This is a genomic window from Sinorhizobium sp. 8-89 (assembly GCF_030124325.1).
GTDB lineage: Bacteria > Pseudomonadota > Alphaproteobacteria > Rhizobiales > Rhizobiaceae > Sinorhizobium.
Map to the genome: position 1 here is coordinate 172,879 of NZ_JASKLR010000009.1, position 51,615 is coordinate 224,493.

At 62.2% G+C, this 51,615-nt stretch carries 46 protein-coding genes and 2 pseudogenes (1 of these 48 only partly in view); 25 read left to right on the forward strand and 23 right to left on the reverse strand.

Annotated features, from left to right (window positions below; translation table 11 throughout):
- From QN219_RS18730 to aac(3), 3 genes are all read left to right on the forward strand, one after another.
- A protein-coding gene (locus tag QN219_RS18730) for an IlvD/Edd family dehydratase (RefSeq protein WP_284001323.1) crosses the window boundary here: on the forward strand, positions 1–1,018 show its 3' portion. 767 nt of this gene lie to the left of the window's left edge; the window shows 1,018 of its 1,785 coding nt (coding positions 768–1,785); the start codon falls outside the window, past its left edge; it ends in the stop codon at positions 1,016–1,018.
- A 234-nt stretch (positions 1,019–1,252) separates the two neighbouring features.
- Positions 1,253–1,351, forward strand: coding sequence for a BA14K family protein (locus QN219_RS18735; protein WP_284001393.1), 99 nt, complete (start codon positions 1,253–1,255; stop codon positions 1,349–1,351).
- Between the two features lie 8 nt (positions 1,352–1,359).
- Positions 1,360–2,184 carry an aminoglycoside 3-N-acetyltransferase gene (gene aac(3), locus QN219_RS18740; protein ID WP_284001324.1) on the forward strand — a complete coding sequence of 275 codons (825 nt, stop codon included), beginning with the start codon at positions 1,360–1,362 and terminating at the stop codon, positions 2,182–2,184.
- A 227-nt stretch (positions 2,185–2,411) separates the two neighbouring features.
- Here the strand turns inward: aac(3) and QN219_RS18745 are convergent, their stop codons facing one another.
- From QN219_RS18745 to QN219_RS18795, 11 genes and pseudogenes are all read right to left on the reverse strand, one after another.
- Positions 2,412–3,092 carry a DUF2161 domain-containing phosphodiesterase gene (locus tag QN219_RS18745; protein ID WP_284001325.1) on the reverse strand — a complete coding sequence of 227 codons (681 nt, stop codon included), beginning with the start codon at positions 3,090–3,092 and terminating at the stop codon, positions 2,412–2,414.
- 148 nt (positions 3,093–3,240) lie between these two features.
- Positions 3,241–3,992: pseudogene (locus tag QN219_RS18750) on the reverse strand (SDR family NAD(P)-dependent oxidoreductase).
- A 19-nt stretch (positions 3,993–4,011) separates the two neighbouring features.
- A complete protein-coding gene (locus QN219_RS18755) occupies positions 4,012–4,779 on the reverse strand; it encodes an SDR family oxidoreductase (protein ID WP_284001326.1) in 768 nt (255 codons plus the stop codon).
- Position 4,780: 1 nt separating this feature from the next.
- A complete protein-coding gene (locus QN219_RS18760) occupies positions 4,781–5,824 on the reverse strand; it encodes a proline racemase family protein (protein ID WP_284001394.1) in 1,044 nt (347 codons plus the stop codon).
- A gap of 14 nt (positions 5,825–5,838) precedes the next feature.
- Entirely contained in the window at positions 5,839–7,314 is a 1,476-nt protein-coding gene (locus QN219_RS18765; protein WP_284001327.1) for an aldehyde dehydrogenase family protein, read from the reverse strand.
- Positions 7,315–7,349: 35 nt separating this feature from the next.
- A pseudogene (locus QN219_RS18770) lies at positions 7,350–8,586 on the reverse strand (NAD(P)/FAD-dependent oxidoreductase).
- A 56-nt stretch (positions 8,587–8,642) separates the two neighbouring features.
- Complete coding sequence (gene dapA, locus QN219_RS18775; RefSeq protein ID WP_284001328.1) at positions 8,643–9,521, reverse strand: 4-hydroxy-tetrahydrodipicolinate synthase; 879 nt, start codon at positions 9,519–9,521, stop codon at positions 8,643–8,645.
- Between the two features lie 28 nt (positions 9,522–9,549).
- A complete protein-coding gene (locus QN219_RS18780; RefSeq protein WP_284001329.1) occupies positions 9,550–10,215 on the reverse strand; it encodes an amino acid ABC transporter permease in 666 nt (221 codons plus the stop codon).
- 11 nt (positions 10,216–10,226) lie between these two features.
- Positions 10,227–10,889, reverse strand: a complete 663-nt coding sequence (locus tag QN219_RS18785; protein WP_284001330.1) for an amino acid ABC transporter permease — start codon at positions 10,887–10,889, stop codon at positions 10,227–10,229.
- 9 nt (positions 10,890–10,898) lie between these two features.
- On the reverse strand, positions 10,899–11,678 hold the full coding sequence (locus QN219_RS18790) for an amino acid ABC transporter ATP-binding protein (RefSeq protein WP_284001332.1): 780 nt from the start codon (positions 11,676–11,678) through the stop codon (positions 10,899–10,901).
- A 73-nt stretch (positions 11,679–11,751) separates the two neighbouring features.
- Entirely contained in the window at positions 11,752–12,585 is an 834-nt protein-coding gene (locus tag QN219_RS18795) for an ABC transporter substrate-binding protein (protein WP_284001333.1), read from the reverse strand.
- Between the two features lie 201 nt (positions 12,586–12,786).
- On the opposite strand from QN219_RS18795, the gene QN219_RS18800 reads away from it, so the two are divergent.
- Together QN219_RS18800 and QN219_RS18805 are read left to right on the forward strand one after the other, a co-directional pair.
- The gene (locus tag QN219_RS18800) at positions 12,787–13,506 is read left to right on the forward strand and encodes a GntR family transcriptional regulator (RefSeq protein WP_284001334.1); all 720 of its coding nucleotides are present in this window, start codon (positions 12,787–12,789) and stop codon (positions 13,504–13,506) included.
- Complete coding sequence (locus QN219_RS18805) at positions 13,507–14,274, forward strand: pyrroline-5-carboxylate reductase (protein ID WP_284001335.1); 768 nt, start codon at positions 13,507–13,509, stop codon at positions 14,272–14,274. It abuts the gene before it with no gap.
- Between the two features lie 325 nt (positions 14,275–14,599).
- On the opposite strand, the gene QN219_RS34190 is transcribed toward QN219_RS18805, so the two are convergent.
- Genes QN219_RS34190 through QN219_RS18820 form a run of 3 tightly spaced genes read right to left on the reverse strand, consistent with a single transcriptional unit; the run spans position 14,600 to position 17,310 of the window.
- Positions 14,600–15,112 carry an alpha/beta hydrolase gene (locus QN219_RS34190; protein ID WP_405052170.1) on the reverse strand — a complete coding sequence of 171 codons (513 nt, stop codon included), beginning with the start codon at positions 15,110–15,112 and terminating at the stop codon, positions 14,600–14,602.
- A complete protein-coding gene (locus QN219_RS18815) occupies positions 15,021–15,965 on the reverse strand; it encodes a DUF2950 domain-containing protein (protein ID WP_284001336.1) in 945 nt (314 codons plus the stop codon). Before QN219_RS18815 ends, QN219_RS34190 begins: the two co-directional genes overlap by 92 nt.
- A 22-nt stretch (positions 15,966–15,987) precedes the next feature.
- Positions 15,988–17,310, reverse strand: a complete 1,323-nt coding sequence (locus tag QN219_RS18820; protein WP_405052173.1) for a DUF3300 domain-containing protein — start codon at positions 17,308–17,310, stop codon at positions 15,988–15,990.
- A 237-nt stretch (positions 17,311–17,547) separates the two neighbouring features.
- Between QN219_RS18820 and QN219_RS18825 the strand changes: the two genes are divergently transcribed.
- The 5 genes from QN219_RS18825 (at position 17,548) to QN219_RS18845 (ending at position 22,559) form a co-directional block, all read left to right on the forward strand.
- Entirely contained in the window at positions 17,548–18,336 is a 789-nt protein-coding gene (locus QN219_RS18825; protein ID WP_284001339.1) for a pseudouridine synthase, read from the forward strand.
- 202 nt (positions 18,337–18,538) lie between these two features.
- Entirely contained in the window at positions 18,539–19,516 is a 978-nt protein-coding gene (locus tag QN219_RS18830) for a tripartite tricarboxylate transporter substrate-binding protein (RefSeq protein ID WP_284001340.1), read from the forward strand.
- A gap of 399 nt (positions 19,517–19,915) precedes the next feature.
- A complete protein-coding gene (locus tag QN219_RS18835; RefSeq protein WP_284001341.1) occupies positions 19,916–20,377 on the forward strand; it encodes a tripartite tricarboxylate transporter TctB family protein in 462 nt (153 codons plus the stop codon).
- Between the two features lie 9 nt (positions 20,378–20,386).
- A complete protein-coding gene (locus tag QN219_RS18840) occupies positions 20,387–21,892 on the forward strand; it encodes a tripartite tricarboxylate transporter permease (RefSeq protein ID WP_284001342.1) in 1,506 nt (501 codons plus the stop codon).
- Positions 21,893–22,058: 166 nt separating this feature from the next.
- Positions 22,059–22,559 (forward strand): hypothetical protein, encoded by a 501-nt coding sequence (locus QN219_RS18845; protein ID WP_284001344.1) that lies wholly within the window; start codon positions 22,059–22,061, stop codon positions 22,557–22,559.
- A 91-nt stretch (positions 22,560–22,650) separates the two neighbouring features.
- Here QN219_RS18845 and QN219_RS18850 read toward each other — a convergent pair whose 3' ends face one another.
- Complete coding sequence (locus QN219_RS18850; protein WP_284001345.1) at positions 22,651–23,793, reverse strand: RHE_PE00001 family protein; 1,143 nt, start codon at positions 23,791–23,793, stop codon at positions 22,651–22,653.
- 714 nt (positions 23,794–24,507) lie between these two features.
- On the opposite strand from QN219_RS18850, the gene QN219_RS18855 reads away from it, so the two are divergent.
- On the forward strand, positions 24,508–25,344 hold the full coding sequence (locus QN219_RS18855; protein WP_284001347.1) for a glycosyl transferase: 837 nt from the start codon (positions 24,508–24,510) through the stop codon (positions 25,342–25,344).
- Between the two features lie 644 nt (positions 25,345–25,988).
- Here QN219_RS18855 and repC read toward each other — a convergent pair.
- The 3 genes from repC to repA form a co-directional block, all read right to left on the reverse strand.
- Entirely contained in the window at positions 25,989–27,311 is a 1,323-nt protein-coding gene (gene repC / locus QN219_RS18860; RefSeq protein ID WP_284001349.1) for a plasmid replication protein RepC, read from the reverse strand.
- A gap of 156 nt (positions 27,312–27,467) precedes the next feature.
- Positions 27,468–28,472, reverse strand: a complete 1,005-nt coding sequence (gene repB, locus QN219_RS18865) for a plasmid partitioning protein RepB (protein ID WP_284001350.1) — start codon at positions 28,470–28,472, stop codon at positions 27,468–27,470.
- Between the two features lie 3 nt (positions 28,473–28,475).
- The gene (gene repA / locus QN219_RS18870) at positions 28,476–29,669 is read right to left on the reverse strand and encodes a plasmid partitioning protein RepA (RefSeq protein ID WP_405052174.1); all 1,194 of its coding nucleotides are present in this window, start codon (positions 29,667–29,669) and stop codon (positions 28,476–28,478) included.
- A 749-nt stretch (positions 29,670–30,418) separates the two neighbouring features.
- On the opposite strand from repA, the gene QN219_RS18875 reads away from it, so the two are divergent.
- The 4 genes from QN219_RS18875 (at position 30,419) to QN219_RS18890 (ending at position 34,696) form a co-directional block, all read left to right on the forward strand.
- Complete coding sequence (locus tag QN219_RS18875; protein WP_284001353.1) at positions 30,419–30,598, forward strand: hypothetical protein; 180 nt, start codon at positions 30,419–30,421, stop codon at positions 30,596–30,598.
- 273 nt (positions 30,599–30,871) lie between these two features.
- Entirely contained in the window at positions 30,872–31,258 is a 387-nt protein-coding gene (locus QN219_RS18880; RefSeq protein ID WP_284001354.1) for an ester cyclase, read from the forward strand.
- Positions 31,259–31,713: 455 nt separating this feature from the next.
- The gene (gene hutC / locus QN219_RS18885; RefSeq protein WP_405052175.1) at positions 31,714–32,376 is read left to right on the forward strand and encodes a histidine utilization repressor; all 663 of its coding nucleotides are present in this window, start codon (positions 31,714–31,716) and stop codon (positions 32,374–32,376) included.
- A gap of 358 nt (positions 32,377–32,734) precedes the next feature.
- Positions 32,735–34,696, forward strand: a complete 1,962-nt coding sequence (locus tag QN219_RS18890) for an elongation factor G (protein ID WP_284001356.1) — start codon at positions 32,735–32,737, stop codon at positions 34,694–34,696.
- 62 nt (positions 34,697–34,758) lie between these two features.
- Here the strand turns inward: QN219_RS18890 and QN219_RS18895 are convergent, their stop codons facing one another.
- A complete protein-coding gene (locus QN219_RS18895) occupies positions 34,759–35,343 on the reverse strand; it encodes an intradiol ring-cleavage dioxygenase (protein ID WP_284001357.1) in 585 nt (194 codons plus the stop codon).
- A gap of 274 nt (positions 35,344–35,617) precedes the next feature.
- Complete coding sequence (locus QN219_RS18900; RefSeq protein WP_284001358.1) at positions 35,618–36,817, reverse strand: multidrug effflux MFS transporter; 1,200 nt, start codon at positions 36,815–36,817, stop codon at positions 35,618–35,620.
- 218 nt (positions 36,818–37,035) lie between these two features.
- Here QN219_RS18900 and QN219_RS18905 point away from each other — a divergent pair, with 218 nt between their 5' ends.
- On the forward strand, positions 37,036–37,734 hold the full coding sequence (locus QN219_RS18905; RefSeq protein WP_284001359.1) for a TetR/AcrR family transcriptional regulator C-terminal domain-containing protein: 699 nt from the start codon (positions 37,036–37,038) through the stop codon (positions 37,732–37,734).
- 97 nt (positions 37,735–37,831) lie between these two features.
- Here the strand turns inward: QN219_RS18905 and QN219_RS18910 are convergent, their stop codons facing one another.
- Both QN219_RS18910 and QN219_RS18915 read right to left on the reverse strand, forming a co-directional pair.
- Entirely contained in the window at positions 37,832–39,040 is a 1,209-nt protein-coding gene (locus tag QN219_RS18910) for a TIGR03862 family flavoprotein (RefSeq protein WP_284001360.1), read from the reverse strand.
- Between the two features lie 163 nt (positions 39,041–39,203).
- Positions 39,204–40,229, reverse strand: coding sequence for a substrate-binding domain-containing protein (locus QN219_RS18915; RefSeq protein ID WP_284001362.1), 1,026 nt, complete (start codon positions 40,227–40,229; stop codon positions 39,204–39,206).
- Positions 40,230–40,719: 490 nt separating this feature from the next.
- On the opposite strand from QN219_RS18915, the gene QN219_RS18920 reads away from it, so the two are divergent.
- The 6 genes from QN219_RS18920 (at position 40,720) to QN219_RS18945 (ending at position 47,147) form a co-directional block, all read left to right on the forward strand.
- Positions 40,720–41,985: an ABC transporter substrate-binding protein gene (locus QN219_RS18920; protein ID WP_284001364.1), complete on the forward strand. Its 1,266-nt coding sequence runs from the start codon at positions 40,720–40,722 to the stop codon at positions 41,983–41,985.
- A 218-nt stretch (positions 41,986–42,203) separates the two neighbouring features.
- The gene (locus QN219_RS18925; protein ID WP_284001366.1) at positions 42,204–43,187 is read left to right on the forward strand and encodes a sugar ABC transporter permease; all 984 of its coding nucleotides are present in this window, start codon (positions 42,204–42,206) and stop codon (positions 43,185–43,187) included.
- On the forward strand, positions 43,187–44,017 hold the full coding sequence (locus QN219_RS18930; RefSeq protein ID WP_173511930.1) for a carbohydrate ABC transporter permease: 831 nt from the start codon (positions 43,187–43,189) through the stop codon (positions 44,015–44,017). Before QN219_RS18925 ends, QN219_RS18930 begins: the two co-directional genes overlap by 1 nt.
- A gap of 56 nt (positions 44,018–44,073) precedes the next feature.
- Positions 44,074–45,102 (forward strand): ABC transporter ATP-binding protein, encoded by a 1,029-nt coding sequence (locus tag QN219_RS18935; RefSeq protein WP_284001368.1) that lies wholly within the window; start codon positions 44,074–44,076, stop codon positions 45,100–45,102.
- Between the two features lie 162 nt (positions 45,103–45,264).
- Positions 45,265–46,050, forward strand: a complete 786-nt coding sequence (locus QN219_RS18940; RefSeq protein WP_284001370.1) for a ThuA domain-containing protein — start codon at positions 45,265–45,267, stop codon at positions 46,048–46,050.
- Positions 46,051–46,058: 8 nt separating this feature from the next.
- The gene (locus tag QN219_RS18945) at positions 46,059–47,147 is read left to right on the forward strand and encodes a Gfo/Idh/MocA family oxidoreductase (protein ID WP_284001372.1); all 1,089 of its coding nucleotides are present in this window, start codon (positions 46,059–46,061) and stop codon (positions 47,145–47,147) included.
- A gap of 261 nt (positions 47,148–47,408) precedes the next feature.
- Here the strand turns inward: QN219_RS18945 and QN219_RS18950 are convergent, their stop codons facing one another.
- Entirely contained in the window at positions 47,409–47,768 is a 360-nt protein-coding gene (locus QN219_RS18950) for an SPW repeat protein (RefSeq protein WP_284001373.1), read from the reverse strand.
- 708 nt (positions 47,769–48,476) lie between these two features.
- On the opposite strand from QN219_RS18950, the gene QN219_RS18955 reads away from it, so the two are divergent.
- The 3 genes from QN219_RS18955 to QN219_RS18965 form a co-directional block, all read left to right on the forward strand.
- The gene (locus QN219_RS18955; RefSeq protein WP_173511920.1) at positions 48,477–48,686 is read left to right on the forward strand and encodes a dodecin; all 210 of its coding nucleotides are present in this window, start codon (positions 48,477–48,479) and stop codon (positions 48,684–48,686) included.
- A 292-nt stretch (positions 48,687–48,978) separates the two neighbouring features.
- Entirely contained in the window at positions 48,979–50,862 is a 1,884-nt protein-coding gene (locus QN219_RS18960; protein WP_284001374.1) for a sigma-54-dependent Fis family transcriptional regulator, read from the forward strand.
- Between the two features lie 173 nt (positions 50,863–51,035).
- The coding region (locus tag QN219_RS18965) for an alcohol dehydrogenase catalytic domain-containing protein (RefSeq protein WP_284001376.1) at positions 51,036–51,615 on the forward strand (580 nt) is incomplete at its 3' end.

Sequence of the window (51,615 nt, forward strand, 5' to 3'; positions counted from 1 at the left end):
GCCGTCCGACATCCTGACGCGCGAGGCGTTCCTGAACGCGATCAAGGTCAACTCCGCCATCGGCGGGTCTACCAATGCCCAGCCCCACCTAATGGCAATGGCCAAGCACGCGGGAGTAGCGCTCAACCCGGACGATTGGCAGGTCCATGGCTACGACATACCCCTGCTCGCCAATGTCCAGCCGGCAGGTGCCTATCTCGGCGAACGTTTCCACCGTGCCGGCGGTGTGCCCGCGATCATGTGGGAACTGCTCAAGGCCGGCAAGATCGACGGCAGCTGTCCGACGGTGACCGGCAAGACAATGGCGGAAAACCTGGAAGGCCGCGAATCCGACGACCGCGAAGTGATCAGGCCTTTTGCCGAGCCGCTGCGCGAACGCGCGGGCTTCCTCGTCCTCAAGGGCAATCTCTTCGACTTCGCCATCATGAAGATGAGCGTCGTTTCCGACGGCTTCCGCAAGCGCTACCTGCAGGAGCCGGGACGCGAGGGCGTGTTCGAGGGTCGCGCCATCGTCTTCGACGGGTCTGAGGAATACCACAAGCGGATCAATGATCCCTCGCTCGAAATCGACGAGAACTGCATCCTGGTGATCCGCGGCAGCGGTCCCAAGGGTTGGCCTGGCTCGGCGGAAGTGGTCAACATGCAGCCGCCGGATCACCTGCTGAAACGCGGCATCATGAGCCTTCCGACGATCGGCGACGGCCGCCAGTCCGGCACGGCTGACAGCCCGTCGATCCTGAACGCCTCGCCCGAAAGCGCGGCCGGCGGCGGCCTTGCCTGGGTACGCACCGGCGACACCATACGCATCGACTTCAACGAAGGCCTCTGCGACATGTTGGTGGACGATGCCGAAATCGAGCGCCGCAAGGCCGAGGGTATTCCGAAGGTACCGGAGGACGCCACTCCCTGGCAGATGATCTACCGCCAGACCGTGACCCAGCTCGCGGACGGCGCGACGATCAGGAAGGCGGACGAGTTCCGCCAAATCTCCAAGACGCCGCCGCGGCACAACCACTGACGATCTGGCGATCGCACGGGCAAACCGCCCCGTGCGATCGCCACTTCCGACTGGGGCCCTTGCGCGAGCTTCGAGGATCTCGGCTGATCTTTAACGGATATCGCGGCATCGTAGTCGCTCGCCCCGGCGGACCGCCTCTATACTGGGTTCCTCCCACCGCCTTTACCGCCGGTGTGATCATTGGAGTTGCAATCGCGCATCCGGTGGCGCCGGTTCGAGGTCTTACGGCCGCGCATGTTCGGTGGGTGTTTTGATCATTATCGGTCCTATGGGGCATACGATAACATCTATCAGCCCTATGATGGCACGCGTGAGCAGTCACCATACAGCTGAGGACCCACGTGACGAACAGGGCGACACTCAAATCGGACCTTCACGCGCTCGGCATCGAGACAGGCGATGCCGTGATGGTGCATGCCTCGCTGAAGGCGATCGGTGTGGTCGAAGGAGGGGCCGAAAGCGTGGTTGCGGCGCTGCGTGATGCCATAGGACCAACCGGGACCTTGATGGGCTATGCCTCCTGGGATCGGTCTCCCTATGAGGAGACGTTGAACGGCGCGCAGATCGCGGAAGAGGTGCGGCGCAACTGGCCGCCGTTCGATCCCGCGACCGCCCGAACCTATCGTGGTTTCGGTCTGCTGAACCAATTCCTGGCCGAAACGCCCGGCGCATTGCGCAGTGCGCATCCCGATGCGTCAATGGTAGCAATCGGCGCGCTTGCGAAAGAGCTGATCGAGCCGCACAGACTGGGCCATGCCCTCGGCCGCGGCTCGCCTGTCGAACGCTTTGTCCGGCGCGGCGGAAAAGTGCTCTTGCTTGGAGCTCCCCTCGATGCGGTCACCGTGCTGCATTACGCAGAGGCGATAGCCGATATCCCGGGAAAACGCCGTGTGACCTACCAGATGCCGATACTCGCACCGAATGGGGAAGTAATTTGGGAGACCGCTGACGACTTCGATACGAACGGCATCCTCGATTGCTTCGCCATTGACGGAGAACCGGATGCAGTCGAGACGATAGCGAAAGCGTATGTCTCGCAGGGGCGGCACAGCGAAGGCCAAGTGGGAAACGCACGTTCCTACCTGCTCGGTGCGCAAGATGTCGTCTCTTTTGGGGTAAACTATCTTGAAACGCGGTTTGGTCACAGGGACGGAAGAAACAGGTGATTGTCTGGTTCCTGGTGGCGCGAGGCGAGTCGACGGAACATCATCCATCTGTTCCTGAAGCTCGACGAGCGCCTTTTGCGCGAGCGGACCGACGTCCCTCAGAACCTCGATCCGCCCTACTGGACTGCCGCCCATGGGAGTCGACTATGCATCCGTCGCCTGAGCGGACTCGACTTTAAGGCGATGTCTTAGATCAAGGGGCGCAAAGCTCTCTTGTGGAACAAAAGTCACGCTGGGACGGCTATTGTTGCCTGCGTGCCCGGCTGCGGCCATCGCTGCAGGGCTTCCCGTGCGGCGTCCGTCAAACCGTAGACGCCTCTGTCAAGCCGCTCAAACCAGCCATAGACATTCGCAAGCAAAATCTTCCCGGCATCCGGTACGCTGGATCTGATTTCACGCACGCGCAGCGGTCCTGACGCCAGCGCTACCGCACAGCCGAGCGCCTGCTGACGGTATGCGGTCATGACAGGCGCGCGCGTGCTCCCGCCGATTGCGGGATCGCCGCGTCGCCTCTGGTGTTCGCGCATAAGCCTCGAACGCCGTTTCGGATTGGTCCGCGGCATCGGCGACACGGAGCCAACGATAACGCTGACATCGCCGGCATCGGAAATGCCGAGCATGCCGATCCCGAGCCTGCGGCAGAGATCGCGGTAGCGTTTGTCGGCTTCCCGTCCTTTGCCCTTGGCCGAGACTCGCGCCGCGATCCAGACCTCGTCTGCGACCGCTGCGCGATCGACGGCCTGCAGGATCAGCTCCAGATTGAAGCTCAGTTTCAGCTCGCAGATCACGACCACAGGCGGATCGTCATCGCTGAGGCCGACGAGATCGCAGCCGCCAACTTCGCCCTTGACGACGTAACCTGCCTTTTCAAGAAAGCCTTTGACGGGCAGATAAAGCGAAGTTTCCATATGCCTGCAAATCGAAGCCGAGAATCGTTCGATAAACTACATCGATCCGCCCGTATGGGACACCGGATCTATCGCCGCCGCCGCAGTTATACGGAGTTCCTGTCGATACATCGTGCGATTTCCGAAGCACAGAAGAATGTTCGCCAACTTAGGCCACCGCCTGAGCACCCGTTATTTCAACGAGCGAGCCGCACATGAAGGCGGCCTCGATGCGAGGAAGGCGACGAGGGCTGCTACTTCCTCCGGTTTTCCGATCCGCCCGAAGGGAACGAGTTTGTCGAGGTCTGCAATGGTGCGGCCTGATCGCTTAACGCCCGCCTCGAGCATCGGCGTGTGAATTTCGCCCGGGCAGACGGCGTTGACGCGGATCTTGTGCGCAGCATAGTCACGGGCGAGGTTCTGCGTGAACGCCGCCACCGCCGCTTTGGTCGTGTTGTAGGCGATGTGGTTCGGCGCCGGATAGAGGCCCCATTGTGAGGCGGTGTTGACGATCGCGCCGCCTCCCGCCTCGATCATGTGCGGGATGGTCGCGCGGCAAAGATGGAACATTGAATCGAGGTTAACAGCGAAGCTCGCATGCCAATCGTCGTCCGTCAGCGACAGGAGGTTGCCGCGTCGGTTGATGCCCGCGTTGTTGACGAGAATGTCGATGCGCTTCCTCTGATCGAATGCCCGAGCGATCAGGCTGACGCAGGGCTCCTTCCGCGCGATGTCGGCCGCGATGGCGATCGCGGAGCCGCCCGCCGCCACGATCTCAGTCGCGACGGCGCCCGCCGCATCGGCGTTTACGTCGGAGACGACGACCAACGCGCCTTCGTCCGCGAGCCGGCGCGAAATGGCGGAGCCGATGCCGCCGCCCCCGCCCGTGACAATCGCGACCTTGCCTTCGAATCTCTTCATCACAAGCTCCCAGATTCTCTTATCGGATGTAACTGCCGCCGTTGACGTCGAGCGTCGCCCCGTTCAGCGACAATTGCGACGGACGCAACAGGAATGCGACCAGCTCTGCGACTTCGGCCGGCTCCGCCATCTCGCCGATTGGAATGTCGGCGACCGCCGCCTCCTTGCCCTGCTTGGCGACGAATTCCTCGGCCATGTCGGTGCGCACCCAACCAGGCGCGACCGCTATGGCAACGACGCCGTCCCGACCGAAACTGCGGGCAATCGATTTCGTGAGGTTCACGAGTGCCGCTTTCGTTGCGCCATACGGCATCGCATCGGCAGCGTAGCCGCGCTGGCCCGCCCGGCTCGCCATGTTGATGATCCGGCCACCCCCATGCGCCTTGAAATGCCTGAGCGCCTCCTTGCAGAGATCGGCCGCCGCGAAGAAATTCACCTGGAACTCTCTTTGCCAGGCCGCCTTCCAGGCTGCAGGCTCTGCGTCGATCGAAATCTCGGTGCGGATGCCGGCATTGTTGATCAAACCGTGGATTCGCCCGACCGCGTCTTCCGCCTTGCGCCACAATTCGAAAGGACCCTCGGCGCTGGACAGGTCCGCCTGCACGATGACGCCGCGTCCGGAAATGCGGGCAAGGAGCGCCTCGGCGGCGGCCTTGTCTCGACCGTAGTGGATCAGCGGCCGAGCGCCCTCCGCAGCGAGGCGTTCGACAATCGATGCGCCAATACCCCCGGAGGCTCCGGTGACAAGCACCGTCTGGCCCACAAGTGAATTTCGTTCGTCGGCCATTTCAAGCCTCCTCCGTCAACAGGTGAACCTGCGGCCCCCAACTGTCGGAGAGCGCAAAGCCGCCCTTGAACAGGTCATCGTCGGAAATGCGGAGCCTTTCGCGGCCATAGATCCAGCCTTGGCCGGTGATCCGCGGCAGCACGGCGGGACGTCCGCCAACCTCGGTGACACCGATCGCCTCCGCCACGAACTCGCCGCCGATGATCGATCGCGACGTCCGCCGGTCCCCGGCGGCGACCTCGCCGCGTGCAAAGAGCGTCGCGAGGTTCGCCGAGCTGCCGGTGCCGCAGGGCGAGCGGTCGACGCGACCGGGTTTCAGCGTCGTGCAGGTGCGCACCGCGCCGTCAGGCTCATGGCCGCGAAACATCACGTAGGCGATCTCGTCGATACCGGGGAGATCCGGATGCTTCACCGTCACCTGCTCGGAGAGAAGCGACTTCAACTCGATTCCCGCTTCGGCGAGATAGTGCGCATTGGCCGGCGCGATTGCGGTTCCGACCTGATCGACATCAACGATCGCGTAGTAAACGCCGCCGAAAGCGATGTCGGCCTTGATGCGCCCCCAGCGCGGCGTCTCTATTTCCCGGTCCAAAGCTTCAGCGAAGCTTGGCACGTTGTCGAGGCTGACCGACAGGCACCGCCCCTCGCGGCAGGCGGCCCGCGCAACGATCCGCCCGGCGGGTGTATCGAGCCGGACGACCGTTTCCGGCTCGCGCATTGCGACCTGCCCGCTTTCAAGCAAGGCGGTCACGACGCATATGCAATTGCTGCCGGACATCGGATGCGCGCGATCGGCCTGCAGCACGATGAAGCCGGCATCCGCATCGCGTCTAGTCGGAGCGACGAGCAGGTTGACCGACATGGCGACGCTGGCGCGCGGCTCGAAGGTGACGAAACGGCGAAGACTGTCGTCGACGGTGTTGATGTGGTTCATCTTGTCGAGCATGGTGGCGCCCGGGATTTCCGGCGCGCCGCCGACGATGACCTTGCCGATCTCGCCCTGGCAATGAACCAGCAACAGGTCGAGCGAACGATCCCAGTTCAGCGAAATGCCGCCGGTCATTTGATGTACCAGCCCCATTTCTCGCCGGTGGCAAAGCGGGTGATCTGCTTCGTCTCGAGATAGTTTTCGAGACCCCAGCGTCCAAGCTCGCGGCCGATGCCGGACTCCTTGTAGCCACCCCACGGCGCCTCGGTGAAAGTCGGCTGCGAGCAGTTGATCCAGACGATGCCGGCGCGGAAGGCGGCCGCAACCCGCTCGGCGCGGACATCGTCCTTCGACATGACAGCCGCGGCGAGGCCGAAGCGGGAATCGTTGGCAAGCTCGATCGCCTCCTCTTCGGTCGAGAATGGCCGAATGCAAAGAACAGGTCCGAAGATCTCGTCGCGCCAGGCGTCGCTGTCGAGCGGCACCCCAGTCAGGATCGTCGGCTCGAGATAGTAACCCTTGTCAAAACCCTCCGGGCGCATGCCGCCGCAGGCGACTGTCGCACCGGCAGCTTTCGCCGCCTCGATCGCCGCTACCACCTGCTCGTGCTGGCGCTTGGAGACGAGCGGCCCAAGCAGCACGCCCTCCTCAAGGCCATTGCCGATCTTGATCTTCTTCGTCTCTTCGATAAGCCTCGCCACGAGACGGTCGTAGATGCCTTCCTGGACGAGGACACGCGAGGTCGCGGAGCAGACCTGACCCTGGTTCCAGAAGATGCCGAACATGATCCATTCGACGGCCTCGTCTATGTCCGCATCGTCGAAGACGACGAACGGTGACTTGCCGCCAAGTTCAAGGCTTACACGCTTGATGTCGCGAGCCGCCGCCGCCATGATCTTCGAGCCGACCGGGCCGGAACCGGTGAACGCGATCTTGTCGACGCCCTTATGATCGATGATCGCCTGCCCTGCGATCGAGCCGGACCCTGTGACGATGTTGAGGACGCCCGGCGGCAGACCCGTCTCGTCGGCAATGGCCGCGAGTTCGAGTGCGGTCAGCGAAGTGACTTCTGCCGGCTTCAAGACGACCGTGCAGCCGGCGGCGAGCGCCGGCGCGACCTTCCAGGCTGCCATGAGCAGCGGATAGTTCCAGGGAATGATTGCGCCCGCGACGCCGATCGGCTCCTTGACGGCCTTCGACGTGAAGCGGCCGTCGGAAAGCGCGATCGGCTCTTCCGGGTTGTTGTCGAGCTGCTCGGCAAGCCCGGCGTAGAAGTCGAAGCAGCCGGCGGCGTCGGCGATATCCCAGTCGGCTTCCGGAAAAGGCTTGCCGTTGTCGATGACTTCCAGAAGAGCGATTTCCGCCTGCCGCGCGCGGATGCCGTCGGCGATGGCGCGCAGGTATTTTGCTCTTTGTGCACCGGACAGCTTGGGCCAGCCATCTTTGTCGAAGGCCCGGCGCGCCGCCTTCACCGCAACATCGACGTCTTCCGCCGTAGCAGCGGCGATCTTGTGGAACATTTCCTCCGTCGCCGGATTCACGACGTCGAACGTCCTGCCGTTTGCGGCCGGTGTCCATTTTCCATCGATGTAGAGTTCACTGCGCATTGTTCGCTCCGTTGATTTCCGCGCTGGCCGGCCCGTCAGAACCGGTCGACGCGGTATGGTTTGAGATCGATCGGCGGTTGGACGCCCGTCACCAGATCGGCGATCAGCCGCGCGGTCGTGGCCGCATAGGTCAGCCCCAGATGCCCGTGACCGGTCGCGTAGAAGACGCCGCGGTGTTTCGCCGACGGGCCGATGATCGGCACGGTGTCTGGAAGCGCCGGCCGATGGCCCATCCACTCCGTCGCCTTTTCCGCCCGAAGATCCGGCAGCGCCTCCTGCGCCCGCTTGACGAGCACTTTCGCTCGACGGTAATCCGGCGCGGCATCGAGCCCCGCCATCTCCACTGTGCCGCCGACGCGGATGCCGCCGGCCGTCGGGGTCACCATGAAGGCGCGCGCCGGCCAGATGATCGAGTGGCGCATCGAAATTCCCGGCGCCATGATCTGGGTGTGATAGCCGCGTTCGGTTTCGAGCGGGATCGGCTCGCCGAGCAGTCGCGACAGCTTGCCGGTATAGGCGCCGGCGCAGAGCACGATCTCGGAAGCGGCAAACGAACGTCCATCATTCAGGCGCACCCCTTTTGACGCGGTCGGCCTGCTCGAAGCCGACGACCTCGCCAAGCTCGACTTTGCCGCCGAGCGCCACGAGCTTGTCCCGCAGTTCAAGAAGAAGCTGGTACGGGTCGCGGATCGAATGGTTGTCGGGAAAGAGGACAGCTTTTGCGATCTTCGATGTCAGTGCAGGTTCGAGTTCGCGTATGGCGTTGCCGCCGAGGACTTCGTGGCGGAAGCCGAAGCGCTCCAGCACCGCAATATGCTCCCGGTCCGCCTTGAACTCGGCCTCGTCGGCATAGAGGCTGAGGCATCCTTCGTCGGTCAGCATTTCGACTAGGTCGGTCGCCTGTAGGAGAGGCATGAGGTCTTCGTAGACACGGCTGCACAGCACTGCGCCGGCCGCCTCCAGTTCCTTCACGCGCGAAGGGCGGCTCGCTTCCAGGAACCGGAGGAACCACGGCGTGAGCTTCGGCATATAGGAGGGGCGGATGCGCACCGGCCCCTCCGGATCGATCAACCATTTCGGCATCTGCGCCCAGACCGATGGCCGCGAGGCGGGCATGAATTCGGTGACCGCGATCGACGCCATGTTGCCGTAGGAGGCGCCCTTGCCGGACGAATCCCGGTCGATCAGAACGACGCTCCGTCCGCGACGTTGGAGCTCGAAGGCGATGGTGACACCAATAATGCCGGCGCCGACGACTGCGATAGGAGACACGATCTGTCCTCAAGAAGGGTGGAAAGCAGGAAGGCAATCTGCCCTCCTGCCGGGACTTACCAGTTCAGGATCGGCTCCATCGCCGCGCGGAACTCGGCTTTCTCATCTTCTGTCAGCGGTCCGAGCGGCGCCCGGCACTCGCCCACGGGCAAGCCCTGAAGCTCGCAGCCATACTTGATCTTCTGCACGAACTTGCCGCTTTCGAGTATGTTCATCGCTCGGTAGAGCGTTTTCATCAGCTCCCGCGCCTTGTCGAGATCCCCGGACTTGAAGGTCCGGTCGAGATCGCAGCAGGCCTTCGCCATGCAGTTCGACGGCCCGCAGATCCAGCTCTCCGCACCCCAGAACATGAAGTCGAGCGCAATGTCGTCCGAGCCGGAAACCAGTTGAATGCGGCCCTCGTAGCGGCTGGCAATATCAATCGCGCGCTGCAAGACGCCCGAGCTTTCCTTGATCCCGATCACCCGCGGATTGTCGGCGAAATGGTCCATCAGCTCGAAACTGATGTCCGATCCATCCTTGACCGGATAGGAATAGAGCACCAGGTTCACATCCACGGCATCGAGCACGGTTTCATAGTGCCGGATCAGCTCGGCTTGCGTCGGGCGGGTGTAGAAGGGCGGCGCCAGCAGGACGGTGTCATAACCGATCTCTTTGGCCATCGCCGTCTGGTCGATCACCTCGCGCGTGGCGGGCGCATTGGTCCCGGCAATCAAGGTCTCGCCCGGCTTGGCGAAATCCTTGACGAATTGCAGCACCTCGCGGCGCTCTTCGGTGGACTGGCTGAAATACTCGCCGGTCGACCCGTTCGGCACCCAGCCGGTGACGCCGGCCTCACGCAGATGCGCCAGGAGCTTTTCAAACGCCTTGAAGTCGATCCTGTTGTTCGCGTCGAAGGGGGTGACGAGGGCGGGCATGACGCCAGAGAGTTTCATGGAATATCTCCTTTCGAAAGAATTCGGTTCAGATCGCGAGCTTGGCGAGCACGCGCCGCTCTACGAGCGTGACGACACGGGTCAGCGGGAAGGCGATGACGAAGTAGATGAGAGCCACCACCGTCAGCACCTCGATCGGCCGTGCCGTGTTGTTCGAAATGTTCTGGCCGACGAACATCAGATCGGCCATGCCGACGGCCGAAACGAGCGCGCTTTCCTTGAACAGGCTGACGCAGTTCGAAAGCAGCGTCGGGACGGCGCGCAGCACCGCCTGAGGCAGGATGACGCTCGTCACCTGGACGCGGCGCGGCAGGCCGAGCGCGACGCAGGCGTCGAGTTGCTCGGCACCGATCGACTTCAGCGATGCCCGGAACGTCTCGCTGGTGATCGCGCCCATATAGAGGGCGAGAGCGATGACGCCGGAGGCGAGATTGGAGAGCTCGACGCCGAGGATCAGCGGCAGGCAGAAGAAGATCCAGAAAAGCTGGATGAGCACCGGCGTGCCGCGGAAGAATTCGACATAGACGCTGGAGACCGCGCGCAGGATAGTGCTTCGCGAGGTCCGGGCGAGGCCGACGAGGAAGCCGAGGCTGCAGCCGAGGACGACGCAGATCAGCGTCAGCTTGATCGTCGTCCATAGACCGAGCGCGAGCGCCTCCTGGAAGCGAAGGACGATGGAGAAATCGAGGGCCACGGGTCTTCTCCTCAGCTCATCATCAATTGCCGACAGCGTTCGAGATAGCCGACGATCTGAGACACGGGGAACGAGACGGCGAAGTAGACGAGCGCAACGATGGTGAAGGTCTCGATCGGCCGGTAGGTCTCGGTCGCAAGCGTCTTCGCCTGGTACATGAGGTCCTGCACGGCGACGATCGCGACCAGAGCGGTCTGCTGGAAGATGCCGATGCCGTTCGGCGGCAGCACGGGTATCGAGGCACGAACCGCCGTCGGCAGCACGATGTAGAGTGTCCGCTGCAGCGGATTGAGACCGAGCGCGATGCCGGCATCGAGCTGCTCGCGCGGCACCGCCTGGATCGCGGCGCGATAGGCCTCGGCGTTGAAGGCCATCAGATTGAGGCCGAGTGCCAGGATGCCCATCGTCATCGAGCCGAGGAAGACATTGAACAGCATCGGCACGCAGTAGAAGAACCAGACGATCTGGACGATGGCCGGCGTGCAGCGGAAAAATTCGACGAAGAGCATGGCCGGCAGCCGGACCGGCGCGAAGCGGCTCATGATGAGCAGCGCCAACGGAAAGCCGAGCACGACGCCGATCAGATTGGCGGCGACGGTCAGTTGCAGCGTGACCATCAGCCCTTCCCAGAGCGGCCCGAAGGAGATGGCTTGGAAGTCGAAGGAATAGCCCATCTCGCCCTCCTAATGCCGGATATGGAAGACGCGGTCGATGAACTCGCGGGTGCGCTCCTCCCTGGGGGATCCGAGCACTTGCTCCGGCGGCCCATCCTCGACGACCACGCCGCCGGCGCAGAAGATGACGCGCGAAGCGATGTTCTTCGCAAACCACATGTCGTGGGTGACGATCATCATCGGCATGTCTTGGGCGGCGAGTTGCAGGATCACCTGCTCGACCTCGGCGACGAGTTCGGGATCCAGCGCCGAAGTCACCTCGTCGAACAGCATCAGCTTCGGATCGAGCATCAGGGCGCGCGCGATCGCCACGCGCTGCTTCTGGCCGCCGGAGAGCTGCGCCGGATAGGCATTGGCCTTGGCGTCGAGGCCGAAGCGCTCGAGCAGCGCCTGGGCGCGCTTGGTCGCACTCGCCTTGCCTTCACCCCGGACCTTGCAGGGTGCGAGGATCAGATTCTGGATGACGGAGAGATGCGGGAACAGCGTGTAGTGCTGGAACACCATGCCGATCGAACGCCGCACTTCGGTGTCGATTTGGGTTTTCTTGTCGGCGCCGTCGGACGAGATATAGGGCTTGCCGCCGAAGCTGATCGAGCCGCTGTCGATCCTCTCCAACCCCATCATGACACGTAGCAGGGTACTCTTGCCGCCGCCGCTCGGGCCGATGACCACGACTCTTTCGCCGGGCTTCATCTCGATGTCGAGCCCCTTAAGCACCTGGATGTTTGGCCCATAGCTCTTGTGGAGGGACTGGATTTTGACAAGGGGAGCACTGAAGGGCATGGTCATTGCCGACCTCGCTGGTCAAAAGAAGGGATTAGAGTGGCCGGGCTGACGCGTGGCCGCGCCCGGCCAAGGCCCGTTACTGAGTGCTCTTCAGCACCTCATCGACAGCCTTGCGGATCAGTTCGTCCACGTGACCGGTCGCAACCCTTTCCTCGAGAAAGATGTTCACCACTTCAACGTCGGCAGCCGAGAGCCTATGCGGCAGGCCGAAGGCGACGCCCTGCTTTGCGAGCGCCGGCGTCGGGTTGAGCGCCACGGCCCAATCGGGGTTCGACTGGGTGAAAAGCTGATTGGTATCGGAGGCGTCGACGAGGATGTCCGCCCGTCTGGAGACCACCGCCAGACGCGTCTCGTCATTGCCCGGCAGCCGCAGGATCGTTGCATTCTTCACCGCAGCGGTGATCGCCTTGTCCTGGGCCGTCCCCGACATGACGGCGAGCGTCACGTCCTTCTTGTCGATGTCGGCGACCGACGTTGCGCCGTTCGGAACCTTCGGGTTCTCCTTATTGTGGGCAAGCGAGATCTGGTACTCCATTGCCGGGATGGAAAACTGCACGGCCATGGCGCGCGCCGGCGTCCTGTTGAGCGCGAGCGAGACATCCCATTTCCCCGCCTGCAGACCGGCGACGATATTGTCCCAGGTCGTATCGACGAATTCCGGCTTGACCTTCAGGACATCAGCGAACTCGCGGCAGAGATCGGCGAAGAAGCCGGAATATTCACCGCTCGCCGGATCGCGCATCACATAGGGCGGAGCAACGGCGGCGCCGCAGCGAAGCACGCCTGCCTTCTGCACGCCCTGCCAATAGCCTTCGGCGGTCTGGGCGGAAGCGGCGGTGTTGGAAAGGCCGGTAATCAGGGCAAGCGCAGGCAGCGCCCGGAGTAAGGGCGAAAGCATCTTCGAAAGCATCGTCATTTCCTCTGTTTGATGGGCGCGGTGAAGCGCGGTTCCTCTCGTCGGCTTGGAGCCGATCTTTCCTGTTTGTGTCGTCTTCGTGTCGACAAGACAATCAATGTCGTCTTTGTGTCGACAAAGTCAAGCGGAAAAATTACATTGTCAGGGCTGGACCAATCTGGCCTTATGCGTCCGGATGACGGGAAAGGGACCTAAGTGTCTGACGAAACAGAAACCAAGCGAGCCAAGGGTACGGGTTGGAAAAGCGTCTACGAGACGTTGAGAAACGAGATCCTGGCGCTGACGCTCGCCCCCGGCCAGCTGCTTGACGAGAACACGCTTGCCGAGCGCTTCGACATGTCGCGCTCACCGGTCCGCGAAGCGCTGATCCGGCTTGCGGGTGAAGAGCTTGTAGTGACGCTGTCAAACCGCAGCACCATTGTCGCCCCGATCGAGGTCGCGACCTTCCCGAAGTATGTGGAGGCGCTCGACATCGCGCAGCGCATGAACACCCGCCTTGCGGCGGAACTCAGGACCGATGCCGACCTGAAGGCCATAGCCAAACGGCAGAAGGAATTCGAAGCGGCCGTGAGGACCGGCAATCACCTGCAGATGTCGGAGGCCAACAAGCAGTTCCACATCGCGATCGCGAAAGCGGGCAAGAATCCCTATCTCGGCTCCTTCTACGAGCGGCTCTTGAATCAGGGCCAGCGCATGCTCCATCTGCATTTCGAGTATCTGGAGCGAACGCACGAAGGTTATCTCCTGACCGACGAGCACAACCAAATGCTCGAGGCGATCCGGGCGAAGAACGTCGATCTGGCCGACGAGCTCGCGCATGCCCACACGCGGCAGTTCCAGCAGAACTTCATCGACTTCATGCGCGAAAACTACACGACTGATGTCTCGCTCGGCCGGCGGAAGGCAGCGGAATAAATGCGTATCGGCTTTGTTGGCACAGGTGCGATCACCGAGGCGATGGTGACGGGTATCGCCGGTTCCGGTCTCGACGTCACCGAGATCGTCGTTTCACCACGGAATGCTGCAATCGCGGCCCGGCTCGCGAGCCGGTTCCAGTCGGTGCGGATCGCGAAGGACAATCAGGAGGTGGTCGACACAGCAGACGTCCTGTTTCTTGCCGTCCGGCCGCAGATCGCCGAAGAGGTGATCCGCGATCTCGCATTCCGCGAGGGTCAGAGAGTCGTCAGCGTCATCGCGGCGACCGACCGCCCCATGCTGCTCACGTGGATCGGCGAAGACGTGCAACTGACCCAGGCGATCCCCCTGCCGTTTGTAGCCGATCGGCAAGGCGTAACCGCCGTCTATCCGCCGAACGCGGAGATTGCCAGCATCTTTGATGCCCTTGGCAGCGCCGTCCAATGCGAAACGAGGGACGAATACGACCTGCTCGCGGTCGCCAGTGCGCTGATGGGGACCTATTTCGGCCTCCTCGATCGGGCCACCGGTTGGTTGGTCGACAAGGGCATGGCACGTGAGAAGGCGCGCGCCTATCTGGGACAACTATTTACCGGCCTGGCTCTGGCGGCTGTCAAGGAGCATCAGACGCCGCTCGAAACGCTCAGGCGCGAGTTTTCGACGCCGGGCGGCCTGAACGAGCAGGTATTCGAGGATTTTGAACGCGGTGGTGGAAACCAGGCCTTGGCAAACGCGCTCGAACGCGTACTGCACCGAGTTCGAGGCTGAGAACCATCGCGATTTAGGCCGGAAGGCGAAGCCTTGGCCACTCCCGGCCTTAAGCCGACGGAATATTAGGCCGGCAGGATCTGCGATCGGCGCGACTTCGGCGACGTTGTGGCCAGCCGTCACGCACTGCGGTCAGGTATTAAATACCACCATTTTCAGGAGAACCGGGATAATCGCATATCTACGTGAATAAATCATAATACACTTTCTGCATTTTCCGATCAAACTGAAGAGGCCCCGACGGAACTTCGGAGCCCCTTCAGTTAAACGGAGATCATGCAGGCGACGCAATAAAGCACTGACACCACAATACGTCTTCAGGACATTAACTAGGCAGGGGACTACAAGGAAAATGCTTGAAGATGTGCCCGCGCATTAGGAGATTACACAATCGCACGGACAAGGCAACCGAAAATAAGGAACGACTAATAAGTAATACTAAAGTCGAATCTCGTGCAGCGGACAGGCGCTCGCGGCAGAGGGCGGTCACGGCCCGCCAATGCGCGGCGCGCGTGGCCCTGCTGCTACGGCATGATCCCTCAAATCGAACCGTGTCCTTGCCGCAGTTATAATCAAGCATGCGGGCGCGAGACGCCCAGGTGAACAACATGGGTGTCGCCTGGGCGCCGGAATAGCGCACTACCTGAGCAATCGCTGCCGCTGCATGTTGCTGAGTGCCGTTTCGGCTGCCTTGATTTTCGACGCCGGCGATGGAGATAACGTCCCTCGCCGGCGGGCCGCACGCGTCAGTCGGCAACCACGGTCCATTTGTCATCCGGATTGAACCGATCGATGAAGGGCACGATCGCTTCGGTGCTCGCACCGAGATCCGCTTCATAAACGATACCTTGCTGGTTGACGACGAAGGTGTTGACCCCGGTCTCGGCATATTTGACCGGCCAGGCGATCAGGCCGAAGCCGGCGATCATGTTGTCGTTGATGACATAGTCGTATTTGCCGCCGGCGATATTGTCGCCCTGGGAGGTCAGGATGCGGAACCGGTACCCAAAATAGCCCTCTCCTGCCTTGGCCTTTTCCAGGACCGCTTCGCTGATCGCGGCACCGACCGGGCTTTCGCCATCGCCCTGCTCGGCCGGCCAATAGAGCCCGTCCGTCTGGCCGTCGCTGCTGATGAGTTTCTGGGCGTATTCCAGGACGCCGTCGCCGTCGCGATCCAGCGCCGCATAGTCCTTCTGCGCCTCGACATAGGCACGCACCGCCTCGATCGCCTCCTCTTCGTTCCGGCCGACGCGGCGGTTGACGATCTCCTCCAGGCCGACATAGGTATCGAAAGACCATTTGCCGTCCTTACCCTTGGTGATAGGGAACGGCAACGGCCAGAGCCGGTCGCCGATTTCGACGATCTTCTGGTTGCCGCGATCGCGAAGGACGACCTGCCGTGCCGCGCCCTCGCGAATGAGCGCAAAAGTGTCCATGACACCTTCGCTCGCCTTCAGCTTCGTCGCATCGAGGCCAAGCAACCCGGCAACGCCGTTGAAGTCGCCAGCCGAGAGTGCCTTCTTGAATGTCTCGACGGCTGCGGACGGATCGTCGAAGAGCGGCGAGTCGTTCGCCGACGCATAGTCGCTGATGTCGCTGGCTTCCTGGGCGCGAATCGGTCCGGCGTAAGCAAGCGAGAGCGCGATGGAAACGGCAGATCCAAGGAGAATCAATTGAAAGAGCTTGATCATGGTCGTGCCCCCTGTTGCCCGGTCAGTGCCTGCGACCGCCGCCGCGTTTGATTACCTTGTGCGGCCTGCCGCCGCCGCTGTGACCGCCGCCCATGCTGTGCCCGCCGCGCCGGGAGGCGACCATTTCCCGCTTTCCATGGGAGACGTTGCCAAGCGCGGACGGTTTGCGCGGCCGGCTGTCGAGCTTCGCCGCCGCTTTGGGTTTGCCGACAGGCCGGTCGATCTTCGCCGGCCGCTTGGCGGTCGACCGGTTGATGCCTGGCTGGGCGAGATCGCGTCGCGCCGCCGCAGGACTTTCGACGTTAGGTCTCGGCCTTGCTTCCGGCCCCGGCCTTGCCTGCAAGCCCTCCAGCGTGCTCTTGCGCACATCCTTTAGCTGGCCGCCCGCACCAGGGCGCTGCGCGGGCCGATCTCTCTTGAGTTCGGCGGCGCGGCTGCGGATGCTGTTGTCGCTATTGGCCTTGATATTGTTGCGGATATTCGTCCTGTCGAACTTCTGGAACTGGTCCCGGTCGAAGCTCAGCTTGTTGCGATCGACATTCTTCCAGTCGATGTCGTTCCACTTGATCTTGCCGTCAATGTCGACGTTGTTGAAGCACTTGTTGCAATCGACATTGATGTCGCCGTCCCAGCGCCCGCCCCAGACGCCCCAATCGTCCCAGTCTACGACCGCGGCCCAGATCGCACCGGTCACCGCGCCAGCGAAGAAGGTCGCTGCCGGATAATAATAGGCGGGATAGGGCTCGGGATAGTAACCGATCGGCACCGGCGCATAGTCCGGCTCGTAGAGCATTTCCGGCGGATACTGCGGAACATAGATCTTCTCGAGACTCGCCGATTGGATGACGATGTTGTCGTTGTCCTCGACGACCTTCACCTTGTCGTCGGACTTGATGACGCCCTTCGCGACTGCTTCCTCGCGCAATTGCTGGATCGCGATCAACACATCCTTCTGCTGGTAGGCGATCGCCTGGCCAAGTTGTTGCGTCCAATCGAGATCGTCGCTCATCATCCCGACGATCTGCGGATAGTTCAGCAGCGAAATCACACTACCGTCCCAGTCCTCCTTCGGCTGCAGATCGGGATTTTTCGCACGGGCCTGGAGAAACCGCTCGGCCTCGACGATTTGCAAGGGATAGAGCGAAGCAGCGGAAATCAGCGCGACCAGCTCGTCGGGATAAAGCGCGATGCGGGCAACGAGGATCTCGAGCTCGTCTTCGGTGAGCGGCTCCGGCTCCGCCTGCTCCTGGGCGGGAACGGCGGCCATCTGCTGGGCCAAGGCCTTCGTCAAGGTAAGGGGGTTGCCTCCGATTGGCAGCAGCGATATCGCCGCCAAGGCAGTCATGCCCCGCAGAATTGACTTGATCATGACGACGCCTCCCAATTCGCCCGTCGAAGAAGGCGCCGCTCTCTCAACGAAGCGGTTCACGTTGAGGACGAGCCTGTCGCACAATTCGCAGGCGAGATTATCATTCTTGATCTTCGTATCAAAGCTACAGCATCAATGGGGTTTCTACTCTGGCCGAGCGGCGCGGATTGTGCCAGATGGACCCCCAGTCAAACACCGTGGAGACTGGAAGTCGTGAAAAAGCGGCGCCCCTCAGCGAAGAGACATGGCAGCGAAACGAAAGCCGACGCCGGCAAGCGCGTGACGCTTGCGCGTGCGCTCTCCAAGCTCGGCTATTGCTCCCGCACGCAGGCCGAGAAGCTGATCGCCGGAGGCCGCGTCAGCGTCGGTGGCAGAAGGACGACCGACCTTTCCCGCTGGGTCGACATCGAGGCCGACCGGATTGCCGTCGATGGCGTCACGGTCGCAGCGGAAGCAAAGATTTATCTGATGCTCAACAAGCCGCGCGGCCTCGTCACCACACGCGAGGACCCGGAGGGGCGGCCGACAGTCTATAGTTGCCTCGGCGACGCCGACGCGCGGTTTCTCTCGCCGGTCGGCAGGCTCGACAAGGCGAGCGAGGGACTTCTGCTCTTTACCAACGATACCGTTCTGGCGCAGCGTCTGCTCGATCCGGAAACGCATCTCGGCAAGATCTATCACGTACAGGTGAGCGGCATCTTCGACGATGCCGCGGCCGCCCGAATGATGGAAGGCGTAAGCGAAGGTGGCGAGCAGCTGCGCGCCGCGCGCGTGCAACGGCTGAGAAGCGGCGAACGCAACAGCTGGGTCGAGGTCGAGTTGCAGGAGGGTAGAAATCGGCAGATCCGCCGCATGCTCGACGTGCTCGGCTTCGAGTGCCTGCGGCTCGTGCGCGTCTCGATCGGCGAGATAGAGCTCGGCGACTTGCCGAAAGGCGCCGTTCGGCCGCTGACGGAGGTCGAGATCGAATATCTCCGGCGGCGCACCGCTCTTGAAGCTTGAGCAAACTGATGGGTGGAAATCCACCCATCGCCCGGGGACTTTGTTTCCAAATCCACCCATATCGCGCGCGACGAGCGCGGAAATCGGTAAAATGACCGCGGGCAGCGGTTGTATGTGCTAAAATCCCGTCCGCTAATAGGCGATCCAGAACCGGCGCGGGAGGACCATGCCGGCTGGTCCATAATTTCATCGGGAGGAAAAGATGAAAATTCTGCAAGCGCTTCTGGGCGCTGTCGCCGCCGTTTCCCTGTTTGCCGCCCCGGCCAGCGCCCAAAACTATCCTGAGCGCTCGATCACGATGGTCGTTCCCTTCTCGGCCGGTGGCCCGACCGACACGGTCGCCCGCCTCGTCGCCGAATCCATGTCGAAGGATCTCGGCCAGCAGATCATCGTCGAGAACGTCGGCGGCGCCGGCGGCACGCTTGGCGCCGGCCGCGTCGCACAGGCCGATCCGGACGGCTACACGATCCTGCTGCATCATATCGGCATGGCGACCAGCGCCACGCTCTATCGCAAGCTTGCCTATGACACGCTGAACGCCTTCGAATATGTTGGCCTCGTCACCGAAGTGCCGATGACGATCGTCGCCCGCAAGGACTTCGAACCGACGGATCTCAAGGGACTGATCGACTACGTCAAGGCCAACAAGGACACCGTGACGGTCGCCAATGCCGGTATCGGCGCCGCGTCGCATCTTTGCGGCATGATGTTCATGAGCGCGATTGACACCCAGCTCACCACCGTACCGTACAAGGGTACCGGTCCGGCAATGACCGATCTGCTCGGCGGCCAGGTCGACATCATGTGCGACCAGACGACCAATACCACCAAGCAGATCCAGGGCGGCACGATCAAGGCCTATGCCGTCACCTCTCCGGCTCGCCTCAAGATCTTCCCGGATCTGCCGACGGCGGTCGAAAGCGGCCTTGCCGATTTCCAGGTCGGCATCTGGCACGGCATCTATGCGCCGAAGGGCACCCCTGCCGAGGTGACCGAGCGCCTGTCGAAGTCGCTGCAGCTGGCGCTCAAGGATCAGAACGTCACCGCCCGCTTTGCCGAACTCGGCACCGAACCGTCGAGCGAAGCGGACGCGACGCCGGCAGCGCTGAAGGCCAAACTCGAGAGCGAGATCGCCCGTTGGAAGCCGGTGATCGAGGCCGCCGGTCAGTACGCCGATTGATTGCGTGACAGAATCCGCCGCCGTCCCCGTCACGAGACAGGAACGGCGGCGACCTGTCTCCGACCGCCGTGGTCGAATGCATAGGAACCGGAAGACGTGATCGGTTCGAGATGTGATGCGGGATGCAGGGCGAGCGTGGTCATGTCTTTCCTTGTGTCCCGCGCCAGTGCCGAGACCGGACGTTGACAGCTGTCAACTCGACAAAGTCCGGTGCCCCTTGCCCGGATGACGAGACGCGAGCACATTCGCCTATAGCGCCGCGCATCTCATCAGACGCGCAAAGGATGCTGTAGCACTTTGAATTGCTGCATGTTTTTATCCTTAAATCGGGTAGGATTTAAGGAAACACGCCGCAGAAGGGAGCGCGGCTCAACGGCTCCCGAACACAATGGGGACACGATGAAATCCATCTCCTTCGACACGACCAATGCCCTGTGCGGTGGCATCCTGACGGCCGTCGGGTTGTTCTTCGTCTGGCAGTCGCTCACCCTCGAACTCGGCACCGCCTTCCGCATGGGCCCCGGTTATTTCCCGCTCCTGCTCTCCTGCGTGTTGACGCTGCTCGGCGCCGTCATCCTTGTGCAGTCCGCACGGGTTCAAGGCGAACCGATGGGGGCGATCGCCGTCCGCGGCATGTTTCTCATTCTGCCGGCACCGATCTTTTTCGGGCTGACCGTGCGAGGATTGGGGTTTGTTCCGGCAATCTTCTGCACCGCGCTCATTGCCTGTTTCGCCTCGCACCGCATGAAGCCGCATTGGGCGCTCGCCATCTCGCTTGCGTTGACGGTCTTTTCGGTCGCCGTGTTCAGCTACGGTCTCAATCTCCCCTTCGAGCGCTTCGGCCCTTGGGTCCGGTTCTAGGAGGCGGCCATGGATCTTTTCAGCAATCTCGCCCTCGGCTTCGCCACCGCCGCCTCGCCGGCAAACCTTCTCTTCTGCCTGATCGGCGTTCTCCTCGGCACGCTGATCGGCGTTCTGCCCGGGATCGGCGCAACGGCAACGATCGCCATGCTCCTGCCGATCACCTTCCAGCTGGAGCCGGTTTCCTCGCTGATCATGCTCGCCGGTATCTATTACGGCGCGCAATACGGCGGCTCGACCACCGCCATTCTGATCAACATGCCGGGCGAATCCTCCTCCGCGGTGACCGCGATCGACGGCTACCAGATGGCGCGCAATGGCCGCGCCGGCGCAGCACTCGCGATTGCGGCGCTCGGCTCGTTCTTTGCCGGAACCGTCTCGACCTTTCTCGTGGCGATCTTCGCGCCACCGCTGACCGAGATCGCGCTGGAGTTCGGCGCGGCCGAATATTTCTCGCTGATGATCGTCGGCCTCGTTTCCTCCGTCGCACTTGCCCATGGCTCGATCATCAAGGCTCTGGCGATGGTCGCACTCGGCCTGCTGCTCGGCCTCGTCGGCACTGACATCTATACCGGCACGCCGCGCTTCACGCTCGGCATTCGCGAATATGCCGACGGTCTCAATTTCGTGGCGGTTGCCGTCGGCGTCTTCGGCATCGCCGAGATCCTGCGCAATCTTGAAAGCGAGAAGACCCGCGAGGTACTCATGGCCAGCGTCAGCGACCTGATGCCGACGCGTGAGGATTTCAAGCGGATGTTCGCGCCAGTCGTGCGCGGCACCGTGATCGGTTCGGCGCTCGGCATCCTGCCGGGGGGCGGCGCGATTCTCGCCGCCTTCGCCTCCTATACGGTGGAAAAGCGCATCTCCGACCGTCCGGAGGAATTCGGCCGCGGTGCCATCGCCGGTGTCGCAGGACCGGAGAGCGCCAACAATGCTGGCGCGCAGACGTCCTTCATTCCACTGCTGACGCTCGGCATTCCGGCAAATCCGGTGATGGCGCTGATGATCGGCGCAATGATCATCCAGGGCATCGTGCCTGGCCCGAACGTAGCGGTGGAGCAGCCGGCGCTCTTCTGGGGCATCATCGCCTCCATGTGGATCGGCAACCTGATGCTCGTCGTCTTGAACCTGCCGCTGATTGGGCTCTGGGTGAAGCTCCTGAAGATCCCCTATTTCGTGCTTTTTCCGATCATCATGGCCTTCTGCTCGATCGGGGTCTACAGCGTCAATTCCAATGTCTACGACCTTTACGCGGTCGCCTTCTTCGGCCTCGTCGGTTACCTGCTTCTGAAGCTGCGCTGCGAGCCGGCACCGCTGCTCCTCGGCTTCGTGCTGGGGCCGCTGCTTGAAGAGAACCTCCGGCGCGCCATGATCCTGTCGCGCGGCGACCCGACGACCTTCGTCACCCGTCCGATCAGCGCCGTGCTGCTACTGATCGCGGCCATCGTGCTCGTCGTCGTCTTCCTGCCGAGCGTCAAGGCCAAGCGCGAGGAGGTCTTCGTCGAGGAGGATTGACGGTAGCGGCGCCGCGGCGCCGCTGGCCAAATGTCGTTTGCCGTCCCGTGAAAAGGTTGACAGCGACGCAAGAAAGGAACCTCATGCGGGTTGGGGCGTTCGTCAAGCGATCGACGAGCGCCCCTGCTTCGCCGATTCCGATTCCCCAGGAGGAGGTTCTACGAAGATGATCCGGCGTCTGCTGGCCGCATGCGGCCTGTTCTTTGCTGTTGGAGCAGCGCAGGCCGACGAGACGGCATTTCTCGGGTCGCTGGAGGGCCAGTGGGCCGGCGACGGCATGGTGAAAGTCCGGATCAACCGGTCGCCGATAAACGTGTCCTGCACCTTCAATTCGCAGGCGAGCGGTCCGGCCCTATCTATGAAGGGAACCTGCCGCGGCCTGATCGTCGTTTCGCGCGCCGTTGGCGCAGACTTGCAATTCAATGGCTCGAACTACAGCGGCTTCTATGTCGGGCCGAGTGGAAGACGGGCCGGCTTGACCGGAAACCGACGGGGCAACGCGATCAACCTTACGATACGCTGGCCAAGGGAAGTGAACGGCGACCGCAGCGCAAACCTCACGCTGCAGAAAGTCGGACAGAACGGCATGAGACTCGTGACGACCGATGTCGACCCGAGGTCCGGCGACAGCGTCGTTACCAGCGACATCAATCTGCGCCGGCAATAACGTCGCTTGAGCCAGGACGCGCCAAAGCGCCAACTCTTTGAAGCTACGCAATTCCAGACTGAAAGGCGTCACACACTTTCCTGGAATTGCCTTAAAGCACGCCCCAGCCGCGATAGCGTCCCCTGCCCGTCATCTCGCGCACGCCGAGCTCACGCACCAGGTTGAGCGCGCTTCGCTGTGTGACGCCGACGTGGCGGGCGATCAGCGCCGTCGAGACGATCGGCCGCGACAGAACGAGATCGATCAATCCAGGGAGATTGCTGCTCGAGCGCCGGTCCCTGATCCGCATCTCCATTTGTGTCTTTGCCAGAGAAAGCCGGTCCAGTTCCTTCATCCCGAGGTCGGCCGTCACCGACATCGCCTCGAGGAAAGCGAGCAATCGTGTGAGCCGGTCCTTCGAGCGGCGGCGCTCGTGGCGGATCGTCTTCAGGCCGGTGTTGAATGCCAGCACGTGCGAGGACACTTTTCCGCGAACACGTAAATAGACCCCGACGAGCAGCGAACCAAGCCAATGCTGCCGGCGCAGCGGCTCGATACGCTCCCAGGCATCGAAGAGGATTGCCGCCCCGAGCGAAGCCGGCAACTGATCGGCTGCCGCCAGGACGGTGCGCCAAGCATCGAGGCGCTGCTCCTCGTCCCACTCCTCCTCGAAGAGCAATCCGAGTTGCCCCATCGGTTCCGGCCTCGCCTTGGCGGCTGGCGACAACGCCGGGTCCATCTCGTTGGTGCCGTCCGCATGTGTGTCCAGCAATCTTTGCGACCGGGCGATCGCTGCATCGAGTTCGGCAAATTCAGCGGCGAGTGGATTTTCGTCCGGATCATCTTCCGCCTCCAAGGCCGGATCGTCTCGACGAGCTTCCTCGCGAAGATTCTGCTCCGTGACTGCTCCGCCCTCGCCCCTGAGCACGTTCAATCCGCCGCTCGTCAGGGCCCAGTCCGGCTCCGCGAGATCCAGTCGACGGCGTGCGCGCAGCACCGCATGCGCGATGGTCAGTTCATGTGAGGGTGCGCGCGCATCCATGTGAGCGTCGTGCAGTACGAGATCCTCGACATGCACCAGTTCCCCGGCAACCCAAAGCGCTGCCGCCGCGTCGAAGAACTGTCCGCGCTCGCGAAAGCCCTCCGAAACCGCATGCCGCCCGGCTCGCTCGTCGAGACGCGCAAGGCCGTCTTCCGCCGCAATCAGGGCCGGCAGCAGCGTTGGATGGAGCGGATCGGGGATTTCGTATCTCATTTTAAAGGCGAAGTGTTATCGACGAAACGGAAGGTAACACGCGATTATTTTCCGTCACAGGCTTCCCAGGCTTTCTCCCCCGCTAATATCGCGACCGTGGCTTGCGGCATCGAGCATTGCTGTGAGTCGGCGAAAAATGACCGTATAGGCGGTCGGCATTGCCTTCGAGCGGCAGTTGACAGCTGTCAACGTCCGACACTGCAGCGACAGGTGCGCGGGCCGAGGACAAAGGAGAGCAATGCATCGCGCTACGGCCGCGCCGTTGACAGCTGTCAACTGACATCGATATGAAGTCGGCCACGTTCTAAATGCCGGCGGTGCTCGCAAAAAGAAGGCACGCTGGAGAGTGACTATTGATGGGTAGCTTGCAACGGCGCTGCAATTCTCATCCGAGGCGACGTTGAGACTAGGTGCGCAAGGATCAATCCGTATCTCGCGACCGTGCCCAACCGAAAGCGTGAGAGTGCACCAGCGGGATAGGAAATCGAAAGCAATTCCCCGACTGTCGAAGTTTGCGCCGCGTCTATAAGGCCGATGGATGAACTCGGCCCTTGCGGAAAGACGTTTGGTAGGCGGCATAACTACAGCGCCGCGCGTCCAATCGGACGCGCTAGGGTCGGTGTAGCACTTTGAATTGCTGCATGATTTTTCCCTTAGATCGATTCCGATTTAAGGAATCATCAAGCAGGCAAACTAAGGAAGAGCGGAGAGCCCATGGCAAGCGTTCTGGCGGCAAGCGGCGGCGTCAAGCAGGTGATATGCATAAATTGGGGCACGAAATACGGGCCTCCCTTCATCAACCGGCTTTACGCCATGGTTGCGCGCAACATTACGCCGCCTTTCACGTTCACCTGTTTCACCGACAACCGCCGCGGCCTGCGTCCAGAGATTCTCTGCGAGGACCTGCCGCCGCTTGACGTAGCGATGCCGGTCAATACGAAAGGCATCTGGCCGAAGGCGCGGCTCTGGGGTCCGAAACTCGGCAGCCTCACCGGCCCGGTCCTCTTCCTCGACCTCGATCTGGTGATCGTCGGTTCGCTTGATTCTTTCTTCGAGGTCGGCGGGCCGGATGATGTGATCCTGGCGCGCAACCAGACGACGCCGTTCGAACGGCTCGGCCAGACGTCATTGTTCCGGTTTCCGGTCGGCAAGCTCGTTCCTCTGCAGGAGAAATTCCGCGCCGATCCGCAGGGCGTGGCGGATGAATACAGCTTCGAACAACGCTTCGTCACCCGCAATGCACCAGGCGGCGTAAAACTCTTTCCGCGGCGCTGGGTTCTGCATTTCCGCCAGGATTGCCGCTGGCCCCTTCCGCTCAACTATTTCCTCGCACCGCGGTTGCCTGCCGACGGCCGGGTGGTTCTCTTCCCCCGCAGTCTGCTGCCGCAGCACGCGATCGACGGACGGTTCGGCTACAAGGGGCGTCCCGCGACGCCGCTCGAACATATCCACGGCCTGTTTTCACCGGACCGACGGGAGAAGAGCGCGTTGCGCTATCTGCGGCACTACATCCGCCCGACGCCATGGGTGGCCGAACACTGGCACGAGTGAGCGGCCTTGCTCCGTGACCTCAGAAGAATATCAGCAACGGGCTCCAAGATTGGCTGAGAGCCGACGAACCTCCGGTCTGCGAGCCGCTGCCGCAGCTTCTCGGGCACAGCGTTTCCCAGCTCCGCCGAGATACTGAGGCGCTCTGTTTCTCGGAAACCAGCGATTCGGAGGGAAGACTGTTACAACCCTTCCCTGGACATTGCCCCAGTGGAACGAATGTGTCGTGATGAGCCAGCGACTGTTGACAGCTGTCAACCGTGGAAAACGCAGAGCTTGGGAGCGGTTCGCGAGCGTCGGCTTCGCTCTGCTGCCAAGTGGGTGGGAACGGCTCGCTTTTCGGCTATCCGAGGTGTCGGAAATTATGGGTGAGATAGCTTCCGCAACGGCTAATTAAACTCTTTTTCGCCAATAGCTTACGATAGCCGCGGAATTGTTAAGAAACAGCCACTAAATACCGCCAAACGCGTATCCAAGCGAATCCGTCACGGCATCGAGTGTCGGATATTTCGTCGTTCAACGCAATGGTCCGATGAAGACGCGGCTATAGGAGAGGCGTCACTTCCCCCTCCCCTGCCGCTGCGGATGGCCATTCGGACAGGGCCCGAACGCGAAGGCTGCGTTCCTTCCGAACGGCCACGCCCGCCCTAATACGCAAGCACAATTCCTCCGGGCTCCTTCCCTGCACTTTGCTTGGCGCGGCTCAACGCGACGATCATTGGACCAAGCGTAAATTCCTGCCGCTGGGCCCGTTTGGTGAGCTCACGCAGGTAACCCCCTGGCGATGTGATGTGCTCGGCCCTTTCGAGAATGCAGGCGACGACGGTTGCCGCATTCTCGCAACCAAGAACAGAGCAGGCCGCATCATAGGCATCGGCGCTGACATTCAGCATGGAGCGGACGACGATCGCCGCCGTCATCAGGTCCTTCCAACTGGAAATCTGGCCGGAAGGCCCATAGTCGGCGATCTGCGGGCAGGCCTGCAGGATGGCGGGCAGCGGGATTTTACGGTGTGGTCTTTGAAATGGCGTGGTCGAGCGATCGGCGGATGCGGACGACCACGGCGCGCCGCCAGGTGCCGGTCTCGGTAAGCGTTTTGTCAAAGCCGTTGCCGGGCTCGCTTCGGCGTCGTTTCGCAAAATCTGTTCTGATCCTTTTCCCAAGCCACGTTCAGATTCAGAAAGGGAGTCTGGATGTGTATTCTGTATGTGGCATCCATTCTGGCGATCATTGGTGTCCGTTTTTCCGGAATTCAGTAATTTTTCCAAACGATTGGTAAGATCGCACCGAAGACGCTCCATGGAGCCGAGGAGAGCCTCGATGTCGGCGGGCGAGGGCTTGCGGGGAAGCGGGCCGGTAAGGTGCTCATAAAGGAGCGCGTAGTCCTGCCAGTCGACTTGCGGGGCGCTTTCGCGGACGAGATCCAGCAACTTGGCGACGTCGCGCCGGCAGAGGCTCAGTCTCTCACGCATCACGCGCAGATGCTGCCGTTCAGCGGCAAGCTGCGCCGAGGTGGTTTCGAACTCGGCCGCGCGTGCGATCAGCGGTGAGAGGTCGAACCCGAAGGCTTCTCTCACAGAGCCGCTGTGGCTTCGCCGGGCGTAGCGCTTGCCGTTGGGGCTGTCGCGTCGAAGGATGAGGCCCGCATCGACAAGGGCCGCGAGGTGGCGGCGCAACGTCGTTCCAGCCATGCCATGCGCTCGAAGCGAGAGCTGTGCATTCGATGGGAAAACGACGAGGCCGTTCCCCTTTGCCAGCTCGGAGCCCGGATAAAAGCTCAAGAGTGCGTTCAGCACCGCCAGCGATCGATCCGAGACGCCGACGACCGTCTTCGCTTCACAAAGCCAGCGAAATAGCTTCCATTTGTCGACCGATCGCTCCGCCTGGGTGCGGCTGGCGATTTGACTTGAGAGCATCCCAAGCGTCATCGGCCGCCGCCCAAAGGGCGTCGTCACACTTCCACGTTCCATTTTTCTTCACCTTATCCAAGGCAAAAGAAAATCGTTCGCCGAAACGACGTCAAAAACTCTTGACACTGATTCGCGGAAATGGGATTCTCAGGTTGCTACACGAGAGAAGGGTTTCCGCAGCGCTAGTCGTTCGGAAGCCTTTTTCTTTTGCTCTGTTTAATCTCCTGTTTCCTGTTGGTATTCGAGGTACAGAGATTGCAGCCTCTGCCTCACGAAATCGGCAAAACCCGGCGCAACCTTCTTGCTGAAGGCGAGAGTCGTTTCCGACTCTGTGTCGCGGATGCGCACGGGACGCGTACGGTCAGGTGCGGTCCAGGCTTCCGCCTTTGATCGCTCCTTGGCGGTGCTGAGGAAGCTGAACAGTTTCTCGAAGCGCTGATCGCTCTCACCCGCCGGAAAATCGGCTTGCTCGACAAATCCGAGCGCCCGCGTTCGGCTGCCGTCCAAATCAAGAAGATCGGCCAGTTCCATCCATCGCCGACGCCCAAAGGACGGGGCGGCACCGACCGCCTCGATCACTTCGACCGGCAATCGACGAACGATGGTGATCATCTTCGACAAGGCCGCCTTGTCGACGCCGAGCGCCGACATGATGATCTCGCGGGAGAAACCGCGATCTTCAAGCCGGGTCGCAAACAGCGCGCGTTCGATGAAGGAAAGATCGGTGCGGGCGTTGTTTTCCTGCCCCTGGGAGACGACGAGCTGTTCGTCGCTGAGGTTGCGAATGACCGCCTTGATCTTCCCGCCGATCTCACGCAGTGCCGCAAGCCGGCGGTGACCATAGGCGACCTGATAGCGCTCCTTCACGGTCGGGTGTGGACGCACGAGGATCGGCACCTGTTGTCCGTGGTCGCGGATCTGTTGCACGAGCGCGGCCTGCGCCTCGGCCGTAACGCCCAGCCGGTCGACGACGAAAGAAGCGTCGATAAGCGAAGGGTCGAGATTGACGATCGATTGCCCTTCGGCAAGCTGGCGCTCCAGCTCTTCAGCGCGCTCCACCTTCTGGGTGATGTTCGATAGCGACCTGGTGATCCCGCCGACGAGACCGCTCGACCGGTGGCCCGATGCAAGACCGGCGATCGGGCGCTCGACGGCCGGTCGCTCTCCTTCGATCGGGGCAGTCGGGCTGTCGGAAATGCCGATCAGGTTCTTGCGCGCCATCGATTACTTCCTTCCCCAGACCTTGCGGACCATCTCTTCGATCTCCGCATTGACGAGAGAGAGCGAGTCCATCGCCCGGTCATACGTGCCGCGGATGAATTGCGAGCGTTCCACCTCGTAGAGCGTCTGCTTGGTGACGCCGGCGTCCGAGATGGCGGTCGACTTCACCATGGCATTCTGGAGCATGCGATTGCCGAAGATCGCCCGCATGAAGCCGGTCATCTGGCTTTGGGGACCATCGTTCGGCTCGAAACGCGTTACGAGATAGCGCATCCAGTCATAGCTGGTGCGGCCGCCCGCCTTCTCGACGACGGCCATGAGGTCGCTCGTCATCGACAGGAATTGCGACATCGACATCACGTCGAGCATTTGCGGGTGCACGGTGATGAGCACCGACGTCGCCGCGCAGAGCGCCGACATGGTCAGAAAGCCGAGCTGCGGCGGGCAGTCGATGACGACGATGTCGTAGAAACCCTCGATCTCGGAAAGCGCCTCGCCGATTCTCGCGAAGAACAGCGTCTCCGAGGAGCCGCCGATCATCGCCTTCGGTGTCTCGTGTTCGAACTCCATCAGCTCGAGATTGCCGGGGATCAGATGGAGATTGGTCGTGTAGGTGGCGCGGACGACGTCGGCGATGGAGCGCGGGTTCTCGTAGCGAATGGCGCCATAAAGTGTTTCCGCCTCGCCGACGTCGAGCTCGGGCTGATGGCCGAAGAGGGCGGAAAGCGAGGCTTGGGGATCGAGGTCGATCGCCAGCACGCGATAGCCGCGGAGCGCGAGATATTGGGAAAGGTGGGCCGACGTCGTGGTCTTGCCCGACCCGCCCTTGAAATTCATGACCGAGATGACCTGGAGCTTTTCGCCCGGTCGGCGGTGGGGGATGTATTTTCCGGTCTTGCTGCCTTCGTCAAGCACACGGCGGATGCGATCGATGTCGTCGACGGCATACATGCGCCGACCGTTTGACAGCGGCTCCGGCCCATGGCCTTCTGAAGCGATCTGGCGAAGATAGCCTTCACCGATTCCGATGAAGGCAGCCGCCTCGGCTGGAGTGAACAGCCGCATGGTTTTTTGTGCAGTCGGGGAGAAGATCTTTTTCTGATGTTCCTGCAGCTGGTGAGCGAGTTCCTGAGCGTCGGCGGACAGCAGTGATGGCAAATGCTCCTGCTCCTCAAGACTCTGGATTCTCTGTTGCAACATCGTCATCTCCGGAAAACTGCGCAAAATTCGCCAATAGGAACCAATCTGCGCAGTTATACTATGCGCCGATTCGTTGCCAATTTACAAACGCTTAACAAAAAGCCCTTTTATGCCCTGCGCGGGTCGCAGTTTTATGAATTTCTCTGTTTACTAGTTGTCCGCGGACAACTTTTCCGGCGACCTCCAACGCGGTTGTCCGCGGACAACCGGACGAGTTTGTCCGGGCGTTGTCGACGTGCTCGCAAGTCGCCGCCGGCTTCATTGGCAGGATGACGATGCCGCGAGCGATGGTCGTGATTCGGCTCGCTGTGAACCAAACTAATGGACGCTACGCAGGTCCGATCGGAGGCCGGCCGGTCGTCGGTCGGCGCGACGGCTCCCAGCGGCGCAGCGGAAGGTGATGGCCGCGCAGTCAGTCTGGAAATACGGTGATCCATCCGGACTATCTTTCCGGGCCGGATCGAGGGGGCCGTTGCGCGGCGTTGTCGCGCGCTGCTGAGCAGGGTTGGAACGCGGGCCTAATGCTTTGAATTCATTCAATCCCTGTTTGGGCGATCACTGCCACAAGCGGCTGCGATCGATCGAAGAGTACGGGGCACCATCGCAGATCGGTTCTGGGCGCCCGAGGAACTCCCGCATCCCGTCAAACCTCAGGCGCATTAGAACATAAATTTAGTAGACTATTGACAGCATGCCGGATTGTGGCAGGCTTGTGTCTCGAAGACGCGAGCAGGGAAGGGCCCCGCATGTTCTATCTCGGTGGAATGACGCTTGGCTATTTCGAGCCGCCGGCGCCGAAAGCGGTGGTGCGCGGCGAAAAGACGGTGTCCAGTCTCGTCCGTGGCGATGCTTCGGCGGAGCGCGAACGGGAGCAGGAACAGGAATGGGCACGCGCCTTCCTGACGCCTTGGCATCTCTTCTATTAGGTTCGAGGCTCGCATCGGAAATGACTGCCGCGGCCATACAAATTGCCGATAAGAACAACTCCCCGCAGCGTCCCTTACGCTCAACGTAGCAAGCAAACTGGCTGCTCGGGACGGTGACGAACCGCGGGACGGACCGCTTCATTCGGACTGGTCCCCAAATCAGACTCGATTCAACGATAAAGGCATGCAGCAATTCGAGGTGTTGCGGCGTCCTTTGCCCGTCCGACAAGACGCGCGGCATTGTAGACTTGGAGCAATACGGAGGCAGCTGCCATGATGAAGACCGGTCTCTCCGACATCTACCGAAGCTACATCGACTGCCTGAACAAAGAGGACTGGCCGAATTTGGGCCAGTTCGTTCATGATGACGTTCATTACAACGGCGAGCAGATCGGGTTATCAGGCTATCGGGAGATGCTGGAGGGAGATTTTCGTGCGATCCCAGACCTCCATTTCGATATCCATCTGCTTATCTGCGAACCGCCTCTTGTGGCGAGCCGTCTGCGCTTCGACTGCACGCCGACAGCACTCCTGTTTGGCCTCCATGTAAATGGAAAAAGAGTCTCGTTCACTGAGAACGTGTTCTATGAATTTGATGACGAGCGAATCAAGAAGGTGTGGTCCGTCATAGACAAGGCCGCCATCGAAGCCCAACTTTAGTGCGAAAAATGCCGAAACGGTCGCTCTACGGCAAATTTTGCAGGCACGCTCGGGATCAAAATAAACGCCAACGGCGAACCGGCCAGCCCAAGGTTGAAACAGTTTCGACGCTGGCGATCCAGCAAGGGGAGGGGCGGCTTTCTGTATGTCCAGGCCGGGCGGCGCGCACGAACACCGACCGTTGCACGCCCGCTGTCCAACGGCGGCATCGGGCATGTTCTTCCGGAACTGCAGGAGGCTGTGGTAGCAATTTGATTGTGCAGCATCCTGCGTGGGAAAAACGGTGGGCGGCCTCGCCGGGGCTGTCGCCGCGGCAGGAATTGTTTAAGGTGCGGGGTCAGTCACCAGCCGAGGATCCCGCCATTTCCACCGATCGTTCTTCCCAGGAGGAAAACCGTCAAGAGCAGCCGCTTTCCCTGCATCAGCGGATCCTCAGCGACGTCGAGGGGCACATCATGTCCGGCGACTGGCCGCCGGGATATCGAATTCCTTTCGAGCACGAGTTGACGGAGCAATATGGTTGCTCGCGCATGACCGTGAACAAGGCACTCACCGAACTCGTCAAGAAGGGATTGATCGAGCGGCGGCGTAAATCCGGCAGCTATGTCACTTTTCCGCACGTCCAGTCCGCGGTCATGGAAATCCACGACGTCAAGCTCGAGGTGCAGTCGCTCGGTCTCGAATACGGCTACCGTCTCGACGAGCGGCATGTCCGCAAGATCAGTGCTCGCGATTCGGGACGCATCGACCTGCCCGCCTCGTCGCGGTTGCTCGATATCACCTGCCTGCATTTGGCAAGCGGCCGGCCTTTTTGCCTCGAGGAACGGCTGATCAGCCTTTCGGCGGTGCCGGAGGCGGAAGCGGAGCCGTTCGATGCCGTCGCCCCCGGCTCCTGGCTGCTCGGCAAGGTGCCCTGGAGCACGGCGGAGCATCGTATCCGCGCCGTGGCGGCAAGCCGCCCGGCCGCGCAGGCCCTCGGTGTCGCGGTTGGATCCCCCTGCCTCGTCATCGAACGGCGGACCTGGAGCGGCGGTGCGCCGGTCACCAGCGTTCGACTGACCTATCCGGGCGATCGCCACGAGCTGGTCGCGGAGTTTGCGCCGAGCGCCATCGGTTGACAGTGCGACGAAGGGGTGAATGCAGGCGTGGCGTTCCTTCTGCCGTGTCGCACTTTCGCTGCCGGGTTCGCGGCCTTTTCCCGAGATAATCGATCTCAGCTTGCGTAGCGGCGGGCGCGGGTGCACCCTTGGTAAAGCCTTGACCTCGCGAGGGGAGGGAACGGCGCCGGAGAAAGGACCGATCTCCGGCGCATTGCGCCGTGCGGGACATCTTGGCTGCCTGCATGTTCCTTGGATCGCAACGGATTTGAGGAGAAAACATGCAGCAATTCAAAGTGCTACAGCGACTCTGCGCGTCTGAAAAGACACGCCACGGCGCTGTAGGGACGTGTCATCGTGGTAGATTGGAGGATCGCCGATGCGCTGCTTCACGGTACTTGGGCCTTCGCAGACCGGAAAATCCACGCTCGTGGAAAAGCTGGGTCTGCTCGAAGGCCAGCCAAGAAAATCCGCCTCTCCCTATGGGTTGAGCGTGACGGAGTTCGAATTCGGAAACGAGGAGTGGTGTGCGCTCGACACGCCCGGAACCAATGAAGCGCTGGCGCATGTGCAGGATGCGCTTCTCGCCAGCGACGCCTGCGTGCTCTGCGTTTCGCCGGCCCCGGACGAAGCGGTGCTCGCGGCGCCTTATCTCAAGGCGATCGAGGCGTCGGGGACGCCCTGCATTCTTTTCGTCAACCGCATGGATGAGCCGAGAGAACGGCTCAGGGACGTCGTCGCCACTCTCCAGGACTATTCCAACCACCCTCTCGTGCTGCGGCAAATTCCGATCCGCGACGGCGACAAGATCATCGGCAGCTGCGACCTGATTTCGGAGCGCGCCTGGCGCTACCGGGAAGGCCAGACGTCTGCGCTTTTCGAGCTTCCAGAAAGCGTCATCGAGCGCGAGCACGAGGCACGGACCGAGTTGCTCGAACATCTTTCCGAATTCGATGACTGGCTGCTGGAAGAGCTGATCGAGGACCGCGAACCGGCGAGCGATGAGATCTATTCGATCTCGAGGCGGGTCTTGAGCGAAAACAAGATCATTCCGGTGCTCGTCGGTGCCGCAAGCCACAGCAACGGCATTCTGCGACTGATGAAGGCGCTTCGTCACGATGCGCCACGGGTCGAGGCGCTGCGAACACGCCTTGCCGCTGCCGCCGGCATCTCCGATACGACGCTCTCTGCCGTCAGCTTTCACGCCCATCATCGCCCGAGCGTCGGCAAGACCGTGCTTGTTCGCGCCCTCCAGAACGGCGTGAAGCAGGGGGCGGCCCTCGGCGGCGCCGGTCTCGGGGCTTTGCAGGATCCGGCGAACGGCCGCCCCATAGCATCGGCGACGCCGGTTCCCGGTCAGGTCTTCGCCGCAGTGAAATCCGATCACCTCATCGTGCCGTCGTTGTTGACGGCCAATGCCACGGTGGCGCCGCCGGAATGGACGGCGCCGCCAACGCCCATGTTGGAACGCATCCTGGTGCCGGAAAGCGAGCGCGACGAAACCAAGCTCTCCGAAACGCTCGCCAAGCTTTCCGAAACCGATCGCGGGCTCAAGGTCATGCAGGAGGAGGGGACCGGAGCGCAGCTGGTCTGCGCCCAGGGGCCGGTGCACCTGCGCGACCTCTGCCGGACGCTCTCCGACGTCTTTCACGTCGAGGTCAGCGAGCAATCGCCGAGCCCCGTTTATCGCGAGACGATCTCGAAGTCGTCGGAGGTGCATTATCGTCACCGCAAGCAGACCGGCGGCGCCGGCCAGTTCGCGGACGTGAAGCTCAGCGTTCATCCCAATGAGCGCGGCGGCGGGTTTACCTTTGCCGAAACCGTCAAGGGCGGCGCCGTTCCGAGAAACTTCATACCGGCGGTCGAAGCAGGCGCGCGCGAGGCGATGGACAAAGGCCCGCTCGGCTTCAAGGTCATCGATGTCGGCGTGACGCTGACCGACGGCCAGCATCATTCGGTCGACAGTTCGGAATACGCGTTTCGCACGGCCGGAAAGATGGGCGTCCGCCAGGCCCTCTCGCAAGCCTCGTCCGTGCTGATGCAGCCGATCTTCCGCGTGGAGATCCATATTCCTTCCGTCTATTCCGGCAGTCTCGTGCCGATCGTTTCGACACTCAAAGGGCAGGTTCTCGGTTTCGACCGGGACGAGGGCGCAAAGGGGTGGGATATCTTCCGCGCTCTCGTTCCCGGGTCCGCGCTCGACGATCTGGCACGTTCGCTGCGATCGGCCACGCAGGGGATCGGCTACTTCTCCAAGAGCTTTGATCATTTCGAGGAGCTTTATGGCAGGGAAGCGCAGAGCGTGATCACGGCGCATGGAGCGCACGCGAACGAGCATTGAGTGAAACTTCGCGAGACCGCCGCGAGGGACATCCTCAGAGGCAGTCTCGCACCTTAAGGGCTTCAGACGACGAAATCGAAGCGGCCGAATTTCCCGTCGGCAGTGTTGCTGATATCGAGCAGAAGCGCATCCGAATAGAGGCGGTCCCGCGCGTTGCCCGGTTCGTTCGGAAAGAAGAGCTGCGTCGTAAGCAGCCTGCCGCCCCGGCGCTGCACGCGAAGATGGTAGTGCCGGGTCCTGCCGGAATAACGCGCGGGAACGACCGTGGCGAACCACCAGCGGCCGTTCGCATCGGTGAACTGGTGCGCACGCAGCCGGAAACCGCTCGTGTCGTAGGCGCCTGTCTCGTCGGCATGCCAGATCTCGACGAGGCTGTTGCCGAGCGGCCGGCAGTCTCTGTCGAGAACATAGCCGGCGAGCGTGATGCGCTCGCCACCGGGGGAATCGGAAAAGAGCTCATGACGCATAGGCGCGTCGGGTTTGTAGAAGGGACCTGCTGTCCGTGCGAGGGTGAGGTCGCGATCGTTGCCGCAGCCGGGCGTCAGCGGCACGCGGGGCCGTTGCGCGGCGGCCTCCTGGATGCTCGCGATGGGCAAGGCGGGGATCGCCAGAAAAGCGGTCAGCAGAGAACGTCGCGTTGGAAGCATGGCGGGCTCCTTTCACGCTCCTATCCGGCGCGGCCCGGTGCCTCGCGGCACTGCATGTCTGCTTAAGTCGGAGCCGATTTAAACAACATGCAGAAGTTCGAAGTGCTACACCGGCCATTGCGCGTCTGAAAAGACGCACGGCACTGTAGACATCGCCGTGCGCCGCGCCGTCTGTCGACGTTAGCACGTAATCGACGGGAGCAGCTTCACAAAGCGTTCATCGGCCCGCGACCGCGAGTGGCCCGCGCATCCTTTCGGGACGCGCGGGGGTCGTTTATTCCGCGGCGACGACCCGGCGGCGACGGCCGATCGTTGCCTGGGTAACAAGGAATGCCGCAAGCGCGCAGAGCGCGATGCCAGCGGCCATCGGCAGCGCCGTGCCGTCGAAGAAGATGCTGGTGATGACCATCGCCACGGCGGAGGTTACGAAATGCAGCGTCCCCATCAGCGCCGACGCGGTGCCGGCGATTTCGCCGTGATCTTCCAGCGCCAGCACTGACGACGTCGGGATGACGAGACCGAGGACGCCGTAGCCGACGAAGAGGAAGGCCGCCATGACCGGCAGTTGATTGATGCCGAGGCTCATGACCACGAACATGCTGACCATGGTCAGCGCGAACAATATCACCGCCATCCGCATCAGCCGGACGAGTCCGAAGCGTTCGCCAAGCCAGCCGGTCGCCTGCGACACGGCGAAGAACGAGACCGCGTTGATCGAGAAGGCGAAGCTGTATTGCGTCGGCGTCAGGCCGTAGTGGTCGATCAGGACGAAGGGCGAGTTCGCCAGATAGACCAGGAAGCTCGAGATGCCGAGGCCGCCGATGAAGGCGAGCGTCAGGAAGTTGCGGTCGCCAAGGAGCAGCCGGTAGGCGGCCATGGCGCTGGCAACAGTGCTGTCCGACCGATGCTCCTTCGGCCGTGTCTCCTTGAGTTGCGTCGAAAGCAGGATGAGACCGATGACGGCGGCGATCATCACCGCATAGAAGACGCCACGCCAGCCGTAGAATTCGATCACCGCGCTGCCGGTCAGCGGTGCGAGAATCGGGGAAATGCTGAAGACGAGCATGAGCAGCGACATCAGCCGCGCGGCCTGGACGCCCGTATGCATGTCGCGCACGACCGCGCGCGGAATGACCATGCCGGCTGCACCGCCGATGCCCTGAAGGAAGCGGAAGGCGATGAGGGTTTCGATGTCGCTCGCCACCGCGCAGCCGATGCTCGCCACCGCGAAAAGCCCGATGCCGAGATAGAGCGGTGCCTTGCGGCCCCAGATATCCGAGAACGGGCCGTAGACGAGCTGGAACAACGCGAAGGAGATGAAGAAGGAGAGCAGGCTCAGTTGCACGACGTGGTTTTCAGCGCCGAGATCCTTGCCGATCGACGGCAGGGCCGGAAGGTACATGTCGATCGCGAAGGGTCCTATGGCCGATAACAGGCCGAGAATAATCGCAGTGCGTAGAAATGAGGTCGTCATGATGATGCTCTTTCAGAAACCGCGAAGGCAGAGCCGGATGTACCTGCCGGCCCATCGCTGTCGCTAAAGGTTGAAATGGAAAAGCAGCCACTGGAACTGCCTGGATACGGCTTGGGAGGATCACATCGGCGCGGCGACTGCTTGTGTCAAATAAATTGGACACACGTGTAAAATTAGACACCATTGTCTAATTCGTCAACACGTCTTATTTTCAGGGCATGAAAAAACCGAACGCGCGGCAACCGAAGACAGGCGGCCCCACCCAGAAAGGCCAATGCGCCAAACGCGTCTCGATATTGGACGCCGCCGCCGACGTGTTTTGCCGTGAAGGCTTTGCCGGCGCCAGCATCGACGAAATCGCGATGGAAGCCTGCGTCTCTCGGCAGACCGTCTACAATCACTACCGCGAAAAAGAGACGCTGTTCATGGCGGTCGTCCAGGACATCATGGACCGCGCCAACGCCGCGCTGTTTTCCATTCTGGCGACCTTTCCCGACAACGGCGAAAATCTCGAAGACGATCTGACCGCCTTTGCCGTCCGTCTCAACAAGAACTGCGTGTGCAATCACGACGGAAAATTCATCCGCAAGCTGGTGCAGACGGAGGGCGAGCGTTATCCGCATCTCTTCGAGATCTGGCGCCAGCAGGGACCGGGCAAGATCGGAACCGCTCTGTCGGCGCTCTTTGCCCGGCTTTCCCATGTCGCGCGACTGGACATCGACGACTTCGACCTTGCCGCCAAACAGTTCCTCGCTCTGGTCAATGCCGATCTGCCGGCGAGCGGCTTCTTCGGTGGAGCGCCGACGGATGAGGAACTCGAGAAGGCCGCCCGCGCGGCGGTGCGGACGTTCCTCCGCGCCTATGGCGGAAAGCCGGCCACAGGCGCAGGGCAAGAACTCCGCGAAGAGCCGGTCTAGAGCAATTCCAGGAAAAGCGTGTAACGACTTTCCGTCAGCAATTGCGGGCCAAATCATTTCATTGTTTCAATAATGAAATGATCCTGATCGGACTCCGCTACCGCTGCAGCCAGGTTTCGATCCCGCGTGCCGCAGCGCGTCCGGTGGCAAAGCAGGCGGTCAGCAGATAGCCCCCGGTCGGGGCTTCCCAGTCGAGCATTTCGCCGGCGACGAAAACCCCCGGAAGCGCCTTCAGCATAAAGCCGTCATCGATGGCGTCGAGACGAACGCCTCCCGCCGACGAGATCGCCTCCGCAATCGGCCGGGGTCTGAGAACCGGTATCGGCAAGGCCTTGATCAGCCCGGCGAGATGCTGTGGTTCAGCGTGAGGTGCGGCGGGTGCCATTTCCCTGACCAGCGCGGCCTTGACGCCGGCAAGGCCGGCAGCTTTGCGAAGACGGTTGGAAAAGCTCGCTCTGCCGTGCTGCCGCGCAAGATCACGGGCAAGCCGTTCGACCGTTCGTCCGGGCACGAGATCGAGGACGAGCGCTGCCTCGCTATTGCTTTCCAGCGCGTCGCGCAAGCTCGACGCATGGGCATAGACGAGGCTGCCCTCGATGCCGTGCCGCGTCACCACGAATTCGCCCGGGAAGACGCCGGCACCGGAGGCGGCCGTGATGGACTTCACCGGCTCGCCCGCGAAACGCTCGCGAAAGGTCTCGCTCCAGGCGACGTCGAAGCCGCAATTCGCGGGTCGAAAATCGCTGATTTCGACGCCTCTGTCGCGCAGTAAGGACAACCAGCCGGCATCGGAGCCGAGTCGCGGCCAGCTTGCGCCGCCGAGCGTCAGCACGGCGGCATCGCAATGGACGATTGCCCGCCCCTCCGGCGTTTCGAAGACATAGCCGCCGTCGTCGAAACCCGACCAGCGATGGCGGGTGAGAATCCGGACGCCCTGCGCCTCCAGCCTGCGCAGCCAGGCGCGCAGCAGCGGCGAGGCCTTCATGACCTTCGGAAAGACGCGGCCCGAGGAGCCGACAAAGGTTTCCGTGCCGAGCTCGGCGGCCCAGGCTCGCACATCGTTCGGCGTGAAGGCATCGAGGGCGGGGCGCAATCGATCCGACGCGGAGCCGAAGCGCGTCGCGAAATGCGCATAATCCTCGGCGTGGGTAATGTTTAGACCGGATTTTCCGGCGAGCAGGAACTTGCGCCCGACCGTCGGCATGCTGTCATAGACGCTCACGGAATGGTCGAGGCGGGACAGCACGTCCGCCGCCATGAGGCCGGCGGGCCCGCCGCCGATGATCGCGATCTCTCTTTTTTTCATCCGCCCGTCCGACACCCGAATCCTTGCCTGCACTCTTTGCCGGGACTTTTGGCCTGCTCGGGCATGCCGTGCAAGGGTATGTCGGGCAAGCTGGTCGACGTCGCCGGCCTCTCTGCCCCTACGTCGGTATCCGAAAATGCCGCCAGGCCCTTGTCGAGTGGGGTCAGGCGGCCGGCTGCGGCACCGGACCGGTGGACTCGCGAAGAATGAGCTCGACCGGCCAGAGCTCGTGAATCTCCGTCGCCGGCCTGCCCGAGAGGAGCTGCAGGACCAGGTCTGCCGAGCGCGCGCCGGCGGCGCGCAGCGACGAGCGGGTGGTCGAAAGCGAGGGGACCATGTTGTCGGCGGTGAGATAAGGGAAAACATCGTCATGGGCGATGACCGAGATGTCCCGGCCGACTACGAGGCCGCGCGAACGCACGGCGCGGTAGATGCCGAGTGCAGTCATCATCGAGCCCGCCACGAACGCCGTCGGCCGCGGCGATTGCTCGAGGAAGGAGCGGGCGAAGCGAAATCCCAACTCGTCGGTGAAATGGCCATGGGCGACGAGGCGCGGATCGAACTGGATGCCGCGCTGCGCGAGCGCTTCGCGATAGCCCTTGTCGCGATGGAGGGAAAAGGTCAGGCCGGCGCGGCCGTTGATCATGGCGATGCGCCTGTGGCCGAGGTCTATGAGGTGCGACGTTGCGCGTCGGATGGCACCCTCGTTGTCGATGTCGAGCCAAGCATGCGGAACCTGGGTCTCGGAGCGGCCATGAACCAGAAACGGCATTCCGAGCCGGTGCAGGAGCGCGATGCGCTCGTCGTTCGGCATTGGGGAATGGATGATCACGGCGTCGACCCGGCCGCTGGTCGCGAGCCTGCTATAGAGCTGGTTTTCGTTCTTGCCGTCCTGCTCCGCGAGCGGGCTGACGAGGATGTCGATGTCTTCGCTATCCAGCCGCTCGGCCATGCCGCTCATATATTCCGAGAATTGGAACTCACCGCTGCGGCCCATCACGACGCCGATCGCGCCAGCACGGCCGGTCACCAGGCGCACCGCATTGATGTTTGGCCGGTAGCCGAGGCGCACCGCTTCTTCCGCGACGCGTTGGCGGGTCTTCTCGCTGACCTCCGGATAGCCGCTCAACGCGCGACTGACCGTGGTCGGGGACAGCCCCAGCTGTTTGGCGAACTCCTTGAGCTTCATGTGATCGATCGTATTCCCTGCGCGCCCCCCGCTGCATGGCTTCTCAAATCGGAGCCGATTGAAGAAAGAACCATGCAGCACCTCATTGTGCCACACCGATCGTTGCGCGCCCGATTGGACGCGCCGCTGCAGCATTTGCGCAGGACTATACGCGGTTCACCGGCGGTAACAATCCGTTCCCGCAGGTGAGGGGGCGGGGGCCGACAAAAAGGCATGGAGTTTTGCTCCATCCAAATCGTTTTAAATTTTCACGAAATGTCGCGCCGAGCTGTGTTTCCTGTCACTTGTCGGTTGCAACAATCCACAGGCCGCGCAGAGGCAATATTATATTGGAAAACAATGACGTAAGTCGTACTCGTTGTCGTTGTGACATCGGCTCTGGACACGCCTTGACAGAAGTTTTGGCTTCTGCCAGCTTCTCCCGCAGCCAAACCGTTTTCGAATTCAGGGAAGTTTACGAAACCGGGGGAGCTTGGAGGAGCTAGAAAACATGAAGCCTATCCTGAGGACGCTGATTATCTGCGCTGCTATCGCCGGTGCTGCCGATCTTGCCGCCGCCGCTGAATTATCTATGGCGGCCAATTCGACCGGCAAGAATTTGAGCTTTCTGCGCGAGCAGATCGCCAAATTCGAAAAGGAGACCGGTCACAAGGTCAACCTGGTGACGATGCCGCCGTCGAGCAGCGAGCAATTCAGCCAGTACCGCCTCTGGCTTGCGGCCGGAAACAGGGATGTCGACGTCTATCAGACGGACGTCGTCTGGGCGCCGCAGCTTGCCGACCAGTTCGTCGACCTGACCGGGGCCACGAAGGATGTGGTCGGCGCCCACTTCCCCTCGATCATTCAATCGCAGACCGTCAACGGCAAGCTGGTCGCGCTGCCGTTCTACACCGACGCGCCGGCGCTCTATTACCGCAAGGACCTCCTCGACAAATACGGCAAGACGCCGCCCAAGACCTGGGATGAGCTCGCCGCCACCGCAAAGGAGATCCAGGACAAGGAACGCGCCGCCGGCAACGCCGATATCTGGGGCTTTGTCTTCCAGGGCAATGCCTATGAAGGGCTGACCTGCAATGCGCTCGAATGGATCAAGTCCTCCGGCGGCGGCCAGATCGTCGAGCCCGACGGCACGATCTCCGTCAACAACGAAAAGGCAGCCGCCGCCCTCGACCGGGTGAAGGAATGGATCGGCACGATCTCTCCGAGTGGCGTGCTCGCCTACCAGGAGGAAGAATCGCGCGGCGTCTGGCAGACCGGCAATGCCGTGTTCATGCGCAACTGGCCCTATGCCTATGCGCTCGGAAACGGTGACGACAGCGCGGTAAAGGGCAAATTCGAAGTGAAGCCGCTGCCGACCGCGACCGACGGCGATCAGCCGTCGTCCACGCTTGGCGGTTGGAACCTCGCGGTTTCGAAATATTCCGGCGAACAGGAAGCGGCAATCGCGTTCGTCAAGTTCCTGGCCTCGCCCGAGGTGCAGAAGACGCGCGCCATCCAGCTGTCGAACCTGCCGACGATCGCAGCGCTCTACGACGATCAGGAGGTCGCCGCCGCGCAGCCCTTCATGCCGAACTGGAAACCGATCTTCCAGAATGCCGTGCCGCGCCCCTCGGCTGTGGCGAAGGTGAAGTACAACGAGGTCTCCTCCAAGTTCTGGAGCGCCGTGCACAACACGCTGTCGGGCGGGGGCACAGCCGCCGAAAACCTCGAACTTCTCGAAGCCGATTTGACCGAGCTCCAGGGCGACGCCTGGTAAGCTCCCAAGGCCTGCGACGGCAGCCATCGCCGGCTGCCGTCGGAAACAGCATCGCAGGCTCTTCGGAACCCCGAAGAGCGTTTCAACCGAAATCATGCAGCAATTCAAAGTTCTACAGCGACTTTGCGCCTCCGATTAGACGCGCGGCGCCGCAGGGAACCATGCAGTAGGTCGAACGTTCCGCCCAGAAGCTGGACGCCAACCAGTGAGCTCGTGTCATGACCGATCTTTCTCTCGCGGGGCCGCCGTCCGCAATTGCGGGCAAAAGGATAGGCTCCGACCTACAGGCGCAGCGCGTCCGTTCGGCTTGGGTCTTTCTCGCGCCGACATTGCTTGTTCTGGCCATGGTCGCTGGCTGGCCGCTCGTGCGGACCATCTATTTCAGCTTCACCAATGCATCGCTGACCAATCTCTCCGGGGCGGAATTCGTCGGCCTCCAGAATTATCTTTCCTGGGTCACGCTGAAGAGCGGGCGAACCATTTACAGGGGTCTGCTCGCCGATCCCGCCTGGTGGAACGCGGTGTGGAATACGCTGAAGTTTACGGCGATCTCCGTCAGCATCGAAACCGCATTGGGCCTGATCGTGGCGCTCGTGCTCAACGCGCCGTTTCCCGGACGCGGCCTCGTGCGCGCCGCGATCCTCATTCCCTGGGCGATCCCCACCATCGTGTCCGCGAAGATGTGGGCATGGATGCTCAACGATCAGTTCGGCATCCTGAACGACATACTGCTCGGCCTCGGTCTGATCAGCCAGAAGATCGCCTGGACCGCGAGCCCCGATACCGCGATGATCGCGGTGCTGATCGTCGATGTCTGGAAGACGACGCCGTTCATGGCGCTGCTGATCCTCGCCGGCCTGCAGATGGTGCCGGCCGATATCTATGAAGCCGCCAAGATCGACGGTGTGCATCCCTTGCGCGTCTTCTGGCGGCTGACACTGCCGCTCATCCGGCCAGCACTGATGGTCGCGGTCATCTTCCGGATGCTGGACGCGCTGCGCATCTTCGATCTCATCTACGTGCTGACCCCCAACAACGCCCAGACAAAGACGGTGTCGGTGCTGGCGCGCGAGAACCTCTTCGATTTCGACAAGTTCGCCTACGGAGCGACCGCCTCCACCATGCTGTTCCTGATCATTGCGTCGATCACGATCCTCTACATGTGGTTCGGGCGCGTAAACCTCGATGGAGGAGAGCGCTGATGGTCGCCACAATCGCAAAGCGGACCGGGTTCTATGCGCTCGTCGCCGCCATCATCGTCATTGCGGTTTTCCCGTTCTACTACGCGATCCTGACGAGCTTCAAATCCGGCACTGCGCTGTTTCGCGTCGACTATTGGCCGACGACGGTGTCGCTTGCCAATTACGCGGAGATCTTCTCGCACGGGACGTTCGTTCGCAATCTCGGCAATTCGCTCCTCGTCGCCACGCTGGTGGTGGCCATCTCGCTGCTGCTCGCCGTAACCGCAGCTTACGCACTGGCGCGCGTGCGCTTCCGCGGCCGGTCGCTGCTGCTGCTGACCATCCTGTCGGTGTCGATGTTCCCGCAGATCGCCGTGCTTGCCGGCCTGTTCGAGCTCGTACGCTTCATCGGGGTCTACAACACGCCGCTGGCGCTGATCTTTTCGTACATGATCTTCACCCTGCCGTTCACCGTGTGGGTGCTCACCACCTTCATGCGCGATCTGCCGGTCGAGATCGAGGAGGCGGCGATCGTCGACGGCGCCTCTCCCTGGGTGGTGATCACACGGGTCTTCATGCCGCTGATGTGGCCGGCATTGGTGACGACAGGGCTGCTCGCCTTCATCGCCGCGTGGAACGAATTCCTCTTCGCGCTGACATTCACGTCCTCGGACGTCCAGCGCACGGTGCCGGTTGCGATCGCGCTGCTTTCGGGCGGCAGCCAGTTCGAAATTCCCTGGGGCAACATCATGGCGGCATCCGTGATCGTGACGGTGCCGCTCGTAGTCCTCGTCCTGATCTTTCAGCGGCGGATCATTTCCGGGCTCACGGCCGGCGGCGTCAAAGGTTAGAGCGGATGAGGAAGAGCGGTTTTCCGCCTGCATCTCGCGTGATTTAGGAGAGAAGAATGGCAGAGCTTCAACTGCGGGACATTCGCAAGTCCTTTGGCGCCTTCGAGGTCATCAAGGGCGTCAGCATGGACATCCGAACGGGCGAGTTCATGGTCTTCGTCGGGCCGTCCGGCTGCGGCAAGTCCACGCTGCTCCGGCTCATCGCGGGGCTCGAGGAAATCACCTCCGGCACGCTGGCCTTCGACGGGCAGGTCGTGAATCAGCTCGTGCCGTCCCGCCGCGGTATCGCCATGGTGTTCCAGTCTTATGCGCTTTATCCGCACATGACGGTTTTCGACAATATGGCCTTCGGCATGCAGCTCGCCGGCAAGGACAAGGAGCAATGCAGGAAAAGGGTCGAGGCGGCAGCCGAAATGCTGCAGCTCACGCCCTATCTCAAGCGCCTGCCCCGCCAGCTCTCGGGCGGGCAGCGGCAGCGCGTGGCGATCGGCCGTGCGATCGTGCGCGACCCGAAGGTCTTCCTGTTCGACGAGCCGCTTTCGAACCTCGACGCGGCGCTGCGCGTCGCGACCCGTCTCGAGATCGCCAAGCTCCATCGCAGCATGCACAACACGACGATGATCTACGTGACGCACGACCAGGTCGAGGCGATGACGCTCGCCGATCGGATCTGCGTGCTCCGGGACGGGCTCGTCGAGCAGATCGGCACGCCGCTCGAAGTCTATGAAAGCCCGAATTCGGTCTTTGTCGCCGGTTTCATCGGCTCGCCGAAAATGAACTTCCTAACCGGACCGTTCGCCGAACCCTACAAGGCACAGACGATCGGCGTCAGGGCGGAGCATCTGGCGATCGTCGACAATGCCGGGCAATGGAGCGGAACGATCGTGCACTCCGAGATGCTCGGCTCCGACAGCTATGTCTACATCGACATCGGCTCCGACGAACCGGTGATCGTCCGGGAAAGCGGAATCTCCAGGCACCAGCCTGGACAGACCGTGCAGGTTTCGCCGGCCGCCGGCCAGATCCATCGCTTCGATGCGACGGGGCGCGCGATCGGCCGCACGGAGTGGCGGGGCGCGGCGTAACCTCGCCGCAAGCCAACTACAGCGCCGCGCGTCAGAAGCGCAAAGATCGCTGTAGCACTTTGAATTGCTGCATGTTTTCGTCCTTGAACCGGCTCCATTTGAGGACACGCAGTAGAGACAAAGGCATCCGGCAGAGGATGCCGCAACCCAAGGAGAATGACCTTGTCTATCAACACCATCGTGTGGGGTGAGAACATCCACGAGCAGACGAATGCGGTGGTTCGGGAGATTTACCCGAACGGCATGCACAACACGATCGCGGCGGCGCTGAACGAGGATGCGGCGATTGCCGCGACGACGGCCACCCTGCAGGAGCCGGAGCACGGCTTGAGCGAAGAGCGGCTGGCGTCGACCGACGTGCTCGTCTGGTGGGGCCACAAGGACCACGGCGCCGTCGAGGACCGGGTCGTCGAACGGGTCGCAAAGCGCGTTTGGGAAGGCATGGGGCTGATCGTGCTCCACTCCGGCCATTTCTCCAAGGTATTCAAGCGGCTGATGGGCACGCCCTGCGCGCTCAAGTGGCGCGAGGCGGGCGAACGCGAACGCGTCTGGGTCGTCAATCCGCGCCATCCGATCGCCGAAGGTCTCGGCGAGCATTTCGTGTTGGAAAACGAGGAGATGTATGGCGAGCAGTTTTCCGTGCCGGAGCCGCTGGAGACGGTGTTCATCTCGTGGTTCGCCGGCGGAGAGGTGTTCCGCTCGGGGCTGACCTGGCGGCGCGGCGCCGGCAACATCTTCTACTTCCGTCCCGGCCATGAAACCTATCCGACCTATCACGACGCTACGGTGCACACTGTGCTGCGCAATTCGGTGAAATGGGCGCACAATCCGCTCGGCAGCTACAAGGCGATCCACGAGGCGCCGAACGTCCCGGTGGATAAGGCTCTTGAGCCGATCGTCGAGCGCGGGCCGAAGCTGCACCAGGCCGGCGAGGCAGGATATCGATGAGGTCCACCATGCGTTTGCTCATTCTCGGAACCGGCGGCATGGCCAACAGCCATGCGCAAGCCTTTGCCAAGATCGATGGCGTCGAGATGGTCGCCGCCGTCGACGTCGACCCGTCGCGGGCGCGCGGCTTTGCCGACATGCACGGCATTGCCCGCATCTTCACCTCGCTCGAAGACGCAATTGCCTGGGGCGAGTTCGACGCGGTGACGAACGTCACGCCGGACAAGGCCCATCATCCGACGACGCTGGCGCTGATCGCCGCCGGCAAGCACGTGCTTTGCGAGAAGCCGCTGGCGGAAAGCTACGACAAGGCGGCCGAAATGGCCGACGCGGCCGAGCGCTCCGGCCTCGTCAACATGGTGAACCTCACCTACCGCAACGTCGCGCCGCTCCAGCGGGCACGCGAACTGGTGCTTGCGGGGGAGATCGGCAGGGTGCGTCATCTCGAAGCCTCCTACCTGCAGAGCTGGCTGGTGTCGAAGGCCTGGGGCGACTGGGCGAGCGAATCGAAATGGCTGTGGCGGCTGTCGACCAAGCATGGCTCCAACGGCGTGCTCGGCGATGTCGGCATCCATATCCTCGACTTCGCCGGCTATGGCGCCGGCAGCGCGGTCGAGCGGGTCTTTGCCCGGCTGAAGGCGTTCGACAAGGCGCCCGACAACCGCATCGGCGAATACGACCTTGATGCCAATGACAGCTTCGCGATGACGGCGGAGTTCGAAAACGGCGCGATGGGCGTGATCCATGCCAGCCGCTGGGCGACCGGCCACCTGAACGAGCTGCGTCTCAGGCTGCACGGCGACAAGGGCGCGCTGGAGGTGATCCACACGCCGGACGGCTCGCGGCTCAAGGCCTGCCTCGGCGCCGATGTCGAAAAGGCGATCTGGCGCGAACTCGATGCCGGAACGGTGCCGACCAACTACCAGCGTTTCGCTGAGGCGGTCGCAGCCGGTCAGACCGTCGAACCGACCTTCCGCCATGCCGCCAATCTCCAGAAAGTGCTCGATGTCGCAATCGAAACCGAAAGAGAACGGCGCGAACTGGATGTCGCGGATGCACTTTCGATCGAGGAAGAACGCGCGGTCGTCGGGGGTTAGAAGGAAAGTATCCCGCTTTCAGCCAAGCTTGCCGGAAGCGGAAGTCCTCTCGACTGAGAAGATGATCCTACCGAGCGGGGCGAGGAAAGACATTTCGGCCAGCGCCCCGCTCGAAGGTTTCACCGATGATCCCAGACCGGCTAAATCCAGGATCAAATCGGTCTACAGCGCCGCGCGTCCAATCAGACGCGCAAGGCTCGCTGTAGCACTTTGAGGCTAGAGCATCTTATCCGCTTCCGGTCACTTGAAAGCGGGGTTGCTCTAGGCGTGCGAGTGCGGGTGGCGATAGTCCCAGACCGCCCAGGCCGACAGTGCCGCGACAAGCACGCCAAGAATGACATGCGTCCACATCGCGTTCGCGTTCGTCATGAAGCCGAGCACCCAGGGAGAGACGATCAGCCATAGGCCGATCACCATATTCACCCACTCCTCCCATTCTGCGAAGGCAGAAAGCGCCGCAATCGCCAGCGCACCAAGCACGATGCCGGCGATCCAGGCATTCCAGGTCGGAACGGCCTCAGCCGCAAAACCGATGACCCAGGGAGAGAGGAACAAGCACACCGCCAGGATCAGGTTGGCCCAATCCTGGGCTCTTCGTCCGGCCATGAGAGTGTTTACCATGACAACCTCCACGTATGAAGCTTGACCAAAGCGTCACCCCTCGCGTGCGCCTTACGTTTCAGCTCCGCCTTTCACTTCGCACGGTCGCTGTAACGCTTTGAATTGGCGTAGGATTTTATCCTCAAATCGCTTCCATATCAAGAAATCTTGTAGATTCGCTGCCGTATAGGCCGCCGTGTCCGATCAAGCGCAGGCCAATATGCTCCGGCTTCTGCTGTCGACGTTTGATAGACCCGAGGAAACCATCCTCTCCCGCTGGCGAGCGAGATCGGATTCACGCGGCGATTCAAGGCGATAAGGCCGCGCGCCTCGGCAAAGTTCTACAGCGTCCTTTGCGCGCCCGCGCGCGGCGCTGTAAGCCTTCATGGCTCATTCCGCCGGGGCATTTCCGTCAGGATCAGCGGCGATCGCCCGGGAGGCAGTGACATGGCTGGCAGGGTCGACGCGCAAGATCTTTCCGCGCGCGACCATTCGATCAGGCTCGACGCCGATCTCGTCTGGCGTTCCTCAATCCGCGGCGGGTAACCGCCGCACGCTCCGGGCTCCCGCAAATTTCGCCGGTGACTGGCAATCGCAACCCAACAGGCGCATGCTTGCCCTGTCGGCCTCGGCGATCGCCGGTGAGAATGAGGCGTGCGGCGCACGTTTCGCCACCCGCGCGAGGGCGATGTTCAGAAGAAGAAGCAATCGAACCTGGAGGAGGTTGCTGTGAGCGGGCACGTCTACAAGAAGATAGAATTGATCGGAAGCTCGAAGACCTCGGTCAACGAGGCGATCGAAACGGCGATTTCGCGCGCCTCGAAGACCATGCGGAATCTCGACTGGTTCGAAGTCGACCAGATTCGGGGACAAATCGTCAATGGAGAGGTCGCGCACTACCAGGTCGTCATGAAGGTCGGATTTCGCCTGGACGAGTGATCTAAATGGACGATGGCGCCGGGTGCCTGCGTGTTTCCTTCGGGCGAAATCGAAGGCCCGGAGCGCCCTAGGCACTCCACGTCGGCTTGGATGATACCGACAGAGGGTAGTCCGGGCACCGCTCTCCGAGACGAGGTGCCCAAGGCGGACCTTTGCGTACCCGCTTCCTCGGTTCCCCTTCCTTTACATTTCGGTTTCCTATGCGCACACTCGCCCCCCGGCGGTGGTCGCGTCTTTTCAGACGCACGAAGGTGGCTGCAGCAGGAGGAAGGCGGTCCGTTGGGAGGCGGTCATGTTTTCACATTCCGACCATATCCGCGAAATCGAGCGCGTCGGCCGTGGCCTTCCCAGCAGTCGCGACGCTATGGTCGTGAAATCCTGGCTGCGCTGCCTGGAACACCACCGCCTCGACCCGGCGCAGGCCTGCGAGGCCTATATCGTGCCGGAGACGCGGCTCAAGGAACATCGCCAGCAATCGGAAGACCTGATCGCCATAGCTCGCTCTGGGCTCGAACATCTGCTCCGCCAGGTCGCAGGGCAGAACTACGTGCTGCTGCTCTCCGACCGACAGGGGGTGACGGTTGAATTTCTCGGCGATCCGCTGTTCGACAACAGCCTTCGCAAGGCCGGGCTCTATCTCGGCTCCGAATGGTCCGAGTGGCGCGCCGGCACCTGCGCCGTCGGCGCCTGCATCGAGGCGGGTGAGGCGCTGACGATCCACCAGACCGACCACTTCGACAACACGCACACGCCGCTCTCCTGCACGGCTGCGCCGATCTACGATATCCATGGCGAACTTTCGGCCGTCCTCGACATCTCGCTCTTGAGTTCGCCGATCCTGAAGGCGAGCCAGAACCTCGCGCTTCATCTGGTCACCGCCAGCGCGAGGCGCATCGAGCTCGCCAACCTCATGGCCCAGGCGCGGCACCAGTGGGTGCTGCGTTTCTCGCGCTCGCCGGAATTCCTCGACGTCGATCCGGAGGCGGCGGTCTCGATCGACGGCCTCGGCCGGATCGTCGGCATGACCCATGGCGGGACGAAGATCCTCGCCCGCTCGACCGGGCTTGACTGGCGTGATCCGCGCCAGCTCATCGGCGAGCCGGTGTCGCGCTTCTTCGATCTCGAGATCGACGACCTTCCCGAGCTCACGCGCCGGCGGCCGACACAGGAACGGCTCGTCTTTGCCCGCGACGGCAATGCGCTCTTCGCCCACGCCATCGAGCCGCATGCCAGCATCCGCGCGCCAAGCGTCTCGCGCGCGCAGATCCCGCCGCCGCTGCGCCAGCTTGGCGGCGATGCGCCCGAAATCGTTACGCTGCAGGCAAAGGCCGCGAAACTCGCCCGCACCGGGCTGCCGATCCTCATCCAGGGCGAAACGGGGACGGGCAAGGAACACCTGGCGCGCGCCATCCACGAGGGCAGCGGTCTCGGGGGCCACTTCGTTGCCATCAATTGCGCGGCGATCCCCGAGCAGCTGATCGAGAGCGAGCTCTTCGGCTATCTGCCGGGGGCCTTCACCGGCGCGTCCGCCAAGGGCCGAAAGGGCCTGATCGAACAGGCGGACGGCGGCACGCTCTTTCTCGACGAGATCGGCGACATGCCCCTTGCGCTGCAAAGCCGGTTGCTCAGGGTGCTGGCCGAGCGCGAGGTGCTTCCTGTCGGAGGCACCGTGCCGCGTCCGGTCCAGATCAGGATTGTTTCGGCCTCGCATCGGCCGCTCAAGACGCTGGTTGCGAAGGGCGCGTTTCGCGAGGATCTCTTCTATCGACTCAATACCGCGACGCTCTCGCTGCCGGCGCTAAGAGACAGGCCGGACTTCGATTGGGTGCTGGAGCAGATCCTGAAGCGGCATTCCAATGCGGCCGGAGAACTGACGCTCTCCCCGGCCGCGCGCGTGGCGTTGAGGGTGCACGACTGGCCGGGAAACATTCGCGAGCTCGACAACGCCATTGCTGTTGCTGCCGCGCTCGCCGAAGGCTGCGTCATCCAACCATGCGATCTGCCGGACCAGCTCGTCGCGACGGCTGAGCGGGAGACGGGCGATGCCGGAACAGCACTGGGCTTGATGCTCGATGCCTGCAACTGGAACATCTCCGAGGCGGCGCGAAGGCTGGGCATCGATCGCTCGACCGTGCATCGGCAGATCAGGCGCTACCACCTCGAGCAGAAGCACTGAGCGTCTTTGCCTGCAACAGGTAGGCTGCCACACCTGTGGCGGCTGTGGCGGCCTGACGCAACACGCCGTTCAATCATCTTCCTTGAAATCATTGCATTTTCCTTGCCCGCAACGGCTTGGCACGGCCATTGCAAATCGCTGTTCAACGATAACGGCAGCGATCAGGAGGAAATATGCGAGCGCTCAGATTTCATGCGGCCAAGGATCTCAGGATCGAGGATATCCCGGCGCCGGGCGAGCCGGCAGCCGGGCAGGTGCTGATCCGCAACCGCTTCGTCGGCATATGCGGTACCGACCTGCACGAATATGCCTACGGCCCGATTTTCATTCCCAAGGATCCGCACCCCTTTACCGGCGCATATGGTCCTCAGGTGCTGGGCCACGAGTTCGGCGGCGTGGTCGAGGCGGTCGGTGACGGAGTGACCTCGCTCCGCCCGGGCGACCGGGTTTCCGTCCAGCCGCTGATCATGCCGCGTGCCGGCGATTATTTCGCCGATCGCGGTCTTTTCCACCTGAGCACGGATTTGGCGCTGGCGGGCTTGAGCTGGGCTTGGGGCGGCATGGGCGAATACGCTTTGCTCAACGAGTACAATGTCGAGAAAATTCCCGACGAGATGACGGACGAGGAGGCTGCACTCGTCGAGCCCACCGCAGTTGCGGTTTACGCATGCGACCGCGGCGGGGTAACGGCCGGCAGCAGCGTGCTCGTGACCGGCGCCGGGCCGATCGGCGTACTGACTCTGCTTGCCGCGC

Bases quoted from the DNA above. Each gene is read 5' to 3' on its own strand.
- QN219_RS18735 (WP_284001393.1), top strand. From the start codon at position 1,253: ATGTTCGGTGGGTGTTTTGATCATTATCGGTCCTATGGGGCATACGAT.
- QN219_RS18745 (WP_284001325.1), bottom strand. From the start codon at position 3,092: ATGGAAACTTCGCTTTATCTGCCCGTCAAAGGCTTTCTTGAAAAGGCA.
- QN219_RS18755 (WP_284001326.1), bottom strand. From the start codon at position 4,779: ATGGCCGACGAACGAAATTCACTTGTGGGCCAGACGGTGCTTGTCACC.
- QN219_RS18765 (WP_284001327.1), bottom strand. From the start codon at position 7,314: ATGCGCAGTGAACTCTACATCGATGGAAAATGGACACCGGCCGCAAAC.
- dapA (WP_284001328.1), bottom strand. From the start codon at position 9,521: ATGAAACTCTCTGGCGTCATGCCCGCCCTCGTCACCCCCTTCGACGCG.
- QN219_RS18785 (WP_284001330.1), bottom strand. From the start codon at position 10,889: ATGGGCTATTCCTTCGACTTCCAAGCCATCTCCTTCGGGCCGCTCTGG.
- QN219_RS18790 (WP_284001332.1), bottom strand. From the start codon at position 11,678: ATGACCATGCCCTTCAGTGCTCCCCTTGTCAAAATCCAGTCCCTCCAC.
- QN219_RS18795 (WP_284001333.1), bottom strand. From the start codon at position 12,585: ATGCTTTCGAAGATGCTTTCGCCCTTACTCCGGGCGCTGCCTGCGCTT.
- QN219_RS18805 (WP_284001335.1), top strand. From the start codon at position 13,507: ATGCGTATCGGCTTTGTTGGCACAGGTGCGATCACCGAGGCGATGGTG.
- QN219_RS34190 (WP_405052170.1), bottom strand. From the start codon at position 15,112: ATGAAGCGGATCTCGGTGCGAGCACCGAAGCGATCGTGCCCTTCATCG.
- QN219_RS18815 (WP_284001336.1), bottom strand. From the start codon at position 15,965: ATGATCAAGCTCTTTCAATTGATTCTCCTTGGATCTGCCGTTTCCATC.
- QN219_RS18820 (WP_405052173.1), bottom strand. From the start codon at position 17,310: ATGACTGCCTTGGCGGCGATATCGCTGCTGCCAATCGGAGGCAACCCC.
- QN219_RS18830 (WP_284001340.1), top strand. From the start codon at position 18,539: ATGAAAATTCTGCAAGCGCTTCTGGGCGCTGTCGCCGCCGTTTCCCTG.
- QN219_RS18835 (WP_284001341.1), top strand. From the start codon at position 19,916: ATGAAATCCATCTCCTTCGACACGACCAATGCCCTGTGCGGTGGCATC.
- QN219_RS18840 (WP_284001342.1), top strand. From the start codon at position 20,387: ATGGATCTTTTCAGCAATCTCGCCCTCGGCTTCGCCACCGCCGCCTCG.
- QN219_RS18845 (WP_284001344.1), top strand. From the start codon at position 22,059: ATGATCCGGCGTCTGCTGGCCGCATGCGGCCTGTTCTTTGCTGTTGGA.
- QN219_RS18850 (WP_284001345.1), bottom strand. From the start codon at position 23,793: ATGAGATACGAAATCCCCGATCCGCTCCATCCAACGCTGCTGCCGGCC.
- QN219_RS18855 (WP_284001347.1), top strand. From the start codon at position 24,508: ATGGCAAGCGTTCTGGCGGCAAGCGGCGGCGTCAAGCAGGTGATATGC.
- repC (WP_284001349.1), bottom strand. From the start codon at position 27,311: ATGGAACGTGGAAGTGTGACGACGCCCTTTGGGCGGCGGCCGATGACG.
- repB (WP_284001350.1), bottom strand. From the start codon at position 28,472: ATGGCGCGCAAGAACCTGATCGGCATTTCCGACAGCCCGACTGCCCCG.
- QN219_RS18875 (WP_284001353.1), top strand. From the start codon at position 30,419: ATGTTCTATCTCGGTGGAATGACGCTTGGCTATTTCGAGCCGCCGGCG.
- QN219_RS18880 (WP_284001354.1), top strand. From the start codon at position 30,872: ATGATGAAGACCGGTCTCTCCGACATCTACCGAAGCTACATCGACTGC.
- hutC (WP_405052175.1), top strand. From the start codon at position 31,714: ATGTCCGGCGACTGGCCGCCGGGATATCGAATTCCTTTCGAGCACGAG.
- QN219_RS18890 (WP_284001356.1), top strand. From the start codon at position 32,735: ATGCGCTGCTTCACGGTACTTGGGCCTTCGCAGACCGGAAAATCCACG.
- QN219_RS18895 (WP_284001357.1), bottom strand. From the start codon at position 35,343: ATGCTTCCAACGCGACGTTCTCTGCTGACCGCTTTTCTGGCGATCCCC.
- QN219_RS18900 (WP_284001358.1), bottom strand. From the start codon at position 36,817: ATGACGACCTCATTTCTACGCACTGCGATTATTCTCGGCCTGTTATCG.
- QN219_RS18905 (WP_284001359.1), top strand. From the start codon at position 37,036: ATGAAAAAACCGAACGCGCGGCAACCGAAGACAGGCGGCCCCACCCAG.
- QN219_RS18910 (WP_284001360.1), bottom strand. From the start codon at position 39,040: ATGAAAAAAAGAGAGATCGCGATCATCGGCGGCGGGCCCGCCGGCCTC.
- QN219_RS18915 (WP_284001362.1), bottom strand. From the start codon at position 40,229: ATGAAGCTCAAGGAGTTCGCCAAACAGCTGGGGCTGTCCCCGACCACG.
- QN219_RS18920 (WP_284001364.1), top strand. From the start codon at position 40,720: ATGAAGCCTATCCTGAGGACGCTGATTATCTGCGCTGCTATCGCCGGT.
- QN219_RS18925 (WP_284001366.1), top strand. From the start codon at position 42,204: ATGACCGATCTTTCTCTCGCGGGGCCGCCGTCCGCAATTGCGGGCAAA.
- QN219_RS18930 (WP_173511930.1), top strand. From the start codon at position 43,187: ATGGTCGCCACAATCGCAAAGCGGACCGGGTTCTATGCGCTCGTCGCC.
- QN219_RS18935 (WP_284001368.1), top strand. From the start codon at position 44,074: ATGGCAGAGCTTCAACTGCGGGACATTCGCAAGTCCTTTGGCGCCTTC.
- QN219_RS18945 (WP_284001372.1), top strand. From the start codon at position 46,059: ATGCGTTTGCTCATTCTCGGAACCGGCGGCATGGCCAACAGCCATGCG.
- QN219_RS18950 (WP_284001373.1), bottom strand. From the start codon at position 47,768: ATGGTAAACACTCTCATGGCCGGACGAAGAGCCCAGGATTGGGCCAAC.
- QN219_RS18960 (WP_284001374.1), top strand. From the start codon at position 48,979: ATGTTTTCACATTCCGACCATATCCGCGAAATCGAGCGCGTCGGCCGT.